The 40,534-nt window shown below is 36.3% G+C and carries 34 protein-coding genes and 2 pseudogenes; 24 read left to right on the top strand and 12 right to left on the bottom strand.

Going from position 1 to position 40,534, the window contains the following annotated elements; genetic code table 11:
* Positions 1–3,805, top strand: a 3,805-nt coding sequence (locus FY049_RS21395; RefSeq protein WP_446084344.1) for an ABSDF2314 family large adhesin, incomplete at its 5' end; no start/stop codon positions are given.
* 499 nt (positions 3,806–4,304) lie between these two features.
* Here the strand turns inward: FY049_RS21395 and FY049_RS21390 are convergent.
* The 4 genes and pseudogenes from FY049_RS21390 to FY049_RS21375 form a co-directional block, all read right to left on the bottom strand.
* Positions 4,305–5,342 (bottom strand): peptidase MA family protein, encoded by a 1,038-nt coding sequence (locus tag FY049_RS21390; protein WP_446084343.1) that lies wholly within the window; start codon positions 5,340–5,342, stop codon positions 4,305–4,307.
* Positions 5,339–6,883, bottom strand: a pseudogene (locus tag FY049_RS21385) (glycosyltransferase). Before FY049_RS21385 ends, FY049_RS21390 begins: the two are co-directional and overlap by 4 nt.
* A gap of 26 nt (positions 6,884–6,909) precedes the next feature.
* Entirely contained in the window at positions 6,910–7,680 is a 771-nt protein-coding gene (locus FY049_RS21380) for a CatB-related O-acetyltransferase (RefSeq protein ID WP_446084342.1), read from the bottom strand.
* Positions 7,681–7,682: 2 nt separating this feature from the next.
* Complete coding sequence (locus FY049_RS21375) at positions 7,683–9,341, bottom strand: poly alpha-glucosyltransferase (RefSeq protein ID WP_446084341.1); 1,659 nt, start codon at positions 9,339–9,341, stop codon at positions 7,683–7,685.
* Between the two features lie 706 nt (positions 9,342–10,047).
* Here FY049_RS21375 and FY049_RS21370 point away from each other — a divergent pair.
* The 10 genes and pseudogenes from FY049_RS21370 to FY049_RS21325 all read left to right on the top strand — a co-directional run bounded on the left by FY049_RS21370 (position 10,048) and on the right by FY049_RS21325 (position 21,720).
* Positions 10,048–10,619: pseudogene (locus tag FY049_RS21370) on the top strand (recombinase family protein).
* A gap of 450 nt (positions 10,620–11,069) precedes the next feature.
* Positions 11,070–11,429 carry a hypothetical protein gene (locus FY049_RS21365; protein WP_262780852.1) on the top strand — a complete coding sequence of 120 codons (360 nt, stop codon included), beginning with the start codon at positions 11,070–11,072 and terminating at the stop codon, positions 11,427–11,429.
* Positions 11,430–11,644: 215 nt separating this feature from the next.
* A complete protein-coding gene (locus FY049_RS21360) occupies positions 11,645–13,234 on the top strand; it encodes a peptide chain release factor 3 (RefSeq protein WP_262780851.1) in 1,590 nt (529 codons plus the stop codon).
* Between the two features lie 140 nt (positions 13,235–13,374).
* Positions 13,375–14,142, top strand: a complete 768-nt coding sequence (locus tag FY049_RS21355; RefSeq protein ID WP_262780913.1) for a hypothetical protein — start codon at positions 13,375–13,377, stop codon at positions 14,140–14,142.
* 227 nt (positions 14,143–14,369) lie between these two features.
* Positions 14,370–15,344 carry an RsiV family protein gene (locus tag FY049_RS21350; protein WP_262780850.1) on the top strand — a complete coding sequence of 325 codons (975 nt, stop codon included), beginning with the start codon at positions 14,370–14,372 and terminating at the stop codon, positions 15,342–15,344.
* On the top strand, positions 15,344–16,165 hold the full coding sequence (locus FY049_RS21345; RefSeq protein ID WP_262780848.1) for a TatD family hydrolase: 822 nt from the start codon (positions 15,344–15,346) through the stop codon (positions 16,163–16,165). The genes FY049_RS21350 and FY049_RS21345 overlap by 1 nt, the downstream gene beginning before the upstream one ends.
* A 113-nt stretch (positions 16,166–16,278) precedes the next feature.
* Positions 16,279–19,038 carry an aconitate hydratase AcnA gene (gene acnA / locus FY049_RS21340; RefSeq protein ID WP_327858114.1) on the top strand — a complete coding sequence of 920 codons (2,760 nt, stop codon included), beginning with the start codon at positions 16,279–16,281 and terminating at the stop codon, positions 19,036–19,038.
* A gap of 136 nt (positions 19,039–19,174) precedes the next feature.
* Positions 19,175–19,936, top strand: coding sequence for a tRNA threonylcarbamoyladenosine dehydratase (locus tag FY049_RS21335; protein ID WP_034609779.1), 762 nt, complete (start codon positions 19,175–19,177; stop codon positions 19,934–19,936).
* 99 nt (positions 19,937–20,035) lie between these two features.
* A complete protein-coding gene (locus FY049_RS21330; RefSeq protein WP_224964730.1) occupies positions 20,036–21,145 on the top strand; it encodes a DUF695 domain-containing protein in 1,110 nt (369 codons plus the stop codon).
* 65 nt (positions 21,146–21,210) lie between these two features.
* Positions 21,211–21,720: a hypothetical protein gene (locus FY049_RS21325; protein ID WP_224964731.1), complete on the top strand. Its 510-nt coding sequence runs from the start codon at positions 21,211–21,213 to the stop codon at positions 21,718–21,720.
* Positions 21,721–21,747: 27 nt separating this feature from the next.
* Here FY049_RS21325 and FY049_RS21320 read toward each other — a convergent pair whose 3' ends face one another.
* Positions 21,748–21,885 (bottom strand): hypothetical protein, encoded by a 138-nt coding sequence (locus FY049_RS21320; RefSeq protein ID WP_171252541.1) that lies wholly within the window; start codon positions 21,883–21,885, stop codon positions 21,748–21,750.
* 103 nt (positions 21,886–21,988) lie between these two features.
* Between FY049_RS21320 and FY049_RS21315 the strand changes: the two genes are divergently transcribed.
* The gene (locus FY049_RS21315) at positions 21,989–22,879 is read left to right on the top strand and encodes a LysR substrate-binding domain-containing protein (protein ID WP_224964733.1); all 891 of its coding nucleotides are present in this window, start codon (positions 21,989–21,991) and stop codon (positions 22,877–22,879) included.
* A gap of 78 nt (positions 22,880–22,957) precedes the next feature.
* Here FY049_RS21315 and dusA read toward each other — a convergent pair whose 3' ends face one another.
* Positions 22,958–23,974: a tRNA dihydrouridine(20/20a) synthase DusA gene (gene dusA / locus FY049_RS21310; RefSeq protein WP_446084340.1), complete on the bottom strand. Its 1,017-nt coding sequence runs from the start codon at positions 23,972–23,974 to the stop codon at positions 22,958–22,960.
* A gap of 133 nt (positions 23,975–24,107) precedes the next feature.
* Here dusA and FY049_RS21305 point away from each other — a divergent pair, with 133 nt between their 5' ends.
* Positions 24,108–25,256 (top strand): site-specific integrase, encoded by a 1,149-nt coding sequence (locus FY049_RS21305; RefSeq protein ID WP_446084339.1) that lies wholly within the window; start codon positions 24,108–24,110, stop codon positions 25,254–25,256.
* On the opposite strand, the gene FY049_RS21300 is transcribed toward FY049_RS21305, so the two are convergent.
* The 5 genes from FY049_RS21300 to FY049_RS21280 form a co-directional block, all read right to left on the bottom strand.
* Positions 25,240–25,512 carry a pyocin activator PrtN family protein gene (locus FY049_RS21300; RefSeq protein WP_446084338.1) on the bottom strand — a complete coding sequence of 91 codons (273 nt, stop codon included), beginning with the start codon at positions 25,510–25,512 and terminating at the stop codon, positions 25,240–25,242. The two genes, FY049_RS21305 and FY049_RS21300, sit on opposite strands and share 17 nt — an antisense overlap.
* 22 nt (positions 25,513–25,534) lie before the next feature.
* The gene (locus FY049_RS21295; protein WP_446084337.1) at positions 25,535–26,518 is read right to left on the bottom strand and encodes a hypothetical protein; all 984 of its coding nucleotides are present in this window, start codon (positions 26,516–26,518) and stop codon (positions 25,535–25,537) included.
* Position 26,519: 1 nt separating this feature from the next.
* Positions 26,520–27,671 carry a hypothetical protein gene (locus FY049_RS21290; RefSeq protein WP_446084336.1) on the bottom strand — a complete coding sequence of 384 codons (1,152 nt, stop codon included), beginning with the start codon at positions 27,669–27,671 and terminating at the stop codon, positions 26,520–26,522.
* A gap of 574 nt (positions 27,672–28,245) precedes the next feature.
* Positions 28,246–29,349 carry a hypothetical protein gene (locus FY049_RS21285; RefSeq protein WP_446084335.1) on the bottom strand — a complete coding sequence of 368 codons (1,104 nt, stop codon included), beginning with the start codon at positions 29,347–29,349 and terminating at the stop codon, positions 28,246–28,248.
* 165 nt (positions 29,350–29,514) lie between these two features.
* The gene (locus FY049_RS21280) at positions 29,515–30,006 is read right to left on the bottom strand and encodes a YfbU family protein (protein WP_446084334.1); all 492 of its coding nucleotides are present in this window, start codon (positions 30,004–30,006) and stop codon (positions 29,515–29,517) included.
* Positions 30,007–30,393: 387 nt separating this feature from the next.
* Between FY049_RS21280 and FY049_RS21275 the strand changes: the two genes are divergently transcribed.
* Positions 30,394–30,726 (top strand): hypothetical protein, encoded by a 333-nt coding sequence (locus FY049_RS21275; RefSeq protein WP_446084333.1) that lies wholly within the window; start codon positions 30,394–30,396, stop codon positions 30,724–30,726.
* Positions 30,727–30,895: 169 nt separating this feature from the next.
* Here FY049_RS21275 and FY049_RS21270 read toward each other — a convergent pair whose 3' ends face one another.
* The gene (locus FY049_RS21270) at positions 30,896–32,098 is read right to left on the bottom strand and encodes a hypothetical protein (RefSeq protein WP_446084332.1); all 1,203 of its coding nucleotides are present in this window, start codon (positions 32,096–32,098) and stop codon (positions 30,896–30,898) included.
* Between the two features lie 842 nt (positions 32,099–32,940).
* Here FY049_RS21270 and FY049_RS21265 point away from each other — a divergent pair.
* The 10 genes from FY049_RS21265 to FY049_RS21220 all read left to right on the top strand — a co-directional run bounded on the left by FY049_RS21265 (position 32,941) and on the right by FY049_RS21220 (position 40,108).
* Positions 32,941–33,693 (top strand): hypothetical protein, encoded by a 753-nt coding sequence (locus tag FY049_RS21265; RefSeq protein ID WP_446084331.1) that lies wholly within the window; start codon positions 32,941–32,943, stop codon positions 33,691–33,693.
* Between the two features lie 645 nt (positions 33,694–34,338).
* Positions 34,339–34,596, top strand: a complete 258-nt coding sequence (locus tag FY049_RS21260; RefSeq protein WP_446084330.1) for a hypothetical protein — start codon at positions 34,339–34,341, stop codon at positions 34,594–34,596.
* 12 nt (positions 34,597–34,608) lie between these two features.
* Positions 34,609–34,758 carry a hypothetical protein gene (locus FY049_RS21255; protein ID WP_446084329.1) on the top strand — a complete coding sequence of 50 codons (150 nt, stop codon included), beginning with the start codon at positions 34,609–34,611 and terminating at the stop codon, positions 34,756–34,758.
* A gap of 21 nt (positions 34,759–34,779) precedes the next feature.
* Complete coding sequence (locus tag FY049_RS21250) at positions 34,780–35,472, top strand: hypothetical protein (protein ID WP_446084328.1); 693 nt, start codon at positions 34,780–34,782, stop codon at positions 35,470–35,472.
* A gap of 67 nt (positions 35,473–35,539) precedes the next feature.
* The gene (locus tag FY049_RS21245) at positions 35,540–35,872 is read left to right on the top strand and encodes a hypothetical protein (RefSeq protein ID WP_446084327.1); all 333 of its coding nucleotides are present in this window, start codon (positions 35,540–35,542) and stop codon (positions 35,870–35,872) included.
* 104 nt (positions 35,873–35,976) lie between these two features.
* Positions 35,977–36,267 (top strand): hypothetical protein, encoded by a 291-nt coding sequence (locus FY049_RS21240; protein ID WP_446084326.1) that lies wholly within the window; start codon positions 35,977–35,979, stop codon positions 36,265–36,267.
* Between the two features lie 61 nt (positions 36,268–36,328).
* Entirely contained in the window at positions 36,329–37,360 is a 1,032-nt protein-coding gene (locus FY049_RS21235; protein WP_446084325.1) for a DUF932 domain-containing protein, read from the top strand.
* A 242-nt stretch (positions 37,361–37,602) separates the two neighbouring features.
* Complete coding sequence (locus FY049_RS21230) at positions 37,603–37,863, top strand: hypothetical protein (protein WP_446084324.1); 261 nt, start codon at positions 37,603–37,605, stop codon at positions 37,861–37,863.
* A gap of 148 nt (positions 37,864–38,011) precedes the next feature.
* Entirely contained in the window at positions 38,012–39,034 is a 1,023-nt protein-coding gene (locus FY049_RS21225; RefSeq protein WP_446084345.1) for a YqaJ viral recombinase family nuclease, read from the top strand.
* Between the two features lie 144 nt (positions 39,035–39,178).
* Positions 39,179–40,108 carry a recombination directionality factor gene (locus tag FY049_RS21220; RefSeq protein ID WP_446084323.1) on the top strand — a complete coding sequence of 310 codons (930 nt, stop codon included), beginning with the start codon at positions 39,179–39,181 and terminating at the stop codon, positions 40,106–40,108.
* Positions 40,109–40,534 lie beyond the last annotated feature (426 nt).

The raw sequence follows: 40,534 nt of genomic DNA, 5'->3' as shown, positions 1-40,534 counted from the left end.
CTCTGACAGCGATTCTGACTCTGACAGCGATTCTGACTCTGACAGCGATTCTGACTCTGACAGTGATTCTGACTCTGACAGTGATTCTGACTCTGACAGTGATTCTGACTCTGACAGTGATTCTGACTCTGACAGTGATTCTGACTCTGACAGTGATTCTGACTCTGACAGTGACTCGGACTCTGACAGCGATTCTGACTCTGACAGTGACTCGGATTCTGACAGCGATTCTGACTCTGACAGTGACTCGGATTCTGACAGTGACTCGGACTCTGACAGTGACTCGGATTCTGATAGCGACTCTGACTCTGACAGCGATTCTGACTCTGACAGCGATTCTGACTCTGACAGCGATTCTGACTCTGACAGCGATTCGGACTCTGACAGCGATTCTGACTCTGACAGTGACTCGGATTCTGACAGTGACTCGGACTCTGACAGTGACTCGGACTCTGACAGTGACTCAGATTCTGACAGCGATTCTGACTCTGACAGCGATTCTGACTCTGACAGTGATTCTGACTCTGATAGCGATTCGGACTCTGACAGCGACTCGGATTCTGACAGTGACTCGGACTCTGACAGTGACTCGGATTCTGATAGCGACTCTGACTCTGACAGCGATTCTGACTCTGACAGCGACTCGGACTCTGACAGCGACTCGGACTCTGACAGCGATTCTGACTCTGACAGCGATTCTGACTCTGACAGTGACTCGGATTCTGACAGTGACTCGGATTCTGACAGCGACTCGGACTCTGACAGCGATTCTGACTCTGACAGCGATTCTGACTCTGACAGCGATTCTGACTCTGACAGTGACTCGGATTCTGACAGTGACTCGGATTCTGACAGTGACTCGGACTCTGACAGTGACTCGGACTCTGACAGTGACTCGGATTCTGACAGTGACTCGGATTCTGACAGCGATTCTGATTCTGACAGTGACTCGGATTCTGACAGCGATTCTGACTCTGACAGCGATTCTGACTCTGACAGCGATTCTGACTCTGATGACACTACAGCACCAGATGCGCCAACTGCAGATGTTGTTAATAATGGAACGCAAGTTACAGGTACAGCAGAACCAGGTTCAACAGTGGCAGTTAAAGACCAAGGCGGCAACGTATTGGGTACAGCCGTTACCGATGAAAATGGCAACTACACAGTGGATCTAACCACACCATTAACCAATGGTGAAGTGGTAGACGTGACTGCAACAGATGCTGCGGGCAATGAATCTGAACCTACTGAAGCAACTGCTGATGACACTACAGCACCAAATGCACCAACTGCAGATGTTGTTAATGAAGGAACACAAGTTACAGGTACAGCAGAACCAGGTTCAACAGTGGCAGTTAAAGACCAAGGCGGCAATGTATTGGGTACAGCCGTTACCGATGAAAATGGCAACTACACAGTGGATCTAACCACGCCATTAACCAATGGTGAAGTGGTAGATGTGACTGCAACAGATGCTGCTGGCAATGAATCTGAACCTACTGAAGCAACAGCTGATGATACTACAGCGCCTGATGCACCAACTGCTGAATTTAATGATGCAGGTACAACTGTAACAGGTACGGCAGAACCAGGTTCGACAGTGACAGTTAAAGACCAAGGCGGCAACGTATTAGGCACAGCAGTTGCCGATGAAAATGGTAACTATACAGTGCCAGTGAATCCAGGTGACATTGCTAATAATGAAGTAGTGGATGTGACTGCAACAGATGCTACAGGTAATGAATCACAACCAACAGAAGCAACAGCACCATTGTATTTAGATGCAATTAGTGATGTAGCAACTGTTCTAAGTGAAATTACACCTGTAGTAACTAACCCTGACATTCCTGGTGGTGCATTAGTCACCTTCCCATCATTATCATTGATTGGTCCAATTATTGACTTGAAAGGTCAAACACCAATTACAGTTACCGTACCTGAAGGTGGTATTGCATCGTTTGATGTATCTTTTGGCGGTGTTTTATTCGGTGGCGGTATTGGTTCATATGACCTTAATATTCTTCGTTATAACGAGAATACTGGTGGATACGAACCGTACAGCAAAATAGATAATGCTGGAATTATGATTGGATTCATTGGTGGAGTCATGGGTGGAGGAGCATCTATTGATAATCTACCTGAAGGACAATATGCACTTGTACTAACTCCAGGTGAAGGTGTACAAGTAACTGGAATTGGTATTGCTAGTATCTCAGTTACTAACGAAGTGTTGAGTGATTATGGTGATGTCGTTGCGAAAGGTAATGTGATTACAGCAAACAATCCTGAAAATCCAACGGATGTAGCTGATGTGATTCATGCCGGTCAAACAGCAACAGTTATTAGTGTTGCAAATGAAGATGGTGTAACAACTGCTCTACCACAAAACAATGAAGCATTTACACGTATTCAAGGTGAATATGGTGAACTGTTTATTGATAAGAATGGTAATTATGAATACATTCGTGATTTCACCATTCCAAATAGTCTAGGTAAAGTAGATAGCTTCACTTACACCATTAAGGACAGCGATGGGCATCAAGATACAGCGACTTTAAATATTCGCATTGATACAAATGATCTTGATATCACATGGCCTGAAGATCCAACTCAAGATGGTGTAGTAGAGTTGACGGCAACTGATAATACAGCAGCAGCTGCGATTACTTTAGTTCCATCAACTAATACAACTGTTGATACGGGTAGTATGGCTGCAAGTAGTACGAAACCGTTATTTGGTGCTGCTACTTCGGTTGCTGGCAGTGATACGAGTGATGTAATTAATGTCGCTGCAAATACCGCTGCATCGATTAATTTCTCTGTAACTACACAAGGTGGTATCTTCAATAGCTCTGCTAATGGTGATACTTTCAGTTATCAAGTACAAAAACTTGTGAATGGTGTTTGGACAGCTCAACCTGGAGCATCAGCTTCTGTTGTACATTCATCACCAATCTTAGGTGATGCTGGCGGTACTGTGTTGATCAGCGGCTCTTACCAGGTTTCTGCATCAGATACTACTAGCCAATGGCGTGTTGTGTTTGGTAGCACAGAATCTAATATTCCTCTGATTGCTGGAACGAATACAACTACTGTCAACACTACAGTAAATGCTACTTTCACACATTATGACCAATTTATTGATAATGGTGCGACAGTAACGGCTACAGGTAACTTGTTAACAGATGATTCTGGTAATGGTGTAGATGTAACAGGTGGCGCAAGTACAAAAGTATTTGTAGAAACCTCACCTGGTACATATGTACAAGCGAATGGTCAAACAATTGCGGTCGAGGATGGTACATTCGTTGTTTCAGCAAATGGAACATACACGTTCACAGCAAATGGTTCTGCGACTTCTGGTGATGTCGCTACACTGAACTATAAACTGATTGCTGCGACTGGGGATGAAAGTACACCTGCAACATTGACTGTGAATATTGGTAGTGAGGCCATAAGTACTGCTAGCCATGACATTATTACGACTGGAGCAGGAGCGGATACAGTTGTCTATAACTTACTGAACGCCACAGATTCAACGGGTGGTAATGGTAAGGATGAGTGGACTGACTTCAATTTGGCACAAGGTGATAAAGTTGATGTTAGTGCATTATTAGATGGTGCTAATGCTGACAATATTGCGAATTATGTATCTGTGAGTTCTGACGGTTCGGGTAATACTGTGATTAGTATTGACCGTGACGGTACTGGAAATGCCTATAACTCAACAGATCTCATTGTGCTGAAAAATACAGATACAACACTGGATGAGTTGTTAAATAATAATCAATTGCTGTTTTAATTGAATGTTATTGATATAAGTTTATAAATAGAGGAGAAGGCATAAGTGCCTTCTCTTTTTTATTTTTTTAAGATAAGTATTGTCTTGCCCAGAAATAGATTGATCGTTATTTTATATACAAAAATTAATGAGTTTCATCAAAATTTTTATATTCTAGGGACGTATATAGTTTACGTTTATTGTAATTTTCTACAAATTCTGCAATCATTCGGCTAGCTTCTTTATGATCTTTCACTTTATAAAGTAAATGTTCATTTTTTAGAATTCTCTTTGCCTGTTCAGTTAATACAGTCCTAAATTATCATGTTCATGATAATCCATTATTTCTCTAGATTAGGTTTTAATTGATCAAAGACAGATAATTAAAAAACTAATCTGAAATCGCTCTACATTATTTTACTAGGGTTCTTATTAGACTATCCAAAGTTAATTTTATAATGTGTCAACTTAATTTATGGAAAGCATTAATTTAAATAATAATCTTAGTGGAAATAAGTTTTTAATTAAGGTTTTGATTGTGAATTATTTTTCTTAGCAATGATTGAAATTCTTTTTTCTCAGAATTTTTTTTATCTGAGTTTTCAAGAGTTTTTAATAAAGTTTCTAATATCTGCGGGTCATAATGAGAAGATCTTTGCTCGCTTTCTTTCCAATAGTACAACTGCCAATTATTTAGATTAGAAATTTGTCGATCTCTATTACCAAGATTCTCAAGAAAGGTACGCATAAAGAGCGTACCTTTTAGATATTGATCATGAAAAACAAGTTGTCCATCTGTATATTTTGTCTGTAGCAATATAAGTGGCAAATCAAGTTGCCCATTAGATGTATCAATAAGTGTAGTGAGACGGCTCCATAATTGAGAGGTTTTATAGGTACGTTTCAATATAAGTTTGTCAAAATTCTCTATATTTTCAGGTAAATTTCTCTCCCCATAAGCTCCAATTTTTCCTTTTCTAATCATTCCTTCTGACCATGCCGCTAAGCTTTCTGTAAGCCAAGGTTGCTTAAACATGGTATATCCATAGGTATAAAGATGAAATAGTTCGTGGGCAACTATAGAAGAGTCAGTAGTTAGATTTGGAATATTATTACTAATTAGAACAACTAAAGCACATGCATTCTCTTTTAATGGATTATTGTTATGTCGATGTGGCTCATCATAAGCTAGGCCGAGCCCATTTAATTTTTGTATTTGTATATCAATATATTTTACGGAATTTTTATATCGTGGGGCATTAAGTGGATCTTGGTAGCCTAAAGAGGCCCAAGCTTGCCGTATGGTATTTGCTTGAATAGCAATATTCTCTATATAGTCTGGTATACTATTTTTGTTTTTATCCAATTGAAATATTAAAGCATTTTCCCCAGAAGTGGTATAAAAAATGCGGAGATTTTTATTGCCATAATAGACTTGATTAAGTTGGCCTACTACAGCAGGGCTACTTGAAGGGCAATCTGTTTTTGCATGGGCATAAATAGAAAAATATAACGATGAAAATAATATGATTAAGCTTTTATTTGAAGATATGCTCATGATTGAATAGCCTGAAAAAGTGCTTGCCATTTTCCAGCGAATTGTTCTTGATCCTTTAGGTGAGTGCAGGCATATGCTGCTTCACTAAATTTTTGGCGTTTTTGCTGATCTTTAAGTAAATCAATGACTTTTTGAGCAAATAATGCCTCATCTTCAAAAGGAATAAGATATCCATTTTCACTATCGTGAATCATGTCTGATGGACCGTAATCAATATTATAACTAATGACTGGACAACCATGACATAATGCTTCTAAAACCGCCATGCCAAAACCTTCTGAACGGCTTGAAAAAAGAAATAGACTTGCTTGATCGTATAAACTATCTGTATTTTCATTATAGCCCATTAATTTAATATGATCATTTAACTGATAATTATCGATTTCATTTTGCAGAAAAACTCGTTCTCCGCCGAAACCATAAATATTTAAGTAAGCATTAGGTATTTCCTTTATGACCGCTTTAAATATTCGAATAAGGCTATCCAAGTTCTTGGCTTTGTCATAACGTGCTATGGTTAAACAGGATAGGGGATTACGATCAGTAAACTCTACATGCTTGATAGATTTCTCATAAATATGTGGGATAACGAATAATTTTCCATGCATACCAAAACGTTTTTGAATATGTTCTTTCTGGCGTTCAGTTAAAATCACCAATGCATCTAGTTCATCGCTATGTTCAAAATAGCTACGGTAATGACGATTAATACTGGCTCGATAAATATCTGGTCCATTTAAATGAGTCGCATGGATTGTTCCAATAAAACGCATATTTTTTTGTTTGATGTGTCTAAGCGGTTCATAAAAATGAATGGCACGATCAATAAGAATATTCATTAAATCATTTGTATAATTTTGTGATAATTTTAAAAACCAGTATTGAATAAGTTGGGATTCTAGATCAAATACTTCTGTGATAACACTATTTTCATCTAATAAAAAAATGTTTAAAAGAATATTCTTCTTTTTCTCATTTAATTGGTAATTCTTAATAATTACAGGATAGCCTTTAATATGAAAATATGTTTCTGTTATAACTGTTTGAGTTTCTAAACTTATAATTTGAATACAACTAAGATGACCATAGCTATCATAAATAAGCCGCCCATTTTTTATACCTTTTTGAAATGTATTCACATAACGTAAAGTAAGTGAGTCCTATTGTCTTATTTCATAAAGATAATTTTTATTTTTTTTGTCATGAAATCTTTGATTAAAAGTATCAGGAATCTGTGTGTTTGATATATTTTCATTAAACATCTTTTTATCATTTTTATGATATTTCTTTTCAGCAAGTCGTAAGGGGGTTCCTTGTAGATCTCCATATAAATTAAGATAACCAATAGAGGGTGGGGCAAGGTTACTGGAAATCAAGTTCCAGTAATTCTGCGCTAGTGAACGATCATAATCAGTAGTTATAATGATTGGATTAATACCTAATTTTTCGTTTAATATTTTTGCTCGTTTTAATAGTGCAAAAACAAGACCATTTTTTTTCTCATCAATTTTAGGAAATAAAAAGAAATAATGATTTTTCATAAATAAAATCTTCTGTAGTTTTTTGATTAATAGGATGAATTTTCAATGGGAATAGATTTTAATAAATCATTTTTTGTAAAAATTAGAGGTTTATATTCTTTTATTTTATTTGATTGAATTTGCTCTTCAAGTTTGTCAATGAAAGAAAGAGGATGATTAAACATCAACCCACTTAAATCATTTTTATGAAATTTCCACCATTTTAAAGCACTTAATTTATGAATTACATCATCGTTAAACCTTGCTCTAATGATTTTTGCTGGATTGCCTCCAACAATCATGTAAGGTGGGACATTTTTCGTGACCACACTATTACAGGCGATAATTGCACCATCACCAATGGTAATATTGCTTTTCAAAACTACATCTGCTCCAATCCATACATCATTTCCTATGCTGACATTTCTTTTGGTTCTTTGAAGATGAGTTAGTGTTAGTGGATCAGTATCATGGTAGTGTTCTGAGTAAAAATGTGGTGAGGTAGATATCCATTCAGTAAAATGATGCGCCCCCATGATTTTGATATTACTAGCTAGGCTAGAGTAACGGCCAATGGAAACTCCATAGCCTAAGTTTGATGAAGAATAAGAAAATGAACCAATTGTACATAAACTTAAAACATTATTATAAAAATTATTATTTCCTTCAATTTCAAGGTTATTGTTTAAGCTAATTATCTTTTGAGGATTCCTTTTAAGCAAAAACATATTAATATTTAACTCATGAAGTTTTCTTTCAATTTTAGAAAATTCAATTTGAGTAACTTCCTTCGATAAAAAACTGTTATGGTCACTCATAATTAACCCTCAAAATGTAGATAATAAGCGATATATCCTGATAAATTATGCTCTTGATCATCAATACGTGTTCGGAATCGATCATGTCTGACATAAAATGAATTTAAGACTTGATCTGGTTTTTTCATATACATTGCTACTTCTGGATAGAAAAATCCTGTACGTTGAAATTCGACTCTTAAAGTAATAAGGGATTTTAAATCTTCAAATTTTGATAGATTAAATAAATCTTGGTATTCTTGTTTATTTAATCGAGCAACCATTTTATATGCTGACATCATCATTTCTAGAAGTGTCGCATAAGCTGTTTTTCTATTCTTAATAAATTTCATGTGATCTAAGTAGTTTCTTATACCAAATTTATAATATTTTTCATCTGGACAGATTTTTGTTAACTCATTTGTACAATAGCTTAACCAATGGTCGTGATATTTTTTATATGATTTTGAAATGAATTTTTCAAAATTTAATTTCACTGTATTCAAAAGTATTTCATTTTTATTTATTTGATATAGTCGCAATAATGCTAATGCTGTCTCACCATCATAATAAATAATACGAAACTTTTCTTTAATGATTAAAGTAGGGTATTCTAATATATGAATAGTTTCACCTTTTTCATCAATCATTGTTAAAATTCCATTTGCTAATTTTTCTGCATATTTTTGATACTGATTATTATTAGTAATTTCTTGATATTTGGTTAACATTAAAATTGCGGCAGCATTTGCTCCAAGTTTAATCTCTGGATTAGATGACGTGGAATCAATCATATATGCTGTATTTTCATCGGTTAATTTATAAAAATTATCGAGAGAATATTGGATAGCCAAATGAATTTTAGGCCAATATTCTAGATTCTCTCTAATTTCAAAAGTTTCGAGAAGCGCATAAAGTGAAGTACAATGCCTGACAGTGTTATAACTTTTGATCTTATTGTCGAAAGCTGGAAAATATCCATAGATAAATTGGCCAGTTTCTAAAATTTGATTGTGTAAAAATAGTGCATTTTGATCAATTATTTTTTTTATATGGTCTTTTGTATTTTCCTCAATAAGTCTGACACCATTTTCAGAATTTCCAGATTGTAGATGAATTATTTCACCATGGTCATAAAAAACACTTACAGTATCAAATATCCATACCGTTTTAATTTTATCTAAGTAAATTTTATTTTTGATATTAGGATACTTTTCTTTAATAGCATTATTTAAATTTTTTTCATCAATGAAGTTTGGTTCATTATAGAGTTTGCTACTAATTATAGAGTTTCCATAAATTTCTTGTTCTAAGAAGCATATATTGAAATTGTTGTCGAAACTTATTCCTTTCCGATAATGATTATTATGTTTTTGATTTTGTATTTCTTTATAAACATCTAACCAGTTTTTTCTTTCTATGTTTTTTACAAAATCTATTTTTAAATATGAAATCAAGTCTTTTTCTTTTAGGAATTTTTTCTCAATAAAATTAGTTGCCTTTTGTATGAGTTTGTTTGTATTTTCATCAGTTAGAGTGTGCACTTTACATCTTTTATTTTTTCTTCCGTATGAAATTAATAATTTTTTTTTACTATTGTCTTTTGTGGATTCAAATAATAGCCATTCTTTAATTTGTTCATTTAAATTAATTAGGGTTAAATAATTTATAGGTGTGTTCATTTTTAATCCTATGTAAATTTTTTTAAATTTGATGATTTTGTGAAATATAAACAAATATTATATGCTTTTTTTGTTTTTTCAATATGTTGAAAATTATAAAATTTTTATATTTTTTATAGTTTTAAAATTTATTTAAATCAGTGTTTTATTTTTTAAGTCTATGTTTTTTTATTGTTGTGATTGATTTTAATTTGGTATGTTTTGAACATATATATGATTATAAGCATAGTTTTAATATTTTAAATTAATAAATTTTAATGAGATTGTTAGTTGGGTTTTTTGATGTTTTAATTGCTCTAGAATTTATCGTTTTAGATTTAAAGTATTTGAAGGGTGTTTTTGGGTAAATGTAAAGATGTCTCTTTTGTTTTATTTATATGTTTTAAAAAAACATTAAATTTAATTCATGTATTTAATATGTCACTTTCTAGGCACTTGATGAAAGCATTTTTCAACTTTATTAATTTATTAATTTTTCATTAAGGTTGGAAATAAATTAATAATATTATTGACTTATGTGATAATTTTTATAAATTCTTAGATAATTTCATTTTGTTATATTCACTTTTTTTCTAATAAAGTTTGAAAATCTACTGATAAGTTTTATACATTATTTAATAGAATAGTGTGATTTATATCATGTTTTTTAAAAAATATATATGCTAGTTTTATTGCGTTTATTTTTGTTACTTTTTGGTGTATTAATATGCGTACGTATGCCTATGTTAGAATTGAACCCAATGTAGAGTTTGAATCAGGTAAATTTCTTTCATTTTTTAACGAATTTGGTTATAAGATCCAAAAAAATAGATTGGTTTTTGAAGAGGTTTCTGTCAATAAATCCATATTTTTTAGAGATAAATTATTGAATTTAATAAATTACTCTTTGGAGGATGATGACTTGCTAGTAATAAAAAGTATAGATTGTTTGGGTAGTAATTTTGAAGAAATACTATCTATAACTGATAAAATTTACCAGAAAAAAATTAGACTAATTTGTTTGGATTATTCAAAAAGTGAGATCAATGGGGACATGAAAATTTTTTTTCTTCATTTCTTAAAGTTATGTTTTGAATTCGAAAAATTATTTAATTTTAATAATGAAAAACAAAATAAAATTGTTAAAAAAGTTGGAAGGCCAGAGATTTTAACAAATGATCAAAAAAAACAAGTACTTGAATTGTTTAAGAGGGGGAGAGTGTTTATTCCTTAGCTAAGCGGTTTTCAGTTACACGTACAGTTATACAAAGGATTTTAGATAAAGCAGCAAAAAAATAATTGTGTTAATTATACCCTGTTGAAAAATGACGGGCTAATTAAGTTTATGTTTTTTAAAAAATTAAGCTCGTTATTCGATAATTTTAAAATATTTGTATTCGTTTTAATATATTATGAATTCTGATTAAAGATATTTAAAAATAGTAAAGATCAACAGTTTTTATTAAATTTAGTTATATAAATCACGTGAATTTTTATGATATTTTTATTTTGAATTAATTGAGTAAGCATTCATATGCTACAAGTGAAATGTGTAATATTATGGTTTAAATAGATTTTTAAAATACACTTAAATTAATCGTGGTTTCTTATGGATACATGATTTATAAAAAATCTAAGTTAAAAAATTGATGCTGACAAATCAAAAAACAGTATATGGATGTTCTCTTATTTAGAATAATTCAAACTTTAGCTTAACAATGACTGTCTTAATTATCGAGATGATGCGAGATGGAATTAAAATATATTTATGTAATTGTTGCGCTACTATTGTGTAGTGGGTTGGCTTATGCAAATGATTATAACGATGATGCGGTCAAGAAATGCTTTGATTTTGGAATTAAACAGAATGGGGAAAATGCTAAAATTTTGGATATAACCCATTTTAAAAAGAACAGTATTATTATCAATCGTTTTGATCGAAAGCTTGGAAAACAATATATTTCAACAGAAATTATGGGAAAAATTTATAAGAGTGAAAAGGAGCAGTGGCGTTTCGTCTGTTTGCTTGAAGATAGTGATCATGTTCAGTACTTTGTGCTTTTAGATGATATTTACTTAAATCACTTAGGTGATCCTCACGAAAACTAATGTATAGATTTGGACTTATTTTAGCTCAGTACAGCTCTTCCTGTTTCTGTGATTTTTGCTATGCCTGCGCGATCAAAGTGCTTAATGATATAGCAACAATCGTTAAAAACGACGCTAAATCTGATACAATATCGCCAATTTTTGAATTCCCATTTTCCAGTTCAAGTACATATTTATAAATGTGTACATAACTGTGTACATATTGTAGATTTTTTATGTTTAAAGATGAATTAGCGGCGCAAGTCGCTCAGCGACGTACCTTCGCTATTATTTCCCACCCCGATGCTGGTAAAACTACAATGACAGAAAAACTGTTGTTGTGGGGTAAAGCAATCCAAGTTGCAGGTATGGTTAAAAGTCGAAAGTCTGACCGTTCTGCGACATCTGACTGGATGGAAATGGAAAAAGAGCGTGGTATTTCGATTACTACCTCAGTCATGCAGTTCCCTTATAAAAATCATGTCATTAATTTACTTGATACACCGGGACATGAAGATTTCTCTGAAGATACCTATCGTACTTTAACCGCCGTTGACTCAGCGTTGATGGTGATTGATGGTGCAAAAGGGGTCGAGGAACGTACCATCAAATTGATGGAAGTGTGTCGTATGCGCGATACCCCGATCATTTCTTTCGTCAACAAAATGGACCGTGAAATCCGTGAGCCATTAGAATTGCTTGATGAAATTGAAAACGTGCTTAAAATCCGTTGTGTGCCGATTACTTGGCCATTGGGTATGGGGCGTGACTTCGCTGGCGTATATAACATCATTGAAAATAAGCTTTATGTATATAAAGCGGGTTTTGGTTCGACCATTACAGATATTGAAATTCGTGATGGATATGACTATCCAGACATTCGTGAAAAAGTAGGCGATTTGGCCTTTGCTTCATTTGAAGAATCTTTAGAATTGGTGCAAATGGCGAATGATCCGCTAGATCCAGCGGAGTTTTTAGCAGGTCGTCAAACACCAGTATTGTTTGGTACAGCGTTGGGTAACTTTGCGGTTGACCATGTATTAAATGCATTTATTCAGTGGGCACCAGAACCGAAAGCACATCCAACACATGAACGTACTGTTGAAGCAACGGAAGAAGGCTTCAGTGGATTTGTATTTAAAATCCAAGCCAATATGGACCCAAAACACCGTGACCGTATTGCCTTCATGCGTATCTGTTCAGGTAAGTATGAAAAAGGTTTAAAGATGAATCATGTACGCCTGGGTAAAGATGTGCGTATCAGCGATGCATTGACATTCCTTGCGGGTGAACGTGAGCAACTTGAAGAAGCTTGGCCTGGCGATATCATTGGTTTACATAACCACGGTACTATTCAGATTGGTGATACATTCACTTCTGGTGAAAAACTCCATTTTACGGGGATTCCACACTTTGCTCCTGAAATGTTCCGCCGTGTACGTTTAAAAGATCCATTGAAATCTAAACAATTGCAAAAGGGTTTAAAAGAGCTTTCAGAAGAAGGTGCTACTCAGGTGTTTATGCCACAAATCAACAATGACTTGATTGTTGGGGCTGTAGGTGTACTTCAGTTTGATGTGGTGGCGTATCGTTTGAAAGAAGAATACAAAGTAGATTGTATTTATGAGCCAGTGAACATCAACACAGTGCGTTGGGTTTCTTGTGATGATGAAAAGAAATTTAATGAATTTAAGAAAAAGGCACATGACCAACTTTCTGTCGATGGCGGTGGGCATTTAACTTACCTCGCACCAAGCCGAGTGAATCTACAATTAATGCAAGAGCGTTATCCGGATATTCAATTCCGTTCTACACGTGAGCATTAAGTTCAGCTAACTTATTTCAAAATGTAAAAACAGCTTCCTTGTGAAGCTGTTTTTGTATCAAAATACAATGCTTTTTGTCCAAAGGGATTTATGCAGTGCAATTTTCAAAAAAAATAATTTCAGTGCTTTGCTTAAGTACAATGGTTTTGGTTGCATGTGATTCTAAAAAAGATCAGGAAAAAGATGGTTCTGTATTACAACCTAAACAAGAAGCTGCTGAGGTTTTACCTTATTTAAATATTCAAGAAACCAAAGCTGATTATGCCTTACCGTTTTGTGAAAAGAACAATTGCATTGAAATTGATATTCAAACTATTAAAACCCAAGACAATTGGTTAAATCAGTGGATTGCAAATAGTCAGTCCAAGGTGATTCAGGCACAGATTGATTTAAAGCAGAACATGACCTTACAACAGGCAATCAATGCTTTTGTCAAAAAGTCAGATACTTGGCAAGAAGAATTCCCGAAAAATAAAGCGTTTGAACTGCATATGCAAACGCGTATGGCTTCACAACGCAATCAGTATGTTTTGTTGCAAGTTTCAGTCAATAGTTTACAAGCCGATGTCAGTATCAAAGAACGGCAGTACTTTTTTGTTGCTGACAGGAAATTGAAGAAAAGCTTAAGTATTTTAGATGTGATTGATGCTAAACATCAGAATCAACTGAATATCTGGGTACAAGAAAAATATGCGGAATGGTTAGAAAAGCAAAATAGCGATGTGAAAAAGAATGCGCCTAAAAAGTTATATTGGGGGCAAGCCGATTGGTTCTTTGATGGTGAAGGTGTTGGGTTACATTATCGAGCCAATGAAATTGTCGAAGATGGTACCCAGTTGGATATTTATTTGAGCAAAGAACAGACGCAAAAAATACTCAAACCTGAAGTGTATCAACGCATGTTTTAAGCTGTATCCTGATCATTCTGCCAATTTTAGCGGGATTCTAAAGCAGAGCGGTTAAGATCAGTTGGTCTTTGTTGAATTGACTCAGCGATTAATAAACTTGAACCATATATTGCAATAACGCTTCAATTTCCATACAAATTTTGATTGAGGATTTGTATAGAGAAGAATAGGCTAATGAATATATAGATTAAAAAATCTTGGCTTGATTCGTTGGATAGGTTTGTGAAATGTTAAATCAAAAAAGTACTTTAGCGCTTTCAATTCTGGTGATCACTTTAGGGTTAACTGCATGTCAAAAACCTGACTCGAAAAAAGCAGAGCCAACAGTTGATCAAAGTGCTGCATCTCAAGTGCCTGATACTTCAATGTTATTACAGGGCGATACAGAAAAAGTAAAATTGACACTACCTGAGTGTAATGGCAATACATGCCCTGAGTTTTCTATAGAAAGACTAAAAAGCAATCAGGCTTTTGTTGATGAAACAATTGATCAAGCGATTTTAGATAATCTGGATAAAATGCTGGATATCGCGCAATTGAGTAAAACGAAAAAAGATGCAGATCAGCAGCAAACGGCTTCACAAGCTTCAGCAAGTGAGGCGCAAGCCAATAAAACCCCTGTTCAGCAATTGCAAGAGCGTGTGCAACCTTATGCAAATTCATTCCTTGAGATGGATAAAGAGCTCAAAACATTAGGGGCAAGTGGCCAGATCACGATTAGTTTAAGTCCTAAAATTTTAAACTCAGATAAACCTTTAGCGACGGTGGTATTAAATACCAGTAGTTATTTAGGCGGTGCACATGGGGCATCGGCGCAAACCTATTTTAACTTTGATTTGGTGAGTAAAAAACAAGTTGGCTTGGATCAAATCATTGACGTCAATCAAAAAGCTAAATTTGAAAAATTGGCACATGATGCCTTTAAAACTTGGGTCATCGATTCAAAACTTGCTGAAAGCGTCAATGAATATGAACAGGCGTGGAAGTTTACATTATCCGACAATTTCTATTTGGGTAAACAAGGTCTGATTTTACAATATGGTGAATATGATATAGGACCTTATGTTGTTGGCTTACCGCGTTTGATTATTCCTTACGATCAGTTAAAAGGCGTGTTGAAAAGTCAATATTTCCCAGCGGAGATGCAAGTTGATCAGCCAAGCAGTTCTGCACCTGTTGCAAGTGGGAAAGCGAAATCCTAATGCCTTGGCCTTTGTTTGATACACATACGCATTTTGATGTTGCTGATTTTGATCTGGATCGGGAACAATTGGCGTATCAAGCAAAAAAGGTGGGTGTAGAACATTTGATTTTGATTGGATTTCTATATGAACGCTTTCAAGATTTGATAGACACTCAGCAATTTTTAAATCAGCTAAATAATGCGCCCCGTAGCCATCTTGCCCCAGGGTTGCATCCCTTTTATATCGAACAACACCGTCTAGAGCATTTAAATGCTTTGGAAAATATACTGAAAACTGAAGCTTGTATTGCGGTTGGTGAAATTGGCTTAGACACGTTTATTAAACAGCATAAACAAGCTGAAATTTTTCAAAAACAACTAGATTTTTTTTCAGCCCAAATTGAACTTGCCCAGCAATACGATAAACCCATTCTTCTACATATTCGTAAGTCACATGCTGACGTGCTTGCAATGTTGAAACAGCATCAGTTTAAACATGGTGGTATTGCACATGCTTTTAGTGGGGGGATAGAAGAAGCAAAAGCCTTTATTAAATTAGGCTTTAAGCTGGGTGTCACAGGACAAATCACCAATCCAAATGCCAAAAAACTGCATGCAGTTGTACAAGCAGTTGGTGCGCAACATTTAGTGCTAGAAACTGATTGCCCAGATATGACACCACTGTGTTGCCAGACGTCTGACCAACAGCATACCCGTAATACACCAGAGAACTTGCCTTTTGTCTTGGCGGGTTTAGCTGAAAGTTTGGCAATGGATCAAGCAACACTGGCAGGGATGTTGTGGAAAAACTCACATGAATGCTTACATATAGCGATGTAAATTTGAATAAAAATAACCAATCAACAACACCTAAAATAAATATTTGTCTTAGATTTAAAGAAGTACTCCAAGTAGCCAATAAGAAAGTTAACGCCAAGCTGGAGGTTCAACCAATGGCAAAATATGGTCATATCAATAGTTTAAATTCTCTACAAGACCTAACTGTAGGGGATACAAGATATAAAATTTTTAATTTAAAACAGGTTCAAGCGAGCTTAGGTGATATTTCAAAATTGCCTAAATCACTTAAAGTATTATTGGAAAATTTACTTAGGTTTGAAGATGATCAAACCGTGAGGCAAAGCGATATTCAGGCGATTGTCGATTGGCAAAACAATAAAACTTCAGATCAAGAAATCCAATATCGCCCTGCACGGGTCTTGATGCAAGATTTTACAGGTGTACCTGCTGTGGTAGATTTGGCTGCGATGCGTGCAGCTGTACAGAAAGCCAATAAAGATCCCAATTTAATTAACCCGTTATCTCCAGTGGATTTGGTCATTGACCACTCTGTGATGGTGGATCACTTTGGGACAGATCATGCCTTCGATGAGAATGTCGAAATTGAGATGCAACGTAATGGGGAGCGTTATCAATTTCTCCGTTGGGGGCAGTCTTCTTTTGATAATTTTAGTGTAGTACCACCTGGAACAGGGATTTGCCATCAAGTCAATTTAGAATACCTAGCTCAAGCTGTGTGGCTGGGTGAAAGTGATGGTGAGGTATTTGCATTTCCAGATACCTTAGTCGGTACAGATTCTCACACTACAATGATCAATGGTTTAGGTGTATTGGGTTGGGGCGTTGGGGGAATTGAAGCCGAAGCGGCCATGCTTGGACAGCCGATTTCAATGCTGATTCCCGAAGTGATTGGTTTTAAATTGACAGGGAAATTGCGTGAAGGGATTACCGCAACCGATTTGGTTTTAACCATTACTCAGATGCTACGAAAAAAAGGCGTGGTGGGTAAATTTGTTGAATTTTATGGTGATGGGCTGGCATTTTTGCCTCTTGCAGACCGAGCAACCATTGCCAATATGGCACCCGAATATGGTGCAACATGTGGCTTTTTCCCGATTGATGAAATCACTCTAGGCTATATGCGTTTAACGGGTCGTAAAGAAGACCGTATTGCATTGGTTGAGGCTTATTGTAAAGAACAAGGTCTATGGCGTCATACCGGGGATGAACCTGTATTTACCGATGTGCTTGCTTTAGATATGGGAACAGTTGAAGCAAGTGTTGCTGGCCCGAAACGTCCGCAAGATCGAGTAGCATTGCCTGATATCCCACAAACTTTTAGTGCTTTGATGGCGCTGGATCTTAAGCCAGCTAAAGGTGAAGAAAAAGAACGTTTAGCCAATGAAGGTGGTGCGGGTAACGCCATTGACTCAAAACAGTCTGCTTTACAAAATGAAGAACCGCATTGTGTGATTGACGGTAAGCGCTATCCATTGGCGGATGGTGATGTGGTGATTTCTGCGATTACTTCATGTACCAATACTTCTAATCCAAGTGTGATGTTGGCGGCGGGTTTATTGGCAAAAAAAGCCATCGAAAAAGGCATTCAACGTAAGCCATGGGTCAAGAGTTCTCTTGCACCAGGCTCTAAAGTGGTAACCGATTATTTAGAAGCGGCAGGGTTAATGTCTTATTTAGACCAATTGGGCTATAACCTCGTTGGTTATGGTTGTACCACATGTATTGGTAATTCAGGACCTTTACCTAAACCGATTGAAGACGCTATTCAGTGCCATGACCTGAATGTTGCGTCGGTACTTTCAGGCAACCGAAACTTTGAAGGGCGGGTACATCCACTGGTAAAAACCAATTGGCTTGCATCACCGCCTTTGGTGGTTGCGTTTGGTTTATTGGGTACCATTCGTAGTGACATTACCAGCACAGCATTAGGGCACGATCAACAAGGTCAACCAGTATATCTCAAAGACATTTGGCCGAGTCAAATCGAGATTGATGAGGTGCTGCAAAAAGTTAATACAGCGATGTTCCATAAAGAATATGCGGCAGTTTTTGATGGTGATGAAAAATGGCAAGCAATTCAAATCCCTGATTCTGAAACCTATGAATGGGATGAAAACTCAACGTATATTCGTCATCCTCCGTTCTTTGAAGGTATTGATCAACCCGCGAAACCAATTAAAGATATTCTTAATGCAAATATCTTGGCCGTTCTTGGCGACTCAGTCACAACAGATCATATTTCTCCTGCGGGGAATATTAAGAAAGACAGTCCAGCAGGTCGTTATCTAGAAGCGCAAGGTGTCGATCAAAAGGACTTTAACTCTTATGGATCTCGTCGTGGTAATCATGAAGTGATGATGCGAGGAACCTTTGCCAATATTCGTATTAAGAATGAAATGCTCAATGGCGAAGAGGGCGGCAATACCCTCTATATCCCGACAGATGAGAAGTTAGCCATTTACGATGCTGCGATGAAGTATCAGCAGGATGGTACACCGTTGGTCATCATTGCAGGTAAGGAATATGGCACAGGCTCATCACGTGACTGGGCGGCGAAAGGCACCAATCTTTTAGGAGTAAAAGCGGTGATTACTGAAAGTTTTGAACGAATCCATCGTTCAAATCTGGTTGGTATGGGGGTTTTACCGTTGCAATTTGTGGATGGTCAAACCCGTCAATCACTTAACTTAACTGGGCATGAGCAACTGTCGATTTATGGACTTTCTGATGACATACAACCACATGAAACTTTAGATGTTGAGGTTAAACGTGTCGATGGTTCAATAGATCGTTTCAAAGTGTTATGCCGTATTGATACTTTGAATGAAGTGGAATATTTTAAAGCAGGTGGTATCTTGCATTATGTACTGCGTAATTTAATCGCTTCATAGTCTAATCAATAAATCACGATATATTTCAGTTCTCCAAGCCCTGTATAGAATGCAGGGCTTTTTTTATTGTGTTGAAGCAAGACACACTGTCGATAAATGAGTAAAATAGCGGGGTATTTTTGAGTTGATACTAGACATGACTGAACTTTTCCAAAATGATGAATATGAGCGCCGTTTTGCAGGTGTAGCCAAAATTTATGGGGAAGAGACATTCAATCACTATGAAAAAAGTCATGTCATGGTGATCGGTATTGGTGGAGTCGGCTCATGGGCGGTTGAGGCCTTAGCACGTACAGGAATTGGCGAGTTAACACTGGTCGATATGGATTCAGTGGCTGCTTCAAATATCAACCGACAATTGCCTGCCATGACCTCAACCTTAGGCCATGAGAAAATTGAAGTGATGGCGGAACGTTGTCGTTCAATTAATCCTCGGATCAAGATTAATTTGATTGATGATTATCTCAGCCCTGACAATGTGAAAGAAATTTTAGAAAATGTTCCCGATATTATTTTAGATTGCATCGATGACGTTAAAGCAAAATTTGCACTTATGCTACATTGTCGTTTTAATAAAATTCCTTTGATTGTTTCGGGGGGGGCAGGTGGTAAGCTTGATCCTTTAAAAATTCGTGTTGCTGATTTATCTAAAACAGAACAAGATCCGATGCTTGCAAAATTGCGGAGTCAGTTGCGCGCCAAAGGCATTTGTAAGAAACCAAAAGAAAAATTTGGCATTACTTGTGTGTATTCAATTGATAATCCTTTTTCCAGTGCTGATGTATGTGCGAGTGCAGGCTTGCGCTGTGGTGGATATGGCTCGGCTGTGGTGGTGACTTCTAGTTTTGCGATGGTCGCCGTTGCAGAAGTGTTGAAAAAGTTAGATCGGATCAAATAAGCGCTTGGTATTTTTAAGTAAAAGTTTAGATGCATTTAAAAATCATAAAAATTCAGTTAAATTAATCTGAAATAAATGCAATAACAGAGAACAATCAAAATGAGTTTTTTCAAAAAGTTATTTGGAAAGAAAGAACAACAAATACAAATCAATCGAAACCGCTATGCTGAATTTTGGCAATGGTTTGAGCAGCATCAACAGGATTTCCATCGTATTGTGGATGAGTTAAATCAAGATACGATTCAGGCGGATTTCTTTGATAAATTATCGCCTGAATTGGCTAAAGTTCATGGTGGAATTTTTTTCCTTACCGGGATGCTTGACCCACAAACAGCTGAATTGATCTTAACGCCAGATGGTGTTGTGGCAAATATTGTATTTGTAGAGGAATTGGTGGCAGCAGCCCCTGAAATTCCCGGCTGGAAATTTACTGCACTTAAACCCGCAAGTGATATTCAGCAAACCAGTATTGGTATGCATGGTCATGAGTTTAGTCAAAAAACGCTATCGTTTTATTTAAAAGACCATGAAGAATATCCAGATGAAACTGATCTCGTGGTTGTGCATGATCAATATAATGAAGCTCAAAAAGCTGAATTCTTACAAGCGGTTTATATCTTTTTGGATAATTATTTGGGCGAATATGATTCGATCACAAAGCTAGATCAAGTTTCGCTACAATTCAGACAAGATGCTGAAAAAGAATTAATGCCTATCGATCGTTTAAAGAATATTTTAATTTTAAAGAACAGTGAAATTTCTCGCTTAGACAAAATAACCCGTTCAAGTACTGATGAAGATGAATATATCAGTTTGGAGGGGGAGACCAATGACGGTTTGCCTTTGGTGGCGATCTTAAACAGTACCCTTTTAACATGGGATCAAAAGGCTTCTCATCCATGGATGATGCTGGTTGAAATACCTTATGCTGGTCAGAACTCAAGTGGTATGCCGTCTGCTACAGATTATGAGTTGCTTAACGCGATTGAAGAAGAACTGTTAAATGAGCTCAAGGATTTTGAAGGATATTTAAATATTGGACGAGAAACCGGTAATAACTTAAGAACCATGTATTTTGCTTGTAAAGAGTTTAGAAAACCCGCCAAAGTTATAGATCAGGTTGTTGAAAAATATCAGAACAACTTTGAAATCGATGTCAGCCTATTTAAAGATAAATATTGGCGTTGTTTAAATAAGTTTGGTCGTTAACTATGCTGAAAAGTCGCTTGAAATGCTCTATAGCATTCAGACCATAGACGTGGACAGCTTAGAGAATGAAGCGGCTTTTTAATCGACCTATCCCCGATCTTAAAATAAGCATATTGGCGATCCTACTGATTGGCGGAATTGCATATTATCTTTATTCAACGGTTCGTCATTTTCAGGCGGTCAACCAATTGGATGAAGCTAAAACAATAATGCGTGATATACAGAACTTGCTGGGTTGGTCAATCCTTCAACCTCAAGCAAATGCAATTCAAGTCTGTAATTTGCAAAATATCCAACAGATCAGCAAACAGGAAGAGATTCAAAAGATCAAGCAACTGTTGGGCTGGGAGGTCAATATTCAACAACACAGCAAATATGTTGAAAGTATAAACGTGTATCCAGCACCTGATTTACAAGGATGTATTATACGTGCTCATTTTCGAAAAGACGCTTTTGTGAGTGATGATCTTGCTGGCAAATATATTACTTACCAATATGATTTTAAAAAAAGCACCACAACATGTGTCACCAATATAAAAAAGTATGCTTTAGTGAAATCTTGCACGTGTTTGTAAAAAACATACTTTATCTGTTCCGCTCAATCAGTCCTGTAAATAAATAAACTCAGGCTGTTGGGGCGTTTTGCCTGTTTGTTTTGCGATAAAACCATCATAAAGATTGAGTAAAACAACAGCGCAAATAATACAAATAAAAACCAGTAATTGTTTGGATATGCTCATACTATTTCTCTCTGATTTAAGTCGCTTTAAGTAAATTCTAGTGAAATCAAACAATCTAATCTAATATAGAAAAAAGCATGATTGATCTAATTTTGAGATGGATATGGCGACATTCAAACAATTTAATTATTTGATTAGAATTGTGGAAGAAGGTGGTTTTATTGCAGCTTCTGAAAAGTTGTTTATTGCCCAATCTGCTTTAAGTCGTCAGATCAAGCTTTTAGAGGATGAAGTAGGATTTGAAATTTTTGACCGCAGTGATAAAAAAATAAAACTCACTCAAGCAGGGCAGTTCTTTTATGCTCAAATTAAAAATAATTTGCTTAACTTAGATCATATTATTGAAAATGCTAAAGATATTGCAGATGGAAAAAATCGACTCATCAAAATTGCACACTCAAGTAGCATTAGCATGAGCTTAGAAAAAGTCAAAGTATTTGATCAAACCTCAAAGCATTTCAATGTTAATTTCGAGATCAATACCTTGTCATCTGAAGACCAAATTCTTGCACTGATGAAAGGAAATATTGATGTTGGTTTTATTCGCCCACCTGTCTTAAATCGCTTAGATGAGTTACATGCAACCACGCTCTACCCTGAGCCCTTATACGTTGCACTTCATCAAAATCATATTTTAGTTTCAGAACGCAGTATTAAAATCCAACAGTTAAAGCATGAAAATTTTGTTTCTACACCACATGCAGAACGGGGCGGTTTAAGTTACTTGGTTGCAAACCTATGCTTAAGTGCTGGTTTTTCTCCAAAGAAAGCAGCGGTTCAGTCCCGTAAAATTTCACAATTGCAATTGGTGGCTGCTGAAATTGGAATTTGTATTGTTCCTGAAGAATTTAGACATATTCTGCCTAAACAAGTACGACTGATTGCTTTGGACGCTGAAAATGCATGGTCTGATGTTGTGATGGTCTGGAGTAAAAATGCAGATGGCATCATTCAGCGATGCGCTGAATACATGATCAAACAGTTTCAACGATGATCTTTAAAGACCATCGTTTGATTGAAAAGATAGCTGTGGATTAAGATTGTATTGAATCGTAGAAGTTTTCAGTCGTGATCAGACAGACTGTTCTCGAATATAATCTTCTGTACGCTTCATGGCTTCTTTAATATTGATAATGGCATTTTCAACATCAGCAAATGTTTTGGCATTACCGCCACTTAAAGCCTGACGCCATTTACGAGCACCGGGAAGATTTTGGAATAAGCCTAAAATATGGCGCGTAATAATTGATAGAGGTGCACCTTCTTGCATACGTTGGGCAATATAAGGCAGCATTTGATCGATAATGTCAAAGCGATCAGGTAAGTCTAAATTCCAGAGTTGACCTAATTCTGCCAAGAGATAGGGGTTGTGATAAGCCTCACGACCAATCATAACTCCATCAACATGCTTTAAATGTGTTTGCGTTTCAGCAAAAGTCTTAACCCCACCATTGATCTCGATCAGCAACTCAGGACGCTCTTGTTTTAAACGATAAACATCTTCATAACGTAGAGGTGGAACATCGCGGTTTTCTTTTGGTGATAAACCTTGCAGCAAGGCAATACGGGCATGTACGATAAAATTATCACATCCAGTTTTCGCAACGGTATCGACAAAATGTAGCATCTCTTCATAAGATTGCATGTCATCAATACCGATACGGTGTTTTACTGTGACTGGAATATCAACTGCATTACGCATTTCAGCAATACATTCTGCAACCAAATCAGGCTCTGCCATTAAGCAGGCACCAATCTTATTGTTTTGTACGCGGTCACTTGGGCAGCCCACATTTAAATTGATTTCGTCATAACCCCAGTCTTGAGCCATTTTGCTACAAGTTGCAAGATCTTTCGGATTTGAACCACCGAGCTGTAGAACAATTGGATGTTCTTCATGGTTATAATCCAAATGACGATTTGCTCCACCATAGATGATGGCACCTGTGGTGACCATTTCTGTATAGAGGATAATATTGGGGTTAAACAAACGTGCAAAGAAACGATAGTCACGAGTTGTCCAATCCATCATCGGGGCTACGCTGATTCGCGGAGATTGAGCATTTTCAATGTTTTTGTTAATAGTCATTAAAAATCATACCTTTAATCTGTATTTCGCAACCTGCGCGAATCTGTTTGAACCTATATTTAGATCTGTTAATCGGTTTGCATTTACACCATAATTTACACCATAATCAAAAAAACAGTTTATGGTGTAAATTATGGGGTCAATTACAGCTAGGAAAGGCACGGATGGTAAAGTTAACTATCGTGCTGCAATTCGAATCAATCGAAAGGGTTTTCCTACTTTTTCTGAAAGTAAAACTTTTCATTCAAAAAAAATGGCTGAAAATTGGATTAAGAAAAGAGAAGTCGAAATTCAAGAAAATCCTGATATTTTGCTTGGCAAAGAAAAGCTGATTGATCTGACTTTATCAGATGCCATAGATAAATATTTGGATGAAGTCGGGAGCGAGTACGGAAGGACGAAACGCTATTCTCTGATCTTAATTAAGAAGCTACCAATTGCGCGCAATATTATCACAAAAATAAAATCAGTACATTTGGCTGAGCATGTTGCTTTACGAAAAGGTGGTGTTCCACATTTAGGATTAGAACCTATCGCTACAAGTACCCAACAGCATGAGTTATTGCATATTCGGGGTGTACTTTCCCATGCTGCTGTAATGTGGGAAATGGAGATTGATTTGAATGGGTTTGATAAAACCACGGCTCAGTTAAGAAAAACACGTCAGATATCATCTAGTCAAAAAAGAGATAGGCTCCCTTCGACAGATGAGCTGATTGCATTGACAAAGTATTTTACAGAGCGTTGGAAATTAAACCGCTATGGTACTAAGTATCCAATGCATTTGATTATGTGGTTTGCTATTTTCTCATGCAGACGTGAAGCTGAGTTAACACGATTATATCTTCAGGATTATGATTTACACCACTCAACATGGAAAGTGCATGACCTAAAGAGTCCAAATGGCTCTAAAGGTAATCATAAGTCATTTGATGTCCTTGACCCTTGTAAGGAAATGATTAAAAGATTAAAGCATGCAGAAGTTCGTGAGCGTATGTTGAAGCTTGGGCATGATCAAGATTTATTACTTCCTTTGAATCCTAAAAGTTTAGGTAAAGAGTTTAGAGAAGCGTGCAAAATGTTGGGTATTGAGGGTTTGCGTTTTCACGATTTAAGGCATGAAGGATGTACTAGACTTGCAGAACAAAGCTTTACGATTCCTGAAATTCAAAAAGTAAGTTTGCATGATTCTTGGAGCAGTTTGCAGCGTTATGTTTCCGTAATGGCTAGAAGGAACGTTATGCAGTTGGAAGAGGTGCTACGCCTCATTGATGAAACGTAGCAAAGTCTTTGGAAGCTTGTAAATACTGTTTATCTAAAACATCAGCAAAGTCATTAAGGTGCACCAGAAACGGTGCACGCTTACTTTTATCTATTTTGAACACAGAGAAAGGGAACTCACAGTTGTTTGCCTTTCTCAATGCTTCAGCTTTACTTAAATGAGGATAATAGTCGTTGACTATTGTCATCAGGTCAACTGTCATAGAGCGATATTTCATAAACAGGTAATCCATGGTGTTAAATTTGAATGCACCCATTTAGAATCAATCTCCAGTTAACTTAGTTACTATAGTAGGAATACAGAGCTTCAAAGGTTGGTTTAGTACCACCTATCCGAATAAGGCTATCTGTTCCAACCATATACATTTTTAGTAACTTCATCTGGTCCTTAAAATCAGGAGATTTTTTAAGAAACTGATTGTTATTAAGCAAGCCGTTAAGATAGATTGCTTCTAAAGTCACAGTGTTATTGCTGTAAGGTTCAATCAGATTTTTGATTTCCTGAATAAAGCTGGCATCAGTAAATGTTGTAGGTGAGTCAATATATTGACGACCTGTGATAATAAGGTAACGGCGAACCAGTTCCTGTGTACTGGTAATCTCATGTTTAACAGCTACGCCACATACCTGGTTTTCTTCACATGCATAGAGGATACGAGCAATCTCCTGATCTCTTGAGGCTGCAAACCCATTTTTATTAGAGTACGCATATTCTGCCATTAAGTGAGGGTTCATTGGATATCGACAAGTAACCTCTCGTATGTCAAAGCCAGGATTGTGCTTAAGTATCCCCTTAAAGAATAGATCAAAACATTTCTCACTCTCTTTTTGGGATGCTTTCCATTTACTTTCTTCTTCGACAAAGCCCTCCGTCAGGTAAAGCCGCTGTAGTCTTCTTAATAAATCAATAACATTATTTTCATCAATATTATTTAGATCTGGCATCAAGCTAATAAGGCCTGAATGATGCATGAATCTAGCCGCTACTTTTAGGCGAGGAGCCACTTCAACAGAAGGTGTTGTTCCATTCGTATAAGGACAACCTCTTAGATTAGCCATTAGCTGACATAAGCTCATAGCAGATGAGTTCAGATACACCTGTTCTTGCCCATCTTCATTTTTCTGGTATGAAATCAGCGACTTTGGTTTCAGGTCTTGGTTGATACATTTCATTAAAGTGTTTGGACAAGTACTCGAATTCAATGGTAACTGCATGATGCGAGTAATGACTTGACTTTGTATAAGCTGATTCTGAGTTAACATTTTATTTGCCCTTCTTCACATTCAAATTCTGATTTAAACCATTTGTTTTAAGCTTGCCCTTATTGATTACAGGAGGCTGGCTCATCTGTAGTCTTCTATAAGAGTTCGCACCTACATATTTCAATCTAAAAAACTGTTCTAATTGACAGCGATATTGAATACTCAACATGAGATTCTCCCGTTGTTGTTTGTCCGTATTCTTGATCAAGCTAATCCCCACAGTAGGGGATTGGCTTGAGTCGCCGTCACAGAAATAAGTACAGCCTTGCTGCTCCGTCAGCCTGCTCCAGTAGTGAGTCAGGTACTCGACGTAATCCTTAGTTTGATCACGAGTATTGCCATCCAGGAAAAAGATCACTTTGACAAAGAAGCCCTTTTTAAGGCTATGACCAAAGCCAAAGAGATACCCTACAATTTGTTTCAGGGTTTTATTACGCCGTCGGTTCTCAAGGAGTTGATCTATCTGTTGTTTAAGTAGCTCAAGTCGATAAGGTCCATGAAACTCCTGTTTCAGGTCGGTTGGATTATTGTGCTGTAAATCTTGCTGATCTGGCGTATAAGCAAAATCTACAGGTATAACCCATAGCTGACCGTACTTCTGGAGTAATTTGCTTACTAGCAACTTACATGACGTAAAGTTCTCTTTGTGTTGCTCCTCTCTTTTTCGAATAACATCTTTAACGGTGGAGCTCTTTAGCTCCTTACGTAACAATTCAATAAACTCGTTAAGTAGTTCGATCCGTTGTTTCAAATTACTTGGATTTCTTCCTCTCAAATTTCTTTCAAACAAGCCGTATAGGCTTGGATGACTATCCATTTCATCTAATGTTTTAAAGAAACATTTAGTCTCTTCACATACATCGAAAGGCTTTAAGAAATAAGGATTGGTGTTTATCAGGTCATCAAACATCTTGATGAATGGCCTGAACCACTTCCCGTATTCAAAATATTCCCACCCTTGCTCTGTCTGTTTGATCGTTGCTGCTGGCAACAGAGTTTTATTGCAGTCCAGAACAAAGCGGGGTATATCCAGCATCCTGTCTAACCGAAAGTCACTGTATAAAAACCGTGATTGATAACCATTAGACGGTGCAAGGGTGACCTGATTTTCACAGATCAGTTCCCTCAATTTCTTAGCTTTAAACTGCTTCATATCTCTACTTTTATAGGCTAAATAAATATCTGTTCAGCTGAATCATTTCTGCCATTTAAGTTTTTAAAATGGGTAGGTAGTAGGGTCCTGACCTAAACACCACATGATTCTGTTAGACAAGAGAGAAAGAGCTGGCATATCCTTCTCATTTAAATTACTTCTTAGTTCCTTCGTAATGGGATGATGTGAGTAATCCTACAAAGGATTTAACGAAATTTCATTTTGATTCTCCTTACTGGAATGAAATATTCTTTTTCTTTTAAGTTGTTGAAAAAAATACCTTTATATAATTTTGTTCTTTTTATATACTATTATGATTATCTGAATAAATTTTGTTAAAAATCAGATTATTATGTTTTCACATTGATTTTTTAGTATGTTTTTTATAGTTAAAAAAGTCTTGTGCAAAAACTAGTTTTTTGAGCTAGGGGAAATTGAAATATTAAGTATTTTTGAGGCTGAAATTTACGTATTGAGTAAAAATACTAAACAGCACTCTTTGGTTAGAGTGCTGTTTAGATAACGTTTCATTTGAAGGGGATGAGTCTAGGAATGGGATAGGGGAATATATTACTTATCCTTCAATAATTTCTTCGAGAAGGGCTTCATCATTTTTGATCCAATTGGTCATTACATCTAGTGCGTATGAATTTCTATTTATAAAAGTATACTTATCATGTTTAAAGTTCTTTTCTAGTGTTTCTTGCTCCGCAATTAGCATGTCCAAGTGTTTTAGTCTTTCCTGAGCATGAGAACGGCGCTCTGTATTGGAAGCATAAGAATTTAACCAAGCATTCTTTTTTAATTCTTTTTCAAGTCTGTCCTTGGCTTGTGAATATAGCTGTTTATAGTCACGACGCCCAGCTAAAGCATAAGCTAAATTTTGCTGGGGCTGTTTTTTCATAATTTCATGAAACTGTTTTTTCACTATTGGATCTGTAACAATTGCATGGGGCGATTTCCATTTTTTATTATTTTTGAGGCTTATCTCTTTAATTACCTTAATAAATAAAGTGCAATGCCATTCACTGAGTTGGCTAGATTTATTTTTGTTGAATAATTCAATCATGTCTTCACCAAAGTCAGGATCCGCCACGTATCTTGCTTGTTGACCTAAAGGATAGAAATACATCATCTCATAATTGGTTATATCACAATCACTAGGTGAGAATAAAAGGTATGATGAGTTTTTGAAAAGGCCTTGAAGTAATTTGTTTGCTTTTTCAATTTTTTCTATTTGAGATAAGCTGGCTTGGATGTCGCCATTCCATAAAATCTCACGGGTATCTTTACATAAACAAAATAAATAAGATAAAAGGAGCTCTTCTGGCATCTTACCAATTTCAAAAGGATTTTTTACTAGTTCATCTCTAAGATATAAATAGTCATCATAAGGAGTAATGACATGAGTTTGCTGATTCTTATCGTATAAATATTCATATTTGAGTGCTTCATAATTTACATTACTGGTGATGTGATTAGGATCTATAGAGATTGGATCTGCATAGTGACGCTTTTGGTGGTTATAACGGTCGAGAATATATCTTTCATAAATGCCCAATTGTTCAATGATATAAGGAATTTGCTCATTACAGGCATTATCTTGTTGATGGTCAGAGGGAAATCCCATTATAAAAAGCATTTCATTTCTGGCATAGTCTATATCATTGTTATTCATTGGTTTGAAAGCTCGAAAAAGTAGAATAAATAATACAGTAAATGATAATTGCGAATAGCCATTAAAAATGCAAAATTTACATAACACTTTTAAAGAACATTTCGTAAGTGATATATCCAAAGTCTTCAAGTAAAGCCTTGCTAGGGCTTTACTTGAAGAGTCTTTTTATCGGCTTAAGATATATAAAATTTGATCTTTTGTTAATCTATTAGATTTATCTAACTCATGCCACTTCTGAATCATAATTCGGTATCTATCTGCTTTAGGAGTATGTGAGTTAAGTACGCCAGCCTCAATGGTAGAAGAGAAACGGTGAGCTTTGTTAAGAGCATCTACAAATCCAATGAATTCTGGTTCATGATTGCCATCAAAACCAGCAAAACTAACATCTTGAATTGAAATTCCTGATTTGTTATTTAAAGCATTGTAGCTATCTTTTAAAACTTCAAAAACTCGAAGAATATTGAGGACTAATTCAACATCTTCATCTGGAATGTTTTCACAAAGGGAATTAAAACTTTCTTGGTATAGCCATTTATGTCCATCCCTTAGTTGTTCTGCTAAAAGTAGATAGTGTTCTTCATTTTTAAGGGTGCCCAAGATTTCATATTGGTTAGATAAAAATAAACGTTCTTTATCAGTTAGATCAAATTGCATATGTTTGTTGCTCTTTTAAGGGTATTAGTAATAAATAGATTGTTTTATTTTTAACTATTTCAAGGGCTGAAGCATAAAATTTTTTAACTTGAGGATAGGTTGGGTAGAGGCTTTATTGAAAAATTTTAATAGACATTGTTATTATAGTTAGATTGAGGGTTAACGTTATAAATGAGCTTTGAGTAACTTAATGAATTATTTTAAATAATTGATTTGGTTTATGGTGGTTCTGATTGATGTGACCAATTAATGGATTGAATATGTAATTATCTACCTTCGAAAATTATAAACAACTGCTCAAAAATGCGAAGAGCTAGAAAATACAATCTCGGTAAAAAAACATTCTTTGATACAGCAATTCGTAACCATTACGAAAAAAGGGTCTTCATGAATAATTGTCAATTTTTAAAACGCTTTTTTGAGATCCAAGCTGGAAAAATATTACCTCATCTTGAAGAGGCTTATAGTGATATCAACTTTGATGTTACTATTACTCCTAATGTTCCTGACAAAAATTACATTGTTGTATTTTCAGGTGATCACTTGATATTTCCTATCATTCTAGAGTTTCCCAAAAATGAACATCACTTAAGATTAGGTTGGGTTGATATATTTTTTATTGGGAAAAATAAGGTTCTAAAAGGAAAAAAAAGAATCGAGCTTCTTAAATTGATTGATGAATATATAAGAGCCAATCATTTACTGGATTGCGATGAATAGTGTGTTTTATAAAATTAAATAATAAGAATTTAACTGTATTTTCATTTATATACGACCTGTTTTTTACCTGAAAACACCTTGGGCTATTTATACCCAAGGTTTAATAAGTGGACGTATAAATAACCAAGTCGACTTAGAATATAGATAATTTTAAAAATTACTGAGCTGTTTAACTCATCCGTAAATGCGACTGGTCATACTTCCGTGGGCATCCCATTTTGACTTCAGGAACATCTAGAGTTTTACTGATACGGAATCCACGAAGGCGTTTCTGAGTCGTAAATTGAAAGTACTGATCATTCTTGCAGAGATAATCAAAACTCTGCTCAAGGTTATTTAGCATATCTACGTCAGAGTAATCCAACACTCCTAAAGCGCAGTAGTGGTAATCCTCTTTCTTCATATTACAGATGAATACAGAACCTTGGTTATTGGTCACTTGCTTCCATTGTTTGGCAATGTATTGTCCCCAGCTAATGTCTTCCTGATGATTCTGTCCATCAAAAAAGTAATAAGCGTGTACATGGAAACCTTTCTGAGGTCCGTATTCAATGCGATGGATATAACCCAGCGCATGCTTCATTCGATTGTGCCTAGCATTCTCATTGAGTCGCTCAAGTGAATCTAGAATGAATTGGCTATCCTGTTCAGATTTCCATTGTTCAGATGAAATATGATTGTTTATTAAGCTTTCGGGGGATCGCATAATGCCAAGGTCTACTCTGACAACCAGTATTTTCGAATGAACATGGAGTAGGGCATGCACAAGATTTACCATTTTCTCTTTAGTTTTTAATCTTTTATATTTCCGGTTATGTAATCGTTTACGAACTTTAGCACTTTTCATTTTATCATTCAGAAGGGACTGGAATCGATTCAAAGCTGTAACGTAGGCTTGTACCTGTTCATTGCTATAAATTCTATTTGAAGAGAATGTGCCTAAAATGAATCTCTCCACATCTGATAATCCTTGAATGACAGAATGGATGGTTTCTAATTCTACACTCACAGTATAGGTGCCAGACAGAGGCATGGAAAAGATTGAAGGCAATGCTGAGATTAATTGAATTGGAAGGTCTTTTGCATATTGAATGGATAGTTTCTTATTACCCAGAATCCCTTTCATAGTTCGTAAGGAAGCTAAAGGACGCTGCTGAAGACAATGAATCCCTAACTGTAAGCCGTCAATAAAACATTGGGTCTCAGGATTGGAAGGTAATCGAAACTCAACTACGTCACCTTCATTGTTATTTACCTCATAGCAAGAATGATCCTCTTGAATCTGATCAAGTAGCTGGAGTGCTTTTAGGTCGTCTAAGGACCATTGCCCAGCAGTGGATGCCAAGTTCGGTTTAGTAATGCAGTGGTTCATAGATATATACCTAATGGAAAATTGGATGGTTTATTTGCGTAAATTAGACAAAGCTCATCTTGGGACACTGTTTTGAGCAGTGCCCTCAGTGAGCATTCAAGAATTAATTGAGGAGTTGATTGAGCTATCGATCTCATGACATAGTTTTTGCATCACAGTTCTGCTAGGTTGGGGAGAGCTAAAACTCTGAATATGTGTGTTTATTTATGGATGAAATATATCTTGGATATATATTTCATCTGAAATACTAGATTGTATCTATTGACTAAATAACTAGATTGTTGGTTTCATAGGTTAGTTATATTGAATATATAAATAATTTAAAACCTAAACTCCGTTCATGTTTTGCCTACTTCTATACGGCAATTTTAACCTTCTCGTAAATACGAGCGTATTTGGATGAGCCCGATATACGGACTTAAGCAGATCACAAAGCTCTTTTTCTAACGAACTGGACTCGGTAATTTTTATCTCGTATGATATGTCAGTACCGTAAAAAATAACTGAATTAGTCTTCTTATGAAGTTAAAGCAACGAAGAATTAAATCGATATTTTATATCTAGAAGACATCCCCATCTCATTACAAATTAAATGCATGTCGACAGTCGTTTTAAGTTATTCGTGAATCTGAAAATAGACCTTGAAGGTTGTACACTCTTAGGTTTAAATAGATGTTTTAAAACGTAATTGTAGATAAATATGTGCAAAGTACAAACGGTGAAATTGGTATAGTAAATCCATCTTATTGAACTCAAAATTAAACATTCGTTAAGAGTCTTTATATAAAACGTTGAATATAATTTTTACTTGGAAGCACTAAAAAACAGTTAGGAAAATTTCCATGCCTCTCTCAAAAAGCCATTACTGGATATTTATTCTATTCACAGTTTTCTATTTTTTCATTTTATATAAATTCTTTGGTATTACGTTAGTGAAGGTAAGGTCTTTATCTGCTAATGAAGTTGGTGATTTCTTAGCAGGCGTATTTTCCCCATTGGCCTTTTTATTTTTGATTTTAGGTTACTTTCAAAACACTAAAGCTTTGCAAATGCAAAGCCAAGAGTTAAAAGCAAGCACAGATGCATTAAATCTACAGACTCAAGAATTAGCGAATAATGTTGAAGAGCAAAGAAAGTTACTCAATGTCACACAGCAAGAATTAGAAATTAAACATTTTGAAGCAAGGCCTCATTTAACTTTTTATAGTTATCCTTTTAACCTAACGGTGAAGGATTTTCCTGAATACGGCGATGATGGTTATATTATCGATATGGATCCTCATGAGGTCGCAGATATTAAGATTATCATTGAAAATAGGGGAGAGGTGGCAAAGCATATAACTATTGAAGAGTTGGACTCGGACTTTGATGATTTTAATATAGCGCTTTATGAGTTGGTAGCAAAGCAGGAAACTAGGCTTGAAATTGAATTTATAGGAGAGCGACTTGAACTTTTAAAAACCGAATTTCAACAAGATATCAATTTAAGAATTATTTACCATGATAAATATGGGCGACAATATTCTGACCTAATTGATGTTTATATTTTCGCATTGAGAGATGCTTCTGGTGGTTTTGGGGTAAATATCAAGTGAAATATCCCTTGTTCAAATGAAGTATAAAATTGAATAAGATTAATTAATCTATTAAAAACTATAACAATCACTTTATGGCTTAATCGATAGATCATTGACACCTTAAATATTGCACATTATCCTTTCAGTGCTGGCCTACATTTGCCAGTCGGTTTTAGCAGACCGCGCGTATAGCACATCAGATCAGTTTCCTCTGAGAAACAGTTTTGTGTGAAACCCTTAAGTCCTCTTCTCGTTGCGGTAGGACGGGAGGGGGACGCCTTGTGCGTGCTGGTTCTATATGCCCAGTCTGCTAACCCCCTTTCGTTCTGCCACCATCATTTAGCAGTGATTGGTAGATACCTAATGCATATAGGAGTCCGCCATGCGTACTATTTCTAATTCCATTTTTTCTTCTCAATACCTGCCTGAATTGAAATTCAGGATATAGCTTCCTTTTGCTGATTCAACTGAAACTTGATGACGATCAATTTTAATCATAAGCATGGGTACTGCCCAGAATAAGTCATGTCTGCGCTTTATTAAAACAAAATGATTAATTAAACCTGATCTCAAATAAAGAAATTTCAAATACACATTACCTCAGTGAAGCCATAACGCTTTAAGCGCTGGCATTAAAAACATAAGTCATTACGAGAGGATAGAATGAAATTAAAACTCATTTTTTCATTGTCAGGCTGCGTATTGTTGACCGCCTGTAGCAGCGCATTTGAATCAGAATTTAAAGATGGTTGTCGCAGCTTTGGTGGCAATCGTAGTTTCTGTTCATGTAGCTATAACGAGGTAGAGAAACACTACGGAGAAGAACGACTTAAACAGATCAAGAACCCCATGCAGTTTCCTGAAGATTGGGAAGATAAAGTACAGAAAGCAGGTTTAGCCTGTATGTCTGAATTGAACTAGGAGGGGCTAAAGATGAGAAATCTATTGATCACTTATCTGCTGATTATGATGGGTTACTGGTTCAAATTGATATGGACATTACCTGCTGGCTATTCCAAAGCTTATCTCTTAGGACGAGCCTTTGTATGGCCTTTTACTTTTTTAGAATGGTTATTTTCTTAAAACTTATCAAGAAGCATAACAATGAAAAATACAACTCAAGCAATTGCGACAAAGCCCTACTGGAAAATCATCAGCGTTATTTTAGTTTTAGTGATGATTGGCGCCTATCTGTTTAACCAACATTTGCAACGTAAAGCAGAGCTTCAGTTAGCACAGCTGGCTGTAGAGCAAGTTAAAGCGCAAAAAGCCCAAACTGCTGATGTAGCTCAAGCTCCATCTGAACCGACAGAAAGTGAAGAAGGACTTTCTGGGATTCAAGGTTTAAGCATAGATCTGGAAAAGCAAACTGCCAACTTAACAGTCAATGATGATGGCGTTGCAGGCGCCATAGCTGCAGTTGAAGCAGCGAAAGCCTCACAAAGCTCAGCGACTGAGCATTTAACCATGCAAATTGATCCTGAATACCATGACGGAAAAACCTTAAGTTCAAATGCTTCAAAGTACGGCTTAAAGCCAATCAAAACTGCACCTGCCGATCTAAATGCAACCGTTTCAAGTATTGACCAGATGTTAGCGTCACATCTCATCGATGTTTGGGGGCGATCTAGCCCAGATCAGGTGGCGAAGCGAGTTGAAGGCTGGAGTCAGCAGGGCAACAGCATTACTTATCGTGCCGCATGGGACTCAGATCGTTATCAATGTACTTGGTATGTGGTGCAATGGAACAAGAGTAACAACCAAGTTTTAAGCGAAGGCTACAAACCTTGTTTTTAAACAAAATGCCTTTTCATAATTTTAATTTCAAATGAATTTTATACCCATTTAAAACAGGAATATTGCAATGAAAAATATCAGAATAATCAGCTGTGGTTTATTCGGTTTATTGATTTCAACAGCAGTGATGGCGAAGACAGAACAAATCATCTTAAAAAAAGATGTGGGGTTTGGTGAGGAAGCAGTCATTTTTCCAACCACAAAGGGTGAAGTGTTCCTCAATCGTTATGCACTTCCAGCAGCAGTTGCAAAACAAATCAAGCCTTATAAAAAAGGCCAATGCTTAGAAATTCAGTCTAAACATGGTTTTTTTAAAGATACTGGGGATGGGCAATATATCCAAAGCATCGGTCCCTGTAAAAGTAGATCAGGTTTAGCGGTACCTAAAGTAAATAGATAAACTGTACCAGTTTAAATTTAAACCGAATCAATACTAAAAACCACGAGCCGATGCTCGTGGTTTTTTTATGTCTATATCTCAATATTTAATCAAGGAAAAACACCATGCAGCAATGCCCTTATTGCCATTCACCACATGTGCAATTACTACGGCGAAGTCAACAAACACAACCCAAAACTAAGTTCACTTTCTCATCCTGCTCACCGATGTCACTCGCTAGCGTTGGTATGCAAATCTCTAAACGGCTGGGGATTAATCCAATGGTTGGTGGTTTTATCGGCCTAACGGTAGGAGGGGTATTTCTACTCTACATCCAACAGCAAGAGAATCTCATTACCTTGCATTACCAGTGTGAGCAATGTCAGGAACATTTTGAAATTCAACAAGCTGAATGATCCTAAATAAATTCATCAGTATTTTACTCAATTAATTCAGATCAATAAGAAGGAAAACCTTATGGCCCATCAACTTGAACAAATGGCTTATGTTGGCCAAACCCCTTGGCATGGCCTAGGCAATCAACTCAGCCCAAATCAACCGCTTGAAGTCTGGGCACAACAGGCAGGCATGGAATGGCAGATCGAAAGCTCGAATGTCAGCTATATGGCTCAGAACGAGCGAGGGCAAAGTATTATCATGCCCTATGAAGAACAACGTGTTCTGTACCGCTCAGATACCCATGCACCGCTATCCGTGGTCAGCCAGCGTTATCAGGAAGTTCAACCTATAGAAATTTTAAATTTCTACAAAGACTTGACTGAGCAATCAGGCTTTGAACTAGAAACTGCTGGGGTGTTGAAAGGTGGAAAGAAATTCTGGGCATTGGCTAAAACAGGACAGACTTCAACACTCAAAGGCAAGGATGTCAGCAATGGCTATATTTTATTGGCAACTGCTTGTGATGGAACGCTTGCCACCACAGCACAATTTACGTCCATTCGTGTGGTGTGTAATAACACCTTAGCCATTGCACTGAAAGGGCAAAACACGAGTGCAGGTGTGGTGAAAGTTCCTCACAGCACCAAGTTCGATGCAGACAAGATCAAACAACAATTGGGTATTTCTGTACGTGCATGGGATGAACACATGTATCAAATGAAACAGCTGAGTCAACGTAAAGTCTCTCAACAAGAAGCGGCAGCTTACTTTGATGCAGTATTTAATAATACTAGTCTTAGCCAGATAGAACAGGATGAAGGCATTATTCAATTTTATCGCAATGTTGTGAATCAAACCAAACCAAATAAAGCAGAACCGAATGGGCGTGCTATGTCCAAAGTCATGACCATGTTTAATGGGCATGGACGGGGAGCAGAGCTCTCCTCAACCAAGGATACTGCCTATGGCTTACTCTGCGCCATAACAGAGCATTGTGACCACGAACGTCGAGCCATGAGTCAAGACCACCGACTTGATTCAGCATGGTTCGGTGCAGGTGCAGCGCTAAAACAGCGTGGATTGGAACAAGCACTGAGAATGGTCGCTTAAAAAATCATTTATCCAAGTTTGAGTTCATTCATACATTAGCCTAAGCATACTGTAAATCCATGCCTGCATCAGTCACACCTTTCTCAACATTACCATATGTGGCTTTTTTACGTAAAGATTTTAGTTCTGATCTGAAATAATTTAATTTTTTATGTAAATTATTTTCAACTCTTGGTTGAAAAAAGATATTTTTCCTCAATCATAAAGTAAATAGCTGAGCGATAGCAGGAACTAAAATCACTATGCAGTATTCTAAAAACCTCATCAGTCAACAAATTTCTGAAACAGAATTTTTGTTGCGCGTAACTGATAGTAAATTAGCTGAGGAACTAATAAAGCGTTTACCTAGTATATTCGGACGTTATATAGAAAAACCTGAACTCATCAAGAGTAATGGGATAGAGGAAACCCACTTTAAAATTTTAGGTATGGACTCAGAGAGTTTTGAAAGACACCTAAATACTTTAACTCCTGAACTTATTAATAATCTATCTAGCCATTAAGTTTATAAATAAAGTTTTTCTATAAGACAAGTTTTTATTGAAAAAACCACATCTCCAGATGTGGTTTTTTTATGCCACAAATTAAACCTTTTATAAGGAATTATCCATGAATCACATAATCTCCGAGACAATACCTGCTAAACATGATATGGCCGTTACTCGATCTGTTCCATTAGTAACAACAAGGAAGACAGTGTCTGCGAAACGTCTAGCCGAAACTAAAAGTATGTCACAGGCAGAATGGCTTAATGTTCGTAAACAAGGCATTGGCAGTAGTGATTGTGCAGCTGCTTGTGGATTGAATCCCTATATGTCGATGCTTGAACTGTGGATGATCAAGAGAGGTCGTATCCAACAAAACATTGAGGACGAAAGCCAAGGACATGCACCGCTCTATTGGGGTAAACGGCTAGAACCCTTAGTCGTTGAATACTACAGCATACATACCAATTATAAAGTACGTCGGGTCAATGCCGTATTACAACACCCTGAACCTGATAAACACTTTATGTTAGCCAACTTAGATTACTCGGTAGTGGGTGATGCAGATGTCCAGATATTGGAGTGTAAAACAGCAGGAGAACATGGTGCCAAGCTTTGGCGAGATGGCGTACCTCTATACGTCTTGTGCCAAGTACAACATCAATTGGCAGTCACTGGCAAGAAAGCAGCACATATTTGTGTATTGATCTGCGGGCATGAAACACGAATCTTTAAAGTGACTCGTTCAGAATCAGTGATCCAACACATCATCTATGCTGAACGACACTTCTGGGAGTGCGTGGAAAAAGATACCCCGCCTGATGCTGATGCGAGTGAATCAGCAGCCAAAGCCTTACAACTGCTTTATCCTGAACATATTCCACTCTGTACCGCAGATTTATCCGAAGATATGCAAGCCAATCAACAATTTGAACAATTGATTCAAGCACGTCATCAAATTGAGACCAGTCAAGAGGCATTCGACCAGCTTAAACATCAACTACAAGCCAAAATGCAACAAGCTGAACGAGCGACCTTTAAAACAGGCTCAGTGACATGGAAGAAGTCTAAAGACTCAATTGGCTTAGATAGCAAGGCTTTACTGAAAAAGTACCCTGAATATCTCAATCAATTCCCTCAAAACAAACAAGGATCACGGCGTTTTAACATCTATACAGATGATGATTAAAACCAAATTAGCCTAGGTTGAATTTACAAACCAAACATCTAATTGAGCTAACAATCCCATGTCTAAACGCATGGGTTTTTTATGCAAATTTCATTTTAACCAAGCATAGCAATACAACACATTTAAATGGAAGAGGGCGACACCATGATTAAAGGTTTAGCGATTACACCACCGATACTTGGACGAATTAGTATTGGTAAAGTCGTCGAAAAGAATGGAAAGCGGTTCCCTGAACGGGATGATCAATTCACCATTACCAGCCAAATCCAAGGTAAAGATGGATGGGTGAAACATCCACTAGATGAACAGCTCCGAGCCAAAGTTCCCAATCAAAAACTCAGAATCATTCCAGTGCGAATGATCTTCAATAACCCTGATCTTAACTTTCGAGCGGAATACACCTTATTTGATCGACAAACAGGGCGACTTGTTTGTGTGGGAAATGGTGAAACTTGTCAAAGGCAGACCAACCAAGGCATTAAACAACATCCATGCCCATCACCTGACTTATGTCCTTTGGCGCAAGGCTGCAACTGTAAGCCTCTTGGCCGATTACATGTCAATTTGGATGAGTCGGATGAACTGGGTACTTTTATTTTTAGGACTACAGGCTTTAATAGTATTCGTACTTTGGCAGCGAGACTCAGTTATTACCATGCAGCATCGAATGGCTTACTTTCATGCTTACCATTGCAACTCACACTGAGAGGTAAGTCGACAACACAAAGCTATCGAACACCTGTGTATTACGTCGATTTAACTTTAAGAGATGGTGTCAATCTTGAACAAGCCATTCAAACGGCTAAGGAAATTGACCAACAAAGCAAGGCTTCAGGATTTAATCAACATGCTTTAGATCAAATAGCACGACAGGGTTATGGCAATGCTAAGTTTGAGGTGAATTCTGAGGAGGGTCTGAATTTAATCGAGGAGTTTTATACTGATGAAAATTGTGAAGCTGAACAACAGTCTAAAGACTCAAAAGTTAAGATAAAGTCTAAATTGAATCAAAATATTGGTCTTGTTCAAGATATTCAGCAGGGGCTCCAGCAATCTGTAAGGTCTGTAAACTAAATTAAAGGATAATTTAAAGATTTTCCTGTACTTTATTATTCTTCTTTTATTAAACTTAAAATAACTGTTGTAATTGTGATAAATTTTGCTTAATATTTAATTATTGTTAAATATATCAAGTTTTATGTGCTCATGGTTTCCCCAAAACATGAGCATCTTTTTAATCCCTTTTATATACCTATGTTCTCCAATTCATAGGTATTTTTTTAAAGATCAGCTTTCTAATTTTTTAAATATAAAATGCACAAAACAAGTTCATTTTGCATTTTAAACGGACTAAAAAGATACAATTATTTATGTGGTTTAAATAATAAAAAAGATTTAAATACCATTAAATAATTTAAAACAGGTTTTAATTTGGTAAATTTATTGCATATCAGTTGCTTAGTTTAAAACTATTTGTGAATTGCAAAAAATAAATATAAG

The organism is Acinetobacter sp. 1125_18A (assembly GCF_052824985.1).
Note: the sequence above shows the minus strand (reverse complement) of the source record. Positions and strands in the feature narration are given on the sequence as shown.

What these genes read in the sequence shown, in the direction of transcription:
- FY049_RS21305 (WP_446084339.1), top strand. Translation starts at nt 24,108, where the DNA reads ATGGGGTCAATTACAGCTAGGAAAGGCACGGATGGTAAAGTTAACTAT.
- FY049_RS21280 (WP_446084334.1), bottom strand. Translation starts at nt 30,006, where the DNA reads ATGCAATTTGATCTAACTGATAAAGAACGTTTATTTTTATCTAACCAA.
- FY049_RS21255 (WP_446084329.1), top strand. Translation starts at nt 34,609, where the DNA reads ATGAGAAATCTATTGATCACTTATCTGCTGATTATGATGGGTTACTGG.
- FY049_RS21330 (WP_224964730.1), top strand. Translation starts at nt 20,036, where the DNA reads ATGAGTTTTTTCAAAAAGTTATTTGGAAAGAAAGAACAACAAATACAA.
- FY049_RS21325 (WP_224964731.1), top strand. Translation starts at nt 21,211, where the DNA reads ATGAAGCGGCTTTTTAATCGACCTATCCCCGATCTTAAAATAAGCATA.
- FY049_RS21365 (WP_262780852.1), top strand. Translation starts at nt 11,070, where the DNA reads ATGGAATTAAAATATATTTATGTAATTGTTGCGCTACTATTGTGTAGT.
- FY049_RS21295 (WP_446084337.1), bottom strand. Translation starts at nt 26,518, where the DNA reads ATGTTAACTCAGAATCAGCTTATACAAAGTCAAGTCATTACTCGCATC.
- FY049_RS21320 (WP_171252541.1), bottom strand. Translation starts at nt 21,885, where the DNA reads ATGAGCATATCCAAACAATTACTGGTTTTTATTTGTATTATTTGCGCT.
- FY049_RS21260 (WP_446084330.1), top strand. Translation starts at nt 34,339, where the DNA reads ATGAAATTAAAACTCATTTTTTCATTGTCAGGCTGCGTATTGTTGACC.
- FY049_RS21360 (WP_262780851.1), top strand. Translation starts at nt 11,645, where the DNA reads ATGTTTAAAGATGAATTAGCGGCGCAAGTCGCTCAGCGACGTACCTTC.
- FY049_RS21230 (WP_446084324.1), top strand. Translation starts at nt 37,603, where the DNA reads ATGCAGTATTCTAAAAACCTCATCAGTCAACAAATTTCTGAAACAGAA.
- FY049_RS21335 (WP_034609779.1), top strand. Translation starts at nt 19,175, where the DNA reads ATGACTGAACTTTTCCAAAATGATGAATATGAGCGCCGTTTTGCAGGT.
- FY049_RS21390 (WP_446084343.1), bottom strand. Translation starts at nt 5,342, where the DNA reads ATGAGCATATCTTCAAATAAAAGCTTAATCATATTATTTTCATCGTTA.
- acnA (WP_327858114.1), top strand. Translation starts at nt 16,279, where the DNA reads ATGGCAAAATATGGTCATATCAATAGTTTAAATTCTCTACAAGACCTA.
- FY049_RS21380 (WP_446084342.1), bottom strand. Translation starts at nt 7,680, where the DNA reads ATGAGTGACCATAACAGTTTTTTATCGAAGGAAGTTACTCAAATTGAA.
- FY049_RS21265 (WP_446084331.1), top strand. Translation starts at nt 32,941, where the DNA reads ATGCCTCTCTCAAAAAGCCATTACTGGATATTTATTCTATTCACAGTT.
- FY049_RS21285 (WP_446084335.1), bottom strand. Translation starts at nt 29,349, where the DNA reads ATGAATAACAATGATATAGACTATGCCAGAAATGAAATGCTTTTTATA.
- FY049_RS21225 (WP_446084345.1), top strand. Translation starts at nt 38,012, where the DNA reads ATGGCCGTTACTCGATCTGTTCCATTAGTAACAACAAGGAAGACAGTG.
- FY049_RS21240 (WP_446084326.1), top strand. Translation starts at nt 35,977, where the DNA reads ATGCAGCAATGCCCTTATTGCCATTCACCACATGTGCAATTACTACGG.
- dusA (WP_446084340.1), bottom strand. Translation starts at nt 23,974, where the DNA reads ATGACTATTAACAAAAACATTGAAAATGCTCAATCTCCGCGAATCAGC.
- FY049_RS21290 (WP_446084336.1), bottom strand. Translation starts at nt 27,671, where the DNA reads ATGAAGCAGTTTAAAGCTAAGAAATTGAGGGAACTGATCTGTGAAAAT.
- FY049_RS21235 (WP_446084325.1), top strand. Translation starts at nt 36,329, where the DNA reads ATGGCCCATCAACTTGAACAAATGGCTTATGTTGGCCAAACCCCTTGG.
- FY049_RS21350 (WP_262780850.1), top strand. Translation starts at nt 14,370, where the DNA reads ATGTTAAATCAAAAAAGTACTTTAGCGCTTTCAATTCTGGTGATCACT.
- FY049_RS21220 (WP_446084323.1), top strand. Translation starts at nt 39,179, where the DNA reads ATGATTAAAGGTTTAGCGATTACACCACCGATACTTGGACGAATTAGT.
- FY049_RS21250 (WP_446084328.1), top strand. Translation starts at nt 34,780, where the DNA reads ATGAAAAATACAACTCAAGCAATTGCGACAAAGCCCTACTGGAAAATC.
- FY049_RS21275 (WP_446084333.1), top strand. Translation starts at nt 30,394, where the DNA reads ATGAATAATTGTCAATTTTTAAAACGCTTTTTTGAGATCCAAGCTGGA.
- FY049_RS21270 (WP_446084332.1), bottom strand. Translation starts at nt 32,098, where the DNA reads ATGAACCACTGCATTACTAAACCGAACTTGGCATCCACTGCTGGGCAA.
- FY049_RS21300 (WP_446084338.1), bottom strand. Translation starts at nt 25,512, where the DNA reads ATGGGTGCATTCAAATTTAACACCATGGATTACCTGTTTATGAAATAT.
- FY049_RS21355 (WP_262780913.1), top strand. Translation starts at nt 13,375, where the DNA reads ATGGTTTTGGTTGCATGTGATTCTAAAAAAGATCAGGAAAAAGATGGT.
- FY049_RS21315 (WP_224964733.1), top strand. Translation starts at nt 21,989, where the DNA reads ATGGCGACATTCAAACAATTTAATTATTTGATTAGAATTGTGGAAGAA.
- FY049_RS21345 (WP_262780848.1), top strand. Translation starts at nt 15,344, where the DNA reads ATGCCTTGGCCTTTGTTTGATACACATACGCATTTTGATGTTGCTGAT.
- FY049_RS21245 (WP_446084327.1), top strand. Translation starts at nt 35,540, where the DNA reads ATGAAAAATATCAGAATAATCAGCTGTGGTTTATTCGGTTTATTGATT.
- FY049_RS21375 (WP_446084341.1), bottom strand. Translation starts at nt 9,341, where the DNA reads ATGAACACACCTATAAATTATTTAACCCTAATTAATTTAAATGAACAA.